This is a genomic window from Jannaschia aquimarina (genome assembly GCF_000877395.1).
In the GTDB taxonomy this organism is placed as follows: domain Bacteria; phylum Pseudomonadota; class Alphaproteobacteria; order Rhodobacterales; family Rhodobacteraceae; genus Jannaschia; species Jannaschia aquimarina.
The window spans coordinates 53,031-106,480 of record NZ_JYFE01000081.1 but is presented as its reverse complement, the minus strand read 5'-3'; the positions used below and the strand labels follow the sequence as shown (position 1 = coordinate 106,480).

The window sequence follows — 53,450 nt, the reverse complement described above, 5'->3', positions numbered from 1 at the left end:
CGCGCGGCACGCCGCCCCCCCGGTCATCGGATGCCGCATTCAGATCCCTGAAGGCTTCGGCATGGCGGGTGAGCGAGTCGCACAGAAAGAGGACGCGCGCGCCCTTGGCGCGAAATCGTTCCGCGACCGTCAGTGCGGCAGGTAAAGTCCGGCGGCGCACATTCGCCGGGCGATCCGATGTGGCTGCGACGATGATCGTGCGGCCCATGCCCGCCTCTCCGAGCACATCCCGCGCGAACCCCGCGACTTCCCGGCCGCGTTCGCCGATCAGGGCGACGACCACGACATCCGCGTCGGCCGTCTGCGCGAGATCACCGAGAAGCCGCGACTTGCCGACACCCGATCCCGCGAAGATGCCCATGCGCTGACCTTCGACGATCGGCAGAAGTGTATCCAGCGCGACGTATCCGGTCGCGAGCCTGTCCCCGAAACCGCGCCGCGTGCCGGCCTCGGGAGGGGGGTGCCTGATCGGCAGGGGAGGGCCTGATGCGACCCCACGGCCGTCGATCGCATTTCCGAAGGGATCGACGATCCGTCCGAGCCAGGTGTCGCAGGGCGAGATCGTCGGGTCGCCGGACACTTCTACCAAGGCGCCGACTTCGTGGCCGCTGAGGTCACCGCAAGGGACCGCGTCGATCCTTTCCCCGTGGATGGCGACCACCTCGGCAAGGGTTCCGCCCCGGCAACGGACCTCGTCGCCCAGAGAGACATGGCGTGAGAGCCCGGCAATCTCGATATGGCCGGCGCGCAACGCGGTCACGTGCCCGAGGGGCCTGCTCGCCTGCAGGGGCGCGATGCGGGCACTCAGGGCTTCGAGCGGATTGTCTGTCACGGAACTCTCCGAATCTTCTTCAACGATTACGGAATCTAAAGGAATCGCCCTTAACGCTTCGTTGCATCGAGGAGAGACACATGCAGATGCCCGCGTTGATGACGCTGGCGGCGCAGGCCGCACAGCACGCTGGAAGCCGACAGGCGCTGACCGCCCGAAACGTCGCCAATGCCGATACGCCAGGGTACCGCCCTTCCGATCTCGCACCGTTTAGACCCGAGGATCGTTTCGCGCCCCGCGCGACGCGGCCCGGCCACATGTCGGGCGCGACACCGCACCGGGACATCATCGACGTGAGTTCCACGCTGAAGGCCAACGGGAACGCCGTCGATCTCGAGGAGGAGATCCTGAGAGGCGTCGAGGCGCAGCGGCGCCATGATCGCGCGATCACGGTCTACCGCGCTTCGATGGATATCCTGCGCACCGCAATGGGCCGGGGACGCTGAGCCATGGCGGAATTCTCCGATGCCCTGAGGATCCTGTCATCCGGTTTGCGCGCCCAGGGTCAGCGTCTGCGGCATGTCTCCGAGAACATCTCGAATGCGGATACGCCCGGATATCGCAGGAAGACGGTATCGTTTCACGAAACCGTCGAAAGCGGGAGGCGAACCGGTGCGGTGGAAGTCGGCAAGGTCATGCTGGATCGGCGCGACCTGCGCGCCATCCACGATCCGTCCCATCCCTTGGCCGGCCCCGACGGTTTCTATGACGGCTCGAACGTCGATCTCGTGACCGAAATCGCGGACGCCCGCCAAGCTCAACGGTCCTACGAGGCCAACCTCAAAATGTTCGACCAGACGCGGCGGATGTCGTCGGCGCTGTTCGACCTGCTCAAGCGATAAGGAAGAAGTCCATGGACATCGGGAGCATTCAGGGGGTCAGCGGTTACGCGACCAAGACGACCGGTATTTCCGACGAGGCGATCGGCGCCGCCGAGGAGTTTCTTCAGATGTTGCAATCGGCCGAGACGCAAGCGGCCGCATCCGTCACGGGCGGCGGCGATCCGCATGAACTCGTGACCGCACTGGCCGAAAGCAAGCTTGCCCTCGAGGCGACGGTCGCGATCCGGGACCGTGTCGTCGAGGCCTATAACGAGCTTCTCCGGATGCCCGTTTGATGAGTGACGCCCTCTTCTTTGACACGCTTCAGCAAGGGCTTTGGGCGGCGGTAATGGTCTCCGCCCCGATCCTCGCGGCGGCCCTGGTCGTGGGGCTTGCGATCGGCCTCATCCAGGCGCTGACCTCCGTCCAGGAAATGACGCTGACCTTCGTGCCGAAGATGGCCGCGATGCTGGCCGTCTTCTGGGTCTCCATGGGGTTCATGACTCTGACATTGGGCAACTATTTTCGCGGCACGTTGCTGCCGCTGATCGCGGGAGGGTGAGCTATGGATGGAATACTCCCCGTGCTCTCGCGTCAGTCCGGTCTGATGCGCGAGATGGACATCATCGCCCAGAACATCGCGAATGCCTCGACGACCGGTTACCGGGCTGAGGCGACGATCTTCGCCGAACATATTCGCAGTGGCGATGATCTCGACGCGCCCTCGATGTCGATGGGGCATGCCCATGCCCGATTTACCGACCTGTCTCAGGGTGCACTGCAACAGACCGGCGGTGCCTATGACTTCGCGATCGAAGGCGAAGGGTTCTTCCAGGTCGCCGGAGAGGACGGCCCGCTGCTGACACGGGCCGGTGCCTTCGTCAGCGATCCCGTTGGGACCCTGGTGACACCGGACGGTCAACCGGTCCTCGATATCGGCGGTGCGCCGATTCAGGTCCCGCCGGGGGCGGGCGAGGTCTCCGCCGCTCCCGACGGCACCTTATCGCGAGGGGGCGAGCCCTTTGCGCAATTGGGCCTTGTCGTCCCTGACGATCCGAACGGGCTGACACGGACCTCCGCGACGCGGTTCCGTCACGATGGCGCGCTTCTTCCTGTCGATGACGGGCGCGTCCTGCAGGGGTTCCTGGAGCAGTCGAACACGGCCCCTGTCGCGGAGATCGCCCGAATGATCGAAGTCCAGAACGCCTACGGCCTGGGCCAATCCCTGCTGGATCGAGAGGATGAACGCCTTCGCTCCATGCTCCGTCTAATGGACCCAAAGTGAGGATCCGCTAATGAGAGCCTTGTCGATCGCCGCAACAGGCATGAATGCGCAACAGATGCGGGTGGAGGTGATCTCCAACAATCTCGCGAACATGAACACGACGGCCTACAATGCGCGCCGCGCCGAATTTGCCGACCTGCACTACCAGCAACTCGCGCGCCCCGGCACGATCGCCTCGGCCACAGGGACCGTCGTTCCGACGGGGATCCAGATGGGTCTGGGGGTACGTCCCGCATCGGTCACGATGGAGCCGCAACAGGGGACGATCGCACAGACCAATGGCGAGCTCGACGTGGCCATTCAGGGGCGCGGATACCTCGAAGTCACGCTGCCGTCGGGTGTATCCGCATATACCCGGGACGGGGCGATGAAGCGGACGGGCGAGGGCCTGCTCGTGACGTCCGACGGTCATCCTTTCGTCGACGACATCACGATCCCGGACGATGCGAGATCCGTTTCGATCAGCCCGGAAGGCGAGGTCTACGCCTATTTCATCGACCGGGTCGAACCTGAACTGCTTGGGCAGATGACGCTGGTCGGGTTCACCAACGAGAAAGGGCTCGAGGCGCTGGGATCGAACCTCTACGCGGAAACCGGGGCATCCGGGGCGCCCGTGCAAGGCTTCGCCGGCGAGGACGGGCTGGGGCTGTTCCGGCAAGGCTATCTCGAGGACAGTTCCGTCGATGCCGTCCGGGAGATTACGGACCTCATCGAAGCCCAGCGCGGCTACGAGATGAATGCGAAAGTAATCACTGCAGCGGATCAGATGCTGGGCGCGACGGCCCAGATCCGCTGATGTTCAGGCTCTTCCCGCTCCTCATGCTAGCGGCCCCGGCATGGGCTGACACGATCGTTCCCGTCGCGCTCATACGGGCCGGAACCGTGGTCGAGGCCCATCACCTCGAGATGGTCGACGGCATGGCTCCCGGGTCGATCTCGGACATGCGGGATGCGATCGGTCTGGAGGCGCGTGTGAACCTCTATCCTCATCGGCCGGTGCGTCCGGAAGATCTGGCCATGCCGACCCTTATCCGCCGGAACGAGCGGGTCATCGTGACCTACGTCTCGGACGGGCTCAGGATCTCGGCCGATGGCCGGGCCCTATCCCGCGCCGGCGCAGGCGAGGATGTCCGCGTGATGAATCTCAATTCCCGAACAACCGTGATCGGCATCGCAGTCGCCGAAGGCATGGTGGAGGTCCGCTGAATGATCCGTATCGTGCTTATCGCCGCATTGGCCGTCGGTGGCTGCAGCCGCCTTCAACAGGTCGGAAAGGCGCCGGATCTCACTGCGGTCTCTGGCGGCAATGAACACTTCGCGATGACGGCTGGTCCCGCCTTGCCAGCAACGGCCGAGCTTCGCGCCGATGATGCATCCTTGTGGGAAGCCGGTCGCCAGTCCCTTCTGGGGGATCGGCGTGCGGGACGACGGGGGGATATCCTGACCGTCGTAATCTCCATCGACGAACGGGCCGAGTTCGCGAATTCATCGTCGCGCAGCCGCTCGGGGAGCGAGTCGCTCTCTGTCACGGACCTGTTCGGGATTCCCCAACGGGCCGCCGACGCCTTGCCGGAAGGGGCGGACCTCGCGAATGCTGTCGATCTGAACAGCTCCTCGGATTTTGGCGGCGACGGCGCGATCCGCCGGAAAGAGCGGCTTGCATTGCGTGTTGCCGCGACGGTGGTCGAGGTCCTTCCGAACGGTGTGCTTCGGATCGAAGGCACTCAGGAGGTGCGCGTCAACAACGAGGTCCGGGTGCTGCTTGTCACCGGGTTCGTCAGACCGGAAGACGTGACGCGCCTGAACGAGATCACCTACGACAAGATCGCATCGGCGCGGATTTCCTATGGCGGGCGGGGGCAGATCACCGACGTCCAGCAACCGAGATACGGCCAACAGGTCGCCGATATCCTGCTGCCGTTCTGAAATGCGCCTCCTGATCGGCATCGTTCTGGTTCTTCTCGCCGCCATCGGCGGCGCAGGGGCTGCGTATGTGACACGCGCGCCCTCGTCCGATCATGCGGAACCACCGGAACCCTTGCCCCAGACCGAGTACGTCGCTCTGCGGCGGGAATTGATCATTCCGATCGTGGTCGATGGGCGAGTTCGGGCGCATGTCGTGATGGGCCTCGGCGTTCACAGCGAAACGTTACCGACCGAAGAGATCCTCCGGCGCGAGCCGATCCTCCGCGATCGACTTCTGGAGGCCTCGTTCCTTCACGCGGCTGCGGGGGGGTTCGACGGGCGTTTCACCGAGGTTCTGCGAATGAACCGGCTGCGTGTCGCCCTCGGAGAGGCCGCCTCGGCCGCGCTCGCTCCGCATGACGCACAGATCCTGATCCAGTCGATCGACCGCCGCGACCGTTAGATCATCGACGATTCACTTCGCCTTGAGGATCTTTTCGAGAACCTCTGCGCGCGCGAGGTCCCGGCCTGCGCTCTTCCGCAAGGGCTCCTGTTCCGCGCGGAGGCGCGACAGCTCCATGGTCAGACGGCGGCGCTCCAGTTCCGCCCAACTCTGCCAACAGGCCCGGTCGCGTGCGCTGTGGACGTCCGTCGGCTCGGCCTGCTCCTGCGGAAATGTGAGTGCGATCGCCGACTGGATGGACCGGACCCTCGCATCGGCCTTGCCGAGTTCCGCCTGACTGCGGAAACTACGAAGTCTCGCGATCTCGTGCAGTCTTTCGAGGTCCGCGCGCTTCATCCTCTCGCGCCCGCGATTGTCTTCAGATCCTGCGCGAAGCGGATGGCGACGGCGACGGCCTGGAAGTGTTCCCTCGGGATCGCGTCGCCCAGATCTACCGTCGCGTGCAGCGCACGCGCGGTCGGGGGGTCGCTATAGATCGGAATGCCCGCTTCTATTGCGGTCTCACGGATGCGGGCCGCGACCAGATCGACCCCCTTCGCAAGGCAGACGGGCGGGGACTGGTCCGTGGGCGTCCACCGCAGGGCCACGGCATAACGGGTCGGGTTTACGATCACGACAGTCGCCTCGGGAACATCGGCCAGCATCGTGTTCGTCGCGATTTCCTGCGCCCGCGCCCGCCGACGCGATTTCATCTGCGGATCGCCCTCGGCATCCTTCGATTCGTCGCGCAGTTCCTTGTGGTCCATGCGGTTCTTCATGAGATGCGCGTGTCTCTGGAAGTAGAAGTCCAGCGTGCCGAGACCTGCGGCGATCACCGTGACCGAAGCGAGAAACACCAGCGCCAATTGTGCCAGCAGGGTCAGCGATTGCCCCTTGGGCAAGGCCGCAGCGGCGACGAGACGCTCTGCCGACCAGGCGAGCACCGCAAAGAGGAGGAGGGAGTAGAGCGTCATCTTCGCCGCGGACTTCGCGAACTCGAACAGGCCGGTTTTCCCGAATTTGTTCGCGGCCCCTGCGATTGGCGAAATTCGGGACAGTTTCGGTGCCAGCTTCGTCGGAGCGAAGACAGCAGAACGTTGAAGAGCGATGGCCAAGAGAAGGACCGCGGCGGGCGCGGCAACCCATGCAAGGCTCAGTTTCAGAACCGTGCCGAAGACCATGGCCGATACCGCGTTGCCACCGGCAAGAGCGTCGGCCGCCAGAGTATCCGCGCCTGCCAGCATGCGGCCACCAACCTGCATCATCTGATGGCCCGACCACGGCAATGCGACGATCACTGTCAGCAACAAGCCGAGATAAAGCGCGAACGCGTTGAGATCCGGGGCTCGCGCCGTTTCGCCTTTTTCCCGGGCCTTCCGCAGTTTCTCAGCGGACGGCTCGAATGGTTTGTCGGCATTCTCGCTCATCTCAAGGCAAGCGGATCAGCGAGCACGGAGAGAGCCTCTTCGCGCCAAGTCGTCAGAATGAGGGCAGCCGACGCGGCCAGCAGAACGAGGCTCAGCCCCGTGATCGCAGGAGCGCCGACGAGGGCCACCATGAGCTGCGGCATCGCCTTGTTGATGACGCCCAAGGCGAGGTTGTACAGAACGGATCCGATCACGAAAGGCGCTGCCAGCGCCAGGGCCAGTGCAAAGGCCGACGAGACGCGGCCGAGGCCCCAAGTCGCCATGTCTGCGCCCGGCATGACCATACCGGGCGGAAAGACATCCCAACTGCGGAGCAGGAGGTCGATGACCAGAAGGTGAAGGCCCGCGGCCATCAGGAGGGAAAGGCCCGCAATGTTCAGAAGGTTTCCGATCGCAGAGGATGTCTCGGCCATCTGCGCCCCGAAGAGCTGCGCGAGCGAGGTTGCCTGGGCAGCGATCGCACCCGTCAGCAGAAGGATCTGCGCGGTGATCCGCAGGATCGCGCCTAGGGCCAGCCCGATCGAGGTCTCGGCGATGATCAGGCCGGGAGAGATCACTTCAGGGACGATCTCGCGCGGGATGAGCGGGCCGAGGACGATCGCCAGCATGAACGAGACAACGAGCCTTATCCGCGCCGGCAAGGTCCTTTCACCGAATGCCGGCAGGAGGATCATGACCCCCCCGACACGCAGAAAGGCGAGGATGGTCGCGACGACCGGCAGATGGAGCGCCTCGATCAGTGGGGCCAGCGCCGTCACGCCGCGACCGACCCGACCAAGGCGGGCCGCGCGCTCGGACCGACTTCCTCGTAGGAGATGACTGGATTCGTTAGTCCGGCATCTCGCATGACGGTGTGGAGATAGCGCCGGCGACGGGCCGAGGTAACGAGCGCGGGATAGGAGCCGTTCTCGGCGGCCTTCGCCATCGCTTCGGCGATGCCCTGTCTCAGCTTTCGGCCGGCATCGGGAGGCAGCGCTATCTCTGTGGATCCGCCTTGCATCTGGTGGCGCTCGAAATGCTCTTCCCATGCAGGTGACAGTTGAATCATAGGGACGGTCCCGTCGGGTCTGCGGAGATCTGCGAGGATCTGTTGGCTCAGACGCTGGCGCGTAATCTCTGCGATGACGTCGGTGGGCAGCTTGGCGTCCCGCCCCTCGGCGGCGCTCTCGAGGATCACAGGCAGATTTCGGATCGACACCCGTTCCGACAACAGAAGTCGGAGAACCGTCAGGAGAACGTCATAGGGCACTTTCGACGGGACGAGATCATCGATCAGCCGCCGGTTCTCCGCCGCTCGGTCGGGATCGGAGACACTTCGCCAGGCGTCGAGGAGTCGGTTCAGCGATTTGAGGCCGATCAATTGAGGGAAGGCGGATTTGACCACTTCCATGAGATGGGTGGCCAGGACCTCTCCGGGTGTTACGGCCGTCAGATCGGCGAAACCCGCCGGATCGGCCGCTCTCTCGTCGATCCAGCGCGCCGGCGCTCCATAGACAGGTTCCGCCACGTCGGTGCCGGGCACCGCCGGCAGAGGAGCGTCTCCTCGCAGAACCAGGAGATGGCCCGGAAACAGGCGGTCGCGCGCCATCTCCACGCCGTGGATCCGGATAACATACGTTCCCGGCGGAAGGCCCGCATCATCGGTCAATCGGATCTCCGGCAGGATCACGCCATAGCTCTGGGCGATGTGGTTGCGCATCCCTTCGATCCGGCTTTCGAGGCCGCGCGCGGGATCCATCGCGAGCGATACGAGATCCATCGCGAATGTCACGCTAATCTCATCGAGGTCCAGAACGTCCCCGATGGTCTTCTTGGGTGGGGCCATATCCTCCACAACCGGGATCTCGCTGGCCAGTGCGGTCTGAGCCTTGTGTCTGCGCCATCCAACGAAGCCCAAGACCGAGGCCCCAAGGAGAAACGGCAGGACCGGCAGCCCGGGGATCGCGGCAAAGACCGCCATGATGACCGCGACGGTCCCGAGCGCGAGCGGATTCCCTCCGATCTGAGCGAGGATTGCCGCATCCATCTTTCCCGATGCGCCCCCGCGCGCGAGCAGAAGGGCCGAGGCGATGGAGATCACCACAGCGGGGATCTGGCTGACCAATCCGTCCCCGACCGTGAGGACGGCGAAGGTCCGCATGGCTTCTGCTGGCGCCATTCCGTGCACGGCGAGGCCGACCGTCAGTCCGACGATCAGATTGAGCAGGGTGATCAGCAAGCCCGCGACGGCGTCGCCTTTCACGAATTTCGAAGCACCATCCAGCGAGCCGAAGAACGTCGTTTCCGCCTGTTCGAGCTCTCGTCTGCTGCGCGCCTCTTCATGACTGATCGCGCCGGCCGAGACGTCGCTGTCGATCGCCATCTGCTTGCCAGGCATTCCATCGAGGGCGAACCGCGCCCCGACTTCTGCCATTCTTGTCGCGCCTTTCGTGATCACGACGAAATTCACGATCAAGAGAACGCAGAAGATCACGAAGCCGAGGAACAGATTCCCCCCCATGACGAACTGGGCGAACCCTTCGATCACGGAACCCGCTGCGCCGGTCCCGGTATGCCCCTCCCCTATGATCAGCTTCGTGGACGACACATTCAGCGCCAACCGCAACATGAGAGACGCCAAAAGGACGGTCGGGAACGAGCTGAAGTCGAGCGGGCGCTCAACAAAGAGCGCGGTGGTGAACATCAGGATCGCCAGAGAGAAGGATGCGGCCAATCCGATATCGAGTAACCATGATGGGATCGGCACGACCATCATCACAATGACCGCCATCAGAGCCAATGCGAACAGGATGGTTGGCTGGAACAGGGCTCGCATCGGGGTCCTCTCGATTCTCCTTGGCGAGAGGTTTAGGCGGGTTTGGTTAACCCCGAGTTCACTGCTCCGGCGCGGCGGCGAGCAATCGTTCGATCAGGTCCGCCGAACGTCGGGCGCGCGCCAGGCGCTCACGTGCGCCGTTGATAGTGTCCAACGGACTTGTCTCTTGTTCACTCGTGAGATGGGCGGCCAATAGTCTTCTCACGTCTTCCGAGGCTCTGCCGGCCCCGGCGTCGCCACCCGGCCAATCCTGGCCCGGCCCGCGAGCTCCGATCACGGGGACCACGAGGGTTGGCGCCGTCGCGCGGGGATGCGGGCTCCACTGGTCCGCAATTGCCGACAGATTTGACCGTCGAAGCATCTCTGCGGCTTCTGTCCTGTCGGAGGTGGACGCCCTCTCTCTCCAGGAAAGCAGAATCGCCAAGACCGGCGCGGCCTTCTTCTCGGGGACGACGCTCAGCGCCTTGATAGCGGCCGAGAGTGCATCTGGCACGCTGTCATCCGGCAATGCCTTGAGGTGCTCTGCCAATGCGAGACCCTCGGATTGTCTGGCCAACGCAGCGGCGATGCCCTGTTCCAGGCCAGATCTCATTTCACCCGACGGCAATTCGGACAAAAGGAGCCGGGCGTTGTCGATGAGTGTCTGATCTGCGGATCCTGCATCCACGGCATCGAGGATCGTCTTCGCGGTTTCCATCACTTCAGAGAGTGGATCCGGAGACAGGTCTTCCACCGGCATGAGGGCGCGCAGTTCTGCAGCCAAGGCGTCGTCGCCCAGCTTGGCCAGATGATCCGTTGCTGACGGCAGAAAATCCCGCTTTCGCTCGTCCGGGAGGTCGCTGGAAAACGAGATCACGGCAGTCCTGTCGCCGGGCGTCAGGGCAGGAATGCTCTGCCCCGCTGCGAGTGAGATCAGCAGCGCGGCCGGACCGCATCTGAATGGGCCACCCTCGGGCGTTCCGACGTTTCTACCCTCCACAGCGGCGGTCAGGGTCTCCAACCAGCGATCCGCCCGGCCGTTGCTGGCGGAAATGTGCAAGGCTTCGGCGAAGAAGCCGGAATTCGCATACGAAAATGCAAGGGCGCGGACCGTCTCCGGCCGTTCGGGATCGTATCGTGCCAGGGCGTCGGGAAGCGACGCCCGAGCCGCGTCGGGATCCGCACGCAGGATACTCGCCAGCCTCCGCACCCCTCCGCATTCCGTCGGTCGCAAGATAGGAGATATCGGCGGCGGCGGGGTGCGCGCATCGCGAAGACGAAGCTGCTCCTCCGGATCCAGGCGCGGTGCATCTCTGACGGGGGTTCGAAAGACCGATGGCGGGTCGGCTTTCATCTCGCGAACGGCTCGATCCAGCCTGGCTGCAATCGGCACGCTGACGGTCGGAAGGACTAGCGGGAGAGAAACATCCGGGACCGCTTGCGGGCTGTCGGGCTGCCCTGTCGACAAGGAAACACTCGCCGGCGGCTCCTGTACCGGCAACGGGCGCTCCGCAGGCAAGACATCGATGGCAATCTGGTTCCGGTTCACTCTGCGCATCCGGACTGCGCAGGAGCATGCGAGGGTCAGGCCGAGTCGCCCGTTTTTCCATTCGATAGCCGCGATCCGGTTCCGGTCGATCCGCTCGAAAGCTCGTGTCACATCGAGATCCGGGAGCCTCTCTCCGAAGTCGATCGTGGCCGTGCGACCCTCTTGGCGAAGCTCCCACGTTAGATTTGACTCATCCGTAATGGCGAGGCGGGTGAAATCCCCATGCTCTCCGGACCGGAGGATCGCTGCCTCCGCGGCTGCCGCAAACAAGAGGGCCTGGGCTGCGATGAAGGCCGCTCTCATGCTGCTTTCGCGCCTCGCAAAGCCTCTTCGAGATCCGAAAAGCTGGGGCGGAAGTGGGTTGGCGTATTCTGGCGGCCGACCTCGATACAGATATTCGTTGCATGATTGTGGAGATTGGCCACCAGAACCTCGCGTATCAGGGCATAGAAATGCGCCTCTTCCTCTGCGATGGCTTTCAGTCGGACGGCAAATGGGCCGACGATGCCATAGGCCAGGAAAACGCCGAGAAACGTGCCGACCAAAGCGCCGCCGATCAGTTTGCCGAGCACCTCAGGCGGTTGATCGATCGATCCCATTGTCTTGATGACACCGAGCACGGCAGCAACGATCCCCAAGGCTGGAAGGCTATCCGCCATGGTCTGCAGGTTGTGCGCGGGATGGAGCGCATGATGGAGATTCTCCTCCATCCGCTTCTCGAGAACCTCTTCGACCTGATGCGGGTCGTCGTAGTTCATCGACATGGCCCTGAGCGTATCGCATATCAGCGCGACGGCTTCCTCGTCGGCGAGGATGCGGGGATAGTCGGCGAACATGCTCGATTCCTGGGGTTTTTCGATGTGAGCCTCCAGAGCGACGGTGTCCTGACGCCCCAGGCGTACAAGCCGGAAGAGAAGGCAAAGCAGATCACGATAATCGTCGGGGCTCCATTTCGGCCCCTTGAAGACTTTGCCGATTCCCTTGAGGGTCTGCTTGATCCCGCCGATGTCATTTCCGATCGCGAACGCCCCAATTGCCGCCCCGCCGATCATGGTCATCTCGAATGGCAGCGATGCGATGATGATCGACAGCTTTCCGCCGGCGGCGAGGTAGCCGCCGAAGACCATCACGAAGACAATCGCGATACCTACGATGCCGATCATCTGCGGTCCTCCGTCGCGGCGTTTGCATTCCGGCCGGCGATCGTCGCGCTTATCGCGTAGACATTCGTGGCCGGCATTTCCGACAGGATCGTCGCGGCCGCATCGGGCGCCATCCGTGCCAGGAACCCGGCCGCGAAATCCGGCTCCATGGTCTCGAAGACCGCAGCGGCATCCTTTGGCTTCATGCCTTCGTAGATCCGCGTCAAACGATCGACGTCCTCGTCGGACGCCCCCGCGGATGAGGCCATGCGGGCCTCGAGTGCGGCATCGGCCGCCTTCAGGTCATCGAGGGAGGCCGCGATCTCCTCTGCGGCAACCCGGAGATCCTGTTCCCGCAGGTCGAGCGATTCTTCGCGGCGGATGAGGTCGGTCTCTCTTCGATCGAGTTCCTCGAGGAGCAGCGCAATGCCTTCGAATTCGGGTTGCGCTGTCGCCTTGACCTCACTGCCATCGACGGCGAGGTTTGCCGAGACGAGCCTGGTCATCGCCGACACAAGCAGGAGGCCCGCGATGGCGGTGAGCGCCAACCGGCCGGCCCATTTCTTGAGGCTCCTCATCGCCCGGCCTCCATATTGCGCCGACTGGCAAAGCAGGTTTCCGGCTCCGGCGGCTCAGGTGCGATGAATTCATCGAGATCTCCAAGACCTGCGATGAGGACGGAAAGCTCTCCTTCCCGCTCTTCGGCGTCCTGGATCAGCCGGGAAAGCCGGTCGGACGCGGCCTCCGCCTCTGCGGTGGCTCGCGCGGCGTTCTGCTGCAATGCCTCGATCTGCTCACCGAGCACCGCGACGGACTGACCAAGCCCACCGTCCGAGGTCGCGAGCGTCTTGAGCCGCCGCGAGAGCTGCAGGCAGTAGTAGGCGAGGCCAAGCGCCCCAAGCACAAGAAAGACGTCGGAAATCAGTGCCATCGGCCCCTCTCAGTTCAATATGAAGTCAGTCACGAGCACATTTCTGACCCCCTCGGGTCCCGCGATCATGCGCGCACGCCGCAACATCTGCGCCCGGATACGCAGCAACCCGGCCTCTTCCTCCAGGGGGGCGGGACCGATGGCTCGGAGATAGCCGAGAAAGCCGTCCTGCAGCCGAGGCAGAAGGCCCTCTACATGCGAAGCCGCATCTGGCGTCACCTCAAGGACCGCCTGCATTCGCAATTGCCTGTCTCTACCACCGGTCCCCACGGAAACCGATATCGGCGGCATGTCGACGAAAACTACATTCGCGTCGGCAGGCGCCGGCGCGCGCGCGACCGATTCCTCTTCTTCGGCATGTTCTTCGTCGGAGAGGGCGAGCAGGCCATCGAGGGCACCCGACGAGATCGCGAACCAGCCGCCCGCACCGGCAACGAGTGCGAGAACGACGATGACGATCAGGCCTTTCTTGCCGCGCTTCGGCGGGGCTTCTTCGCTCGCGATCTCGTCAGTTTCGGCCACGCCAAATCTCCATCTGGGATGAGGCTCTCCTAACCGCGGGTGACTAACCGATTGTTAATGCGTTTCGGTTTTGTTGCCGCCAACCCGATTATGGGATCCGAGGACGGAGGGGCGGCGTGCAGAGCCTGGTTGAAGACTTCAAGCGTGGAAATTGGACGCGGATCGGAATTCTTGCCGGTGCGGGTCTTGGAACCTTCGTTCTGGTCCTCCTGATGGCGCGTCTGGCGATGGCTCCGACCATGGAACTCCTGTTTGCGCGCCTTGATCCGTCGGTCGCCGGTCAAGTCGTTCAGGAACTCCAAAGCCGTTCCGTTCCCCATGAAGTGCGCGGCGATTCGATCTACGTGGACGGCAGCCAGCGTGACCGCCTTCGGCTTGAGCTCGCGGGCGAAGGGCTGCCGGGCGCCGATGGCACGGGTTACGAACTGCTCGATTCTCTCTCCGGCTTCGGCACCACCGCGCAGATGTTCGACGCGGCGTACTGGCGTGCGCGGGAAGGAGAACTGGCGCGCACGATCCTTGCGGGCAAGGATGTCGCTTCGGCCCGCGTCCATGTCGCGACGCCGGGGGGGTCCCCCTTCTCTCGTGACCGGGGAGCCACCGCTTCGGTGACCTTGCGGATGAAGAACGGCGGCGTTCCCGCCGATTTCGCCGAGGCGATCCAGAGCCTCGTTGCGGGCGCGGTCCGCGGTCTGTCTCCCGACGACGTCTCGGTGGTCGATTCGCGCAACGGACGTGTCGTCTCGCGGAACGCCGAATCCCGCGGCGAGGCCGGCCGGTCCGAGCGCGTGGCAGAGATGCGCGCTGCAATCGACCGGATCCTGACCGCACGCGTGGGCCCCGGCCGTTTCGTGGCCGAGGTCAGCGTCGACACGACCACCGAGGTCGAACAGCTCCGCGAGCGTGTTTTGGACCCCGCAACCCGCGTCGTCATTTCGACCGATACGCAGGAGTCGAACAGCAGCGAAAGCGGGATTGGAGGACAAGGTGTTACCGTGGCCTCCAATTTGCCGGACGGGGACGCGGGAGGCGAGGGCGGCGGGCAAAGCCAGGCCGCCGAGACCCGCGAACGTGTCAATTACGAGGTGTCGGAACGCGAACGTCAGGTGACGCGCGGTGCCGGCGCCGTCGAGCGGATCACGGTGGCCGTGATGGTCGACGGGACCACGACGACCAATGCAGCCGGGGACGCGACCTGGGCACCCCGCTCGGACGAAGAACTTGCCGCGATCACGGATCTCGTTCAATCCGCAGTCGGCTACCTGGAGGAGCGAGGCGACGTCGTCACGGTCCGATCGCTTCCCTTCGAGGCCGGTGCTTCGCCTGACGGTAGCCTGCCCGGCGGCGCGTGGCTTACTGGGGCGCAGCTCGTCCGACTGGCGACGGTCGGGGGGCTTCTCGTCGCCCTGTTCGCCTTGTTGGTATTCGTGGTTAAGCCGCTTCTCGCGAAGACCCAGACCGCAACACCCGATCAGTCTCTTTCAGATGCCCGGTCTGATGGCACTGCCCTCCCGCCTCCGACGGAAACCGGTCCGGTGCCCGAGCAGGCGAGCCTCCCGGCGCCGACGGAGACCGGTCAAGACAAGAATAGGCCCGCATTGGAGGATCAGCGCGGTTCAAAGCCCCGGGAGTTGCCAGACCTGTCCGAAGACGGCGCCGAAGATCCGGTCGAACGTCTCCGCCGTCTGATCGCCGACCGTCGTGACGAAACGGTCGAGGTCCTGAAGGGCTGGATCGAGGAAGACGCACGCCGCGAGGAGCCGTCCTGACATGATCTTCGAAGACTTCTCCTCCGGCGCGCCGATATCATCGGCGGCGGTGCCCACCGCAGACCATTACGATGACGGGTATCGCCAGGGATGGGCCGATGCCGCCGAGAAGATCCGTGCCGACGATCTCCGGGTCGGAGCAAGGGTCGCCGCGCAGCTCGAGAAGTTCTCGCACACGCAGTCGGCCGCGATGAGCATTTGCCTCGCACAGCTCGAACCGCTGCTGACGGAGATATTCGACAAGCTGCTACCCCGCGCTGCCGATCGCGGTTTTCTCGCCCTGATCCTGCAAGAAGCTGAAGCCGCCCTTTCGGAGGCGGAGGGGAATAAGCTCACCCTGCGGGTGGCCCCGGACACGGTCGGCCCGCTCCGCGCCTACCTGGAAGCCGTCGGTGCGGATCTGACGGACTACGATATCCTTGCAGATCCAGACCTCGATCCCCTCCAGGCCGGGTTGTCTGCGCCAAGCATAGAACGTGAGATCGATGTCGGGCGCTTGCTCGATGCCCTCGATGAGGCCTTCGCCTCCCTGACCCCCGACCGGAGCACCCAGAATGGATGACCGTCCCGCCGCAGAACGCGGCCCCTTCGCACGCGTCCCCGTAGAAATCACGATCTCAGTGGGGCGCGCCCATCCGACCGTTTCCGAACTCATGGGCCTGGGGCCGGATTCCGTGCTCGCACTGGATCGTTCGGCATCGGATCCCGTCGAACTCTATGCGGGCGATCGCCTCATCGCGAAAGGCGTCCTGGAGGAGTCCGCAGAAGGGCGGGATCGGCTCGCGGTCCGTCTCACGGAAATCGCCGATCTGGATGGCGCTCTGTGAAAACGTTCCGGACGGTTGCCGTCCTGCTGTTCTTTACGTCCCTGCCCGTTCCTGCCTTCGCTCAGGGAACGGACCTGAACGAACTGCTCGGCGGCGCATCCCTCAGCCTCACGGCGGTGCAGCTTCTGGCGCTCCTGACAGTGTTGAGCCTTGCACCGGGCATCGCCGTCACGGTGACCTGCTTTCCGTTTGTGGTTACCGTCCTGTCGATTCTGAGGCAAGCAATCGGGCTTCAGGCCGCTCCGCCGAACATGCTGATCATCAGTCTGGCGCTGTTCCTGACATGGTTCGTGATGGAGCCGGTCGCGATGACCGCCTGGACGGAAGGTGTCAAACCCTGGACCGAAGGAGCCATGGGGCTCGCCGAGGCCGTGCCGCGGGCCATCGACCCTTTTCGGACCTTCATGTCCGCCCGTGTCGATCCGGACACGCTGGAGCACATGTCGGCCCTGCGTCCGGATGCATCGGCGGACACGCTTTCAATCCTCGTGCCCTCCTTCCTTCTGTCCGAGGTCAGCCGCGCCTTCCAGATCGGCTTTCTGGTCTTCATGCCGTTCCTCATCATCGACATGGTCGTGGCTGCGATTCTGATGTCGATGGGCATGATGATGGTTCCGCCGGCGATCGTATCGCTTCCGTTCAAGCTCGCGTTTTTCGTCGCCGTTGACGGGTGGGCGCTCGTATCGGGGGCTTTGGTCGCCGGGTATTCCTGACACAGTCGGAGAGAAGAGATGCAGAAGAAAAAGGCCGCGGCCCCCCCTCACCAAAGCGATGCACGCGCGCTGCTCGACATGCTCGAAAGCCGGCAGGACACGCCAGATCTTGGCGATATGCGCAGTCTCGCCGCAGAACTCGTCCGCCGGATCGAGACATCCCGGCGTGCCGACGAGACAGGGGATGATAACCGGTCCAACGGCGCCAAGCCTGCCCCGCCCCCCGAAATCGCCGCCCGACCGACCCGACCGACGAGCCTGACCAGCGATCTGTCCCGCCGGGCATTTCGTCTTTTCAGCGCGCCGTCGGCGGCCGAGAAACCGACACCTCAGGCCGAGCCTCTGCGTGCGCCGCCGCAACCCCTATCCGGTGTTTCCGGTGAGGTTATTCGCGCGCTGGCCTCATCTGCCGAGGCGGCTGGGCAGTTGGATGGGGAACATCCTGCTGTCATCGCGGACCTGCTCTCGGTGCGTCCCCTCCGCGACCAGGCTGCCGCACTTCGGTCACTGAGCGGGAGGCAGGCAAGGGCGGTTCATCGCATGTTGAAGGCGAACAACCGAACCTCGTGAGGATCCTCTCATCTTTCAGGAGTTGTGGCGGCAGGACATCTCGGAGCGTCATCCGTCAGCGAGGAGATCGGCGGTGCACGGCGCAAATCGCATCGGACCCGATCTGAAATGCGACGACCGGAAGGAGAAATTCGGCAGGTCACAGACCTGCGATCGTCGGTAAAGGGCCCGATCCGACATAACGGGCTGAACGTCCCTCGCCACCGTTCACGAAACAGATACGTCGACCAGCGTCTACCTCGCTCTGCGCCTCACCCCAATCGGACCACACGGATAGCGCAACACGGACGACCACCGTGGACCTCGTCCGAGACGAGCCGAAACATGACGGAGAACGCAGGAGGACCACTTCTGACGGCCAATCTATCAAGGCGGATATCCCGAGTCAGCGGGCGGGTCCCCCCAAGCCGGGGCGAGACGCAGACGAGAGGCCGGTACTTCTTAAGCCTCAGGCCGGTTCCCGCAGAATACGGGGCACCTTGAATTCGACATTCTCGTCCGCGGTCACGACCTCTTCGATGGTCAGATCGTAGCGCGCCCGGAAGGCATCCAATACTTCGTCGATCAGGATTTCCGGCGCGCTGGCTCCGGCCGTGACACCAACCGATGAGACGCCGGCCAGCGCACGCCAGTCGATATCCGCGGCGCGCTGGACAAGTTGCGCGTAGGAGCAGCCGGCCTTCGCCCCGACCTCGACCAAGCGCTTGGAGTTCGACGAGTTCGGTGCGCCAACGACCAGCATGGCCTCGACCCTCGGAGCCATCGCCTTGACCGCGTCCTGCCGGTTCGTCGTGGCGTAGCAGATGTCTTCCTTGTGAGGGCCGACGATCGCCGGAAACCGGGCCTTGAGCGCGGCGACGATGTCGGCCGTATCATCGACGGACAAGGTCGTTTGCGTGATGAAGGCGAGCTTCTCCGGATCGCGCACGTTCAACTTGGCGACGTCGGCGACAGTCTCGACCAGCAGAACCTCTCCCGGTGGGAGCTGACCCATCGTTCCGATCGTCTCGGGGTGCCCTTCATGGCCGATCATGACCATCTGAAGACCGTTTTCATGATGGCGCGCCGCTTCGATGTGAACCTTGCTGACCAGAGGACAGGTCGCGTCGACATACAGCATCTGGCGCTTGGCCGCCTCGGCCGGGACGGCCTTCGGAACCCCGTGAGCGCTGAAGATGACGGGGCGGTCGGTCGGGCATTCATCCAACTCTTCGACGAAGACGGCACCGCGCGCGCGCAGGCCGTCCACGACATAGCGGTTATGGACGATCTCGTGGCGGACATAGACCGGCGCGCCCCACTTCTCGAGCGCCATCTCGACGATCTTGATGGCGCGATCGACACCGGCGCAGAAGCCGCGCGGTGCGGCCAGATAAAGCGTCAGCGGCGGCTTGGTCATGTCCGGTCCTCCTGCTGCCCAACTATGGGGCAGAGGGGGGACGCGTAAAGTGCGACGGTCAGCCGCCGTTGGTATCCGCCAGCCAGCGGCCGACCACGACGAGGAAGATGATCGCCGTTCCAGCCGCCAAGAGCCAGTCCCCGCCTTGCCCGAGGCAATAGCTGTCGCCCGCGATGCTGATACATCTTTGCATGTCTTTACCTCGAATACGCACTTACACGCCATGACAATGACACGTCTTCCCGGCAAAAACGGGGCTGAAATCTGGCGGCTCAGCGGCGCCAATGTGTCGGCACGATGACCAATGCGCCGATCGACGCCAGGATCGCGTTCAAGCCCTGCGCCCGGAAACCGATCCCGAACATGATCGTCACGAAATAGAACAGGAATGCGCCCCTAACGCAGATGATGATGCTCTGGAGGATGCCGTTATGGGTGAAGCCCGTGCGTTCCGAAACGTATCCGACGATCCCGGCGATGACGACGGTGCCGATGAGGGTCGGAAACATCAGGGCGCCTTTGTCGTCACAGTGTCAACCAGATCGCCCAGGGGGCTGCCCGCTTCGAGGTGCGCGCCCCGGCGCCACTCCGAAGCGTCCATCGGCCCCTTGCCGGCGGGCTGCACCTCGAGGATCTCGACGGCCCCTCCTCCGGCTGCGACACGCAGCCCGGCTTCGCCCAGGACGGTTCCGGGATCGCCAGATCCCTCGGTCGCATGTGCCCGCAGCAGCTTCAGCCGCGCTCCGTCGCGGATGACGAAAGCGCCCGGGAACGGAGACAGGCCGTTGATCTGCCGTGCGATCTGTACGGCCGGGCCGTGCCAATTCGCCTGAGCCTCCGCCTTGTCGATCTTGGCGGCATAGGTCACGCCGTCCTCTGGTTGAGTCATCGGCGCAAGGGTCTCGATCCCCTCCAGGGCCCGCACCGTGAGACGCGCGCCGATCTCGGCCAACCGGTCGTGAAGGTCGCCGGTCGTGTCCGTCGGCTGGATGTCCGTCGCTTCCCGCAGCAGAACAGGTCCGGTATCGAGCCCCGCCTCCATCTGCATGATGCAGATCCCCGTCCTTTCGTCCCCGGCGAGGATCGCGCGGTGGATGGGCGCCGCCCCGCGCCAGCGTGGCAGCAGCGAGGCGTGCACGTTGAGGCAACCATGACGCGGAGCGTCGAGGATGGGCTGCGGCAGGATCAACCCGTATGCGACGACCACCGCGACGTCCGCGTCCAGGGCGGCAAACTCGGCCTGCGCATCGGCGTTCCTGAGGCTGGCTGGCGTCCGCACCTCGATCCCGAGCGCTTCGGCCCGCGCATGGACCGGGCCGGGCCGGGCCTTCTTGCCCCGGCCGGACGGACGGGGGGGCTGGGAGTAGACGGCGACGATCTCGTGACCGGCCTCGTGAAGGGCGTCCAGCACCGGCACCGAGAAGGCCGGTGTCCCCATGAAGATCACGCGCATTTCGCCGCCTTTCGCAGAAGTATGTCACGCTTCGTGCGTGACAGACGGTCGAAATACATCTTTCCGTCGAGGTGGTCGATCTGGTGCTGGACGCTGGTCGCACGCAGAAAGACGAATTCCTCTTCACGCGACTGCCCGGTTTCGTCGGTGAAGGCGACAGTGACCGCCCGTGGCCGCTTCACGACGGCCGAGACGCCGGGCAGGTTCGGGCTCGCTTCCTCGTGCGTCCGGAGCTGCGCGCTGGCGGCGATCACTCGCGGGTCCGCAAGGCGCGTGGGCCCGCTGCCATCGTCGACCACGGCGAGGCGGAGCATCACGCCGATCTGTGGCGCCGCCAGTCCGACGCCGGGCATCGCGTACATGAGGTCCAGCATCTCGTCCCAGATGCGGCGGTGTTCGTCCGTCACTTCGCCCACGGGCGTCGCTGGCGTCCTCAGGCGGGCGTCGGGCCAGCGCAGGAACGACCTCATGCAGCTTGCGGATGATCGAGGATCAGAACGCCGTCCAGATGGTCCACCTCGTGCTGGACGATTGCGGCGACGAACCCTTCGAAGGATTCTTGGCGCCGCCCGTTGCGGCCGTCATAGGCCAGAACGACCCGCCGCGCGCGTTCCAGGCGCCGGGTCGTTCCCGGGATCGAGAGGCAGGCCTCCTCGTTCACCTGATGTCCCTGCCGGGCGACGATCTCCGGGTTCACGAAGACGCGCGGGTCCGGAAGACCGTCGCGCCAGCTTGGATCCATCACGAAGAGGCGGATGGGTTCGCCGACCTGCGGGGCTGCAAGCCCCCGGCCCGGAGCGCGGTACATCGCATCGAACATTCCCCGGATCAGACCGTTCACCTCTCCTTTGGCGGGGGCGCAGACCGTCCGCAGGCAGGGATGCGGATGCTCAAGGATCGTCAGGATCTCTCTCATGGTGCGGATCATACTCCGAACACCGGCCATCACCCAACCGTCCTCGTGACCCAGCGAGAGGAAGATGCGTCGGACGCGCGGGACGCCGCCGGAAGTCAGGTGACCTCGCGCGCCCGCTCCCTCTTCAGCTTCTGCATCCTGCGGGTGATCAGTTGCCGCTTCATCGCGCCCAGATAGTCGATGAAGAGCTTCCCTTCGAGATGGTCGATCTCGTGCTGGACGCAGGTCGCCCATAGACCTGCCATGTCTTCCTGCTGCTCGTTGCCGTCGCGGTCGATCCACCGAACCGTGACTTCGGACGGGCGGGTCACGTCGGCGAACTGCTCAGGGATCGACAGGCACCCTTCCTCGTAGGTGCTTGTCTCATCCGAACTCGCGACGACTTCCGGATTGAACATGATCAGGGGCCGCGGGTCCTCGTCCTCGGCCTTAACGCAATCGAGCACGATGAGCCGATGCAATACACCGACCTGAGGCGCGGCCAGCCCGATGCCGGGCGCGGCATACATCGTCTCAAGCATGTCGTCGGCGAGTGCGCGCAACTCGTCCGACAGATCGGGAACGGGGGCAGCCACCTTCTTGAGGCGCGGGTCGGGGTGCAGCAGGATCGGACGCTTCATCGTGCCTGCGATCTAGAGACCGCCCGCCCGCCTTGCAACCGCCGCGCCCGCCGCTACGGTCTGCCCGACCCCAGCCGGAGGCCCCATGCCCAAGGATCTAGATCCCCGCTTCGACCCGATCATCGACCGCCGCGGCACCCATTGCATGAAATGGGACTTGATGGAGCCGCTCTACGGCGTGTCCCCCGACGATGGTCTGGCGATGTGGGTGGCCGACATGGACTTCCGGCCGCCCGACTGCGTGCTCCAGTCGGTGCGCGATCTGACCGATCACGGCGTTATCGGGTATTTCGGCAATGACGGCCCATACCGGGACGCGATCCGCTGGTGGATGCAGGAACGGCACGGATGGGAGGTCGACCGGGATGCGATCTTCACGACCCACGGGCTGGTGAACGGCACGGCGCTTTGCGTCGACACATGGACGGCGCCCGGCGATGGCGTGGCGCTGTTCACGCCCGTCTACCACGCCTTCGCGAAGGTCATCAAAGCCAACGGCCGCCGCATCGTCGAATGTGAGCTGGCCTATGACGGCACGCGCTACACGCCCGATTTCGAAGCATGGGACCAGGTCATCGAGCGCGAGGGGCCGAAGATGGCGATCCTCTGTTCACCCCATAACCCGAACGGGCGCGTCTGGACCAAGGCCGAACTGGAGGGGTTCGCCGCTTTGGCGCAGCGGCACGACCTGATCCTCGTCTCGGACGAGATCCATCATGATCTCGTCTTTCCGGGCCATACGCACATCCCGATGAGCCGCGTCATGGATGCCGACCGGTTGGTGATGATGACGGCCCCCACCAAGACCTTCAACATCGCGGGTGCCCATAGCGGCAACGTCATCGTGGAAGACGAGGGTCTGCGCACCGCCTTCGCGCAGCGGATGCTGGGACTGGGTCTCAGCCCGAATTCGTTCGGGCTGCACATGACGACGGCGGCCTATTCCCCCGAGGGGGCCGAGTGGGTCGATGCGCTGGTAGGCTATCTCGACGGCAACCGCCGCCTGTTCGATGAAGGGGTGAACGCGATCCCCGGCCTGCGGTCCGTGCCGCTCGAGGCGACTTACCTAAGCTGGGTCGATTTCTCTGGAACGGGCATGGAGAGGGCGGAATTCACCAAGCGGGTCGAGAAGGACGCACGACTGGCGGTTAATCACGGCCCGACTTTCGGCAAGGGCGGAGACGCCTTTCTGCGCTTCAACATCGCGACGCCTCGCTCGAATGTCGAGGCGGCGGTCGATCGGCTGAGCCGCGCTTTCGGAGACCTGCAGTAAGGCGCCGGACTGCACGGACCGGCCGGGCCGGTCCGTAACCGTGGCCTTATTTCGCGGCGACGGTCGCCTTCTTCGGCTTGGTGGCCGCCTTGCGGCGCGCGATCATTTCGGCCCGGCGTGCGCCGCGGGTCCAGGGCAGCACGGGCCGTTCGGTGCGAGCGGCTTCGGCGGCAGCGTCGATGAAGCGGGTGCGGGACATGGCGCGTCTCCGGATTGCAGCAAGGTTTCGTTAACCTTGATCCTGCTTGCCGGCGCTGGCGAAAGTCGGACCGGTCCGTGACGGAACCGGGGCGATTCAGAGCCGGATTGCGGCGATCAGCCTGCCATAATCGGGCTCTTTCCGGTGTGTTGTCCGCCGGTAGGAATAAAAGCGACCCTCGTCGGCATAGGTGCAATGGCCGATCCACTCCGCTTCGGCTCCCGCAGCGCGCAGACGATGCAGACCGTAGCCCGGCAGGTCCAGCATGTAGCGGTCACCTTCGCCTTGTGCGAAGAAACGGGCCGCCTCGTCGTCCTCTGCCAGAAAGTCGTCGAGCAGTTCGGGGCCGACCTCGTAGTTGCGCTGGCTGATCGCAGGCCCGATGGCGGCGCGGATCCGGGTCGCGCCCAAGGCTTGCATGGCGCGGATCGTCTCTTCCAGAACGCCGCCCAGGGCGCCTTTCCATCCGGCATGAGCGGCGCCCACCACGCCGTCACCCTCGAAGAGCACCGGCATGCAGTCGGCGGTGAGGATCGACAGGACCGTGCCGGGGCGATCGGTCACGAGGGCGTCCGCTTCTTCCCGCGGGGTCTCGTCGGAGGTCACGGTGATCACCCGGGCCGAATGGACCTGATGCACGCCGTGCAGGCGGTCGGCCCCCATCGCCTCCGCCACGCGGGCGCGGTTGGTCTCGACGACTTCCCGCTGGTCACCCGAGCCGAGGCCGCAATTCAGACCGGCATAGACACCCGCGGACGCCCCGCCCCTCCGGGTGAAGAACCCGTGGCGCGCCTCAAGCAGATCGGATCTCAGCGCTTCCAGCGTCATCGCATCCCCCTGTCAGACGGCTGACCCATCCACACCCGGATGGTCAAGGGGGCGGCTCGACGGGCGGTCCCTTGAGTTCCAAACGGTTGCCCCACGGGTCGCGGATATAGATCGCATGTCCCATGCCGCGTGCGCCCACCTGATGGACCTCGCGCTCGATCGCGACGTCGTGGGCGGCGAGATGGGTCCGGAGGGCGTCGGCGTCGAAGGGCCCCACCGCCAGCGCCAGATGATCCACGTTCGTCCCCGGCGTCTCGGGGGCGGCATAGGCGGCGCGCGGGTCGGACGCGTCCCACAGGCCAAGCCGGATCGCCCCAAACCACAGATGGACCATCGCGATCTCATCGTAGCGCGCGGCAGGCTCGCACCCCAGGACGTCCCGATACCACCGTTCGGCCGCGGCCAGATCGCGGACCCAGAGCACGGCGTGATCGAGGCCAAGGGGTCTGAATGGGGGTGCCATCGGCCCACCCTAGCCGCTAGGTCCGGGGGCGCACCAGCCAGGAGGGGGCAGGATGGACGAGCACGACGTGACGGCCTTTGCGGCCTCGGTCCCGGATACGGTGAAATACTATCTGGGCCGCACGCAACGTCTGCTCGACCGCCTCGCGCGAGAGCCGGATCCGGAGCGTCTTCTGGCGATCCGCCTGGCCCCGGACATGTTCGATACCGCCTTCCAGTTCGCGGTGGCGATCCGCTTCGCGGCCCGCGCGCTCGCCGTGCCGGCGGGGCAGGACGCTCCGGACATCCCCGAGGACGCGACCCTCGATGATCTGATGGCCTATTGCGAACGGATCACCGAACTCTGCGATCCCCTGGGTCTCGATCAAATGGCTCCGACGGTCATCCACCGCGCTGGCGAGGCCGATCTGGAGCAGGGCGTCGCGGGCTACGTCACCTGTTTCGCGCTCCCGAACATGCTGTTCCACCTGTCGATGGCCTATGCGGGCTTGCGGCATGGAGGCATGGGGGTGGGCAAGGCGGATTTCGACGGGTTCCACGTCTACCGTCCCGCGACGATGCGCTGAGCTCCGTGGGGCAGGGGGCGGGGCCGCTCCCTCATCCTGCCTGAAATATCCCGGGGGTGCGGGGGCAGAGCCCCCGCACAGGTGACGTAGCCCGCGACGCCCTGCTCCAGATCGGCCTCGCCAGCGCGGTCCGATCCCATCGCTTTCAGGTCAGCCGCAGCGCAGCTTTTCGGGATGGATGACGTGGTCGCGGTGGTCGCGCACATAGGCGGCGATGCCCGCGATGCAGCTCGGCTGCCCGCCGAAGCCATCCCACGGCTTGAAGTGCGGCAGGTGCCAGACCGTCGTCGCGTCGCGCTTGAGCAGGTTGGCGAAGACCGTGGCCACGATCGCGCCGCCCGCGCCGGTCAGCTTGCCGTGCCCGTGCTGCTCCGCTTCCTGGAGCGAGTAGAACCATAGCGGCGTCTTGTCGAAGCCCTTCGACTTCAGTTCGTCGGGAACCCCCACCTCCGGCGTGCCCAGCCGCGTGGCGACATGCTGTCCGCTGGCCAGCTGATAGGTGTAGCGGTCGCGGACCATGTTCCGCAGCGCGAGGTTGCGCGATTGGGGCAGGGTCAACGTCTCGCCGATCTCGGCCAGTTCGATCTCCTCGTGAACGAATGGCAGGTTCAACAGCGGCTCGCCCAGCTTCGGGCCGACGGGACGTGCCTTCTGCGCATCCGGGCCGTGGCTGTGGGTGAAGAACAGGTCCATCGTCAGGTTGGCATGTTCCGGCCGCGGCCCGAAGCCCAGCGTCTCGAAAAGCTGCTGCGGTGTACCGCCCTCGGTCAGCGTGTATTCGAACTGCGTCGTCGCATGGCCGAAGCGGTAGCAGGCGCCCGAGAACTCGACAGGCATGACCGGCGCGTCCCAACCGAACAGATGCTCGGTCGCCGCGCGCTCGAGGCAGGCCTTGTCCACGAAGGCCGGCAGGAACTCGTTCCAGACGATCCACTGGTAATGCAGCCGGATGAAGCGGCGCACTTCCTCGAAGCTCTCGAGCTTCTTCTTCACATGGTCCATCCAGACCTGCTTGGAGATCCCGTCATGGGCACAGGCGCGGATGTCGGCAGCGGGGCCGTCATTCTCCATGACCTTCGACATCAGGATGTTGTGAAGCTCGATGAAGAGCGAATGGACCTGCGCCACGATGATGTTCTCGTCGTTCCGGGGATCCCCGATCAGCGCCTTGCCCGCGCAGGTGCGGGCCAGATCGAGCGGGTTCTCGTCACGCCCATAGAGCAGCATCTGCTCCTGCTCGCCCTCGCCGTAGAGGATGTTCGAGGCCTCGGGGCCGGCGCCGTAGACGCAGTCCAGATCCAGGGCCGGGGTCCGCACGTTCGGGATCGTCGCCGGGTCGATCCGCGTGCCCAGGGCAGACGTCGCGTCGAGCGTGACGTCATGGTCGATGAACTGACCCAGGAAGGTCATGCCCGCATCGGCGGGGCCGTCCTCGTTCACGGTCGCGCTCATGCCCTGGGACAGGTCGTCGAGCGCATGGATCACGTCAGCATGGGTGATGTTCTTGATGTGGACGGGGTTGGGCGGCAACAGCCGGCCCAGCGTCTGCGCGAAGGGCCGGGCCGGGCCGTCCCCGTGCAGACAGGTCTTCATCAATTGGTCGAAGCGGGTAAGGCCGTGATGCGTGCCAGCCATGGCCGGTCTCCTCATGAAATCGTTAATCGTTACATCGGGGCACACGGGAAACGAGCGACCCGGAGCCACGCGAAAGTTAACCGAAGGCCAGGCCGGGCGCCGGTCCGGGATTCCTTACCTAAGGGAAACCTTACCTCTGGAGATCAGGCGCGCTCGTCCTTGGGGCTGCCCATGACGACGTAGGTGGTCAGCGAATGGACCTGGGGCAGGACGCCCAGCACCTCGGTGTGGAAGTGCTTGTAGGCGGCCAGATCGGCCGCCTCGACCCGCAGCAGGTATTCGACCGTGCCGGTGATGTTGTGACATTCGCGCACTTCGGGCGAGCGGGCGACGGCGCGTTCGAACGCCTCCTGCCCGGCCTTGGTGTGATCGTTCAGGCCGACGGCGATATAGGCGGTAAATCCGATCCCGGTCCCGACTGGATCCACGATGGCACGATAGCCGCGGATGATGCCCGCACGCTCTAGCGCCTGCACCCGCCGGAGCGTGGCCGAGGGCGAAAGCGCAATGCGATCCGAGAGCGCCTGGTTCGACAAGCGTCCGTCCCGCGATAGCTCGCGCAATATCCTGCGGTCGATCTCGTCAGTTTGATGCATGGATTGCTTGCATACCTATGCAATCGCAAAGAAAGCAAGGATCTGTCGCCGGCCGTATGGCAGAACTTGCGCATGACGCCCGATCTTGCCCTCGCCCTTGTCGGCTTCGCCTTCGTCACCTCGATCACACCGGGGCCGAACAATCTCATGCTGATGGCGTCCGGCGCCAATTTCGGCCTTCGCCGAACGGTTCCGCACATGCTGGGCGTCGGGCTGGGCTTCGGCTTCATGATCGTGTGCGTCGGGCTCGGCCTCGCCGGACTGTTCGAGATCTTCCCCGCGGCCAAGCTGATCCTCGCGGCGCTATCGGTTCTCTACCTGCTCTGGCTGGCCTGGAGGATCGCCAATGCGGCCCCGCCCGAACCGGGTGCCGAAGCGGGGCGCCCGCTGACCTTCCTGCAGGCGGCGGCGTTTCAGTGGGTGAACCCGAAGGCGTGGACGATGGCGCTGACGGCGCTGTCGCTCTATTCGACCGGCGCCCTCTGGTCCGTGGCGGCGGTCGCGGTGATCTTCACGGCGGTGAACCTGCCCAGCGTCGGAAGCTGGACCTTGCTCGGGCAGGGGATGGCGCGGTGGCTGACCTCGCCCGCGCGGCTGCGGGCATTCAACTGGACGATGGCGGGGCTGCTCGTCGCGTCCCTCTGGCCGTCGGTGGCGCCGCTGATCTGACGCCTTCGCCGCGCCATCTCGACAGGCGCCCCGTGCCGCGGCACTGTCCGCGCCGATGCCCGATCTCGACCTGTCCCATCCCGCCATCTCCGATCTGCGCGCATCGGCCCGCAGACGGCTGCCCAAATTCGCCTTCGAATACGTGGACAGCGGCACCGGGACCGAAGGCGGCGTGCGGATGAACCACGCGGGTCTCGACGCGGTTCGCTTTCAACCCGCGATCCTGCGCGGGCCGCTCGAGTTCGACCTGTCCGCCCGTGCCTTCGACGATCACCCGCTGCCCTTCGGGATCGCCCCGGTCGGCTATGCGGGCCTGATCTGGCCCGACGCGGAACGCCACCTCGCCCGGGCCGCCGTGCGTCACGGGATTCCCTACGGCCAGAGTACGGTCGCCACCGTCGATCCGGAGGCGACGGGCCCCATCGCCGGGGATCTGGGCTGGTTCCAGCATTATCCGGTCAACGATGCCGGCATACGCCGCGACATGCTGCGCCGCATCGCCGCGTCCGGCTGGAAGGTGCTGGTCGTGACCGTCGACGTTCCCGGAGAAAGCCGGCGGGAGCGTCAGCGACGGGCCAACATCTCCATGCCGCCGATCATCACCCCCGGAATGGTGCGGGACATGATCCTGAACCCGGCCTGGTCGATCGGGCATGCCCGCGTCGGCAAGGGGCGAAAGCCGCGCATGGTCTTTCCCGAAAGCTATCTGAAGGATCTGTCGGGTGCAGACGCCTTCGTCCATGCGGGCCGCCTGATCCGAGGCTACCCGGACGACGCATATATCGCCGCGCTGCGCGAGGAATGGGACGGCCCGCTGGTCGTGAAGGGTGTGCAGGAGGGCGCGGACGCCGAACGCCTGCTGAAGCTCGGCGTCGACGGTATCTGGGTCTCGAACCATTCCGGCCGCCAATTCGAGGGCGGGCCCGCCGCCATCGAAAATCTGCGCGAGGTGGCGGCCGCGGTCGCGGGCCGGGCGCGTGTCTTCTACTGCTCCGGTCTCCGGGGCGGGCTGGACATCCTCCGGGCCTATGCGCTTGGCGCCGACTTCGTGTTCCTGGGCAAGGCCTGGTACTTTGCGCTGGCCGCGCTTGGACCGAAGGGCGTCGATCATCTGGTGCACATCCTGTCCGACGACATGCGCTCGAACATGGCGCAACTCGGCATCACACGGCCGCAGGACGCGGCGACGCGGCTGCTCGGTTCGCAGGCATCGACCGCCCGATCCGAAGGCTGAGCCCGGAGAAGCCGCCGCATGGCCCTGTCCGGGCTTGGCATCCCGGCCCAGTCCCCTAGACTTCTGGGGCGGAGGGACCCGCCATGATCCGAACGCTCCTCGCCCTGCTGACCGCCGCCCTTGCCCTGCCCGCCGCCGCGCAGGAGAGGCGTCCCAGCCATTGCATCGCCGTCGCCGAGGTGCCCGGCGTGAAGGTCTGGCGCGCGGCTTACGGCGCGCCGCTGCCGGACGAGTTCACGGTGCGGTTGAACTACGTCGACCATTCCATGTTCCTGATTGAGACGCCGGGCGGCTTGCGCGCGGTGACCGATTACAACGGCTTCATCGGAGCGGGCGTGCCCGTGCCGGACGTGGTGACGATGAATCGCGGCCACATCACCCATTGGACACCCGACCCGGACCCGTCCATCCCCCACGTTCTGCCCGGCTGGTCCGACCGGCCCGGTACGCCCGTCGACCATTACGTCGATCTGGGCGAGTTGCTGGTTCGCTCCGTCTCCACCGACCTTAGGCCCGGACGGGGAGGGGAGGAGAACGGCAACTCGATCTTCGTCTTCGAAGTGGGCGGCCTCTGCATCGGTCACCTGGGCCACCTCCACCACGAGCCCTCGGAAGAGCAATATGCCGCGTTGGGCCGGCTCGACGTGGTGATGGCGCCCGTCGATGGCGGGCTGACCCTGCCGCACGAGACGCTGACGCGTGTGCTGACGCGCCTGCGGTCCAGCGTGGTGATCCCGATGCACTGGTTCGGCGAGGGCACGCTACAGCGCTTCCTCGACGAGATGAGCGGCGCCTTCCCTGTCGAGCGGCGCGCCGAAAGCCATCTCGAGGTCTCCCTGCGCGATCTGCCGTCGCAGCCCACGATCATCGTCCTGCCGCCGCGCTTCCTGAGCCAGCCGGAATGACCCCAGCCTCCGCCGTCGAGCCCGCGCTGCGCGCGGCCCTTCCCGCTGCCGTCTTCCGCGATCTCGAATCGCGCTATCTCGAAGAGCCGCGCGGCCGCTTCATCGCGCGCGGCGGCCTGCTGATTGCGCCTGAGAACGTCGAGCAGGTCTCGACAATCGTGCGCGCCTGCGCCGAGGCGGGCGTTCCAATCGTCCCCTATGGCGGCGGCACCGGGCTGGTCGGCGGCCAGATCGGCGACGGGTTCGAGCCGGTCGTCGTCTCGATGGAGAGGATGGCGGCGATCCGCAGCGTCGATCCGGTCGAGAACGCGCTGGTCGCCGAGGCGGGCGTGATCCTCCAGAACGTGCACGAGGCGGCCGCAGAGGCCGACCGCCTGTTTCCCCTGACCATCGCGGCTCAGGGCAGCGCGCGGATCGGGGGGATCCTCGCCACCAATGCGGGCGGCGTGAATGTCCTGCGCTACGGCAATGCGCGCGATCTGTGTCTGGGATTGGAGGCGGTTCTGCCGGATGGATCGGTTCTCCGGGGCCTGTCGCCGCTTCGCAAGGACAATGCGGGTTACGATCTGCGCCACCTGTTGGTGGGCGCCGAGGGAACGCTGGGCCTGATCACGGCGGCGACGCTCAAGCTGCATCCGCGCCCGCCCGCGCGGGCCGCGGCGATGTTCGTCGTGCCGTCGCCCGCCGCCGCGCTGGACCTGCTGAACCTCGCGCGGGATCGGGTCGGGGAAGGCGTCAGCGCGTTCGAGCTGATCGGCAGGCAGGGCCTGGAGTTCCTCGCGGAACACCTGCCTCAGGTGCGGCTGCCGCTGGGCCAGCCGGAATGGTCCGTCCTGGTCGATCTGGGCCTTGCGGGGGACCCGCAAGCGGCCCTCGAAGGGCTGTTCGAAGCGGCGGTGGAGCGGGGTCTGGCCTCGGACGGGGTGATCGCCCAATCGGAGGGGCAGCGGACCGACTTCTGGGCCGTGCGCGAATCGATCCCAGCCGCCAACCGGGCCGTGGGCGCTGTCAGCAGTCACGATATCTCCGTGCCTCTCGGCAAGCTCGCGGCCTTCATCGACCGCGCGCCGGCGGTGCTGGATCCCATCGGACGGTTCCGCATCAACTGCTTCGGCCATGTGGGGGACGGCAACCTGCATTGGAACGTGTTCCCGGTGCCCGGCCGGACCCGCGAGGATCATCAGGACGACCGCGACGCGATCAAGCGTGCGGTCCACGATCTGGTCCACGACATGGGCGGGTCCGTCGCCGCCGAACATGGGGTGGGCCGCCTGAAGGTCGAGGATCTGGAACGCTACGGCGATCCGGCGAAACTGACGGCGATGCGCTCGATCAAGGCGGCGCTCGATCCGAAGGGGATCATGAACCCCGGTGCGGTCCTGCGCGCCGGGTGAGTCAGCGGCCCCTCGGAAGGGATGGCTTCGCCGGCTGCGCCCCACCTGCGTCCGCCCAAAATAGGTGCGCCCCACCTGGGGGAGGCGGGGCGCGGGGGGGAATGGGTGACCGTCTGCGAGGCCACACTCCGACTTTGGCTGCGAATTCTTACCAAACCGTTTACGCGCCGGGGTTTTCGACTGTCGCAATCGCAAGATGCACGACTTTGCCTTTCAGGGGCGGTCGGGGCGGCGGGCGGTCCGGCAGCAGCATCGCCTCACGCACTTTGGAACCGTCGGCCCGGACCCGCTCGGCACGCCTTCTCTCGATTGCCCGGGCGACGCTCTCGACCCGACCTGTCCGGATCATGCCTTCGTCACGATGCGAAAGCGGGACTGGCCGGCGCGCGCCCATCCGCTAGGCTCTATCGTGGAAGGAGCTTCGGATGGATCCAGTTCTCGGCATCATCGGCGGATCGGGCCTTTATGGCATAGAGGGGCTGGACGGCGCATGGCGCGCGGTCGACACGCCCTGGGGCGCGCCCTCCGACGAGATCCTCGACGGGACGCTGGGCGGTCTGCGCGTGCTGTTCCTGCCGCGCCACGGGCGGGGCCATGTCCACGATCCGGCGACGATCCCCTACCTCGCCAACATCGCCGCGCTGAAATCCCTGGGCGCGACCCATGTCGTCAGCGTCTCGGCCGTCGGCTCCTTCCGCGAGGAGATGGCGCCCGGGCACTTCGTCGTCGTCGACCAGTTCGTCGACCGTACGCGCGGCCGCCCCGCCAGCTTCTTTGGGACCGGCTGCGTCGCGCATGTCAGCCTCGCCCATCCGATCTGCGACACGCTCGCCACCGCCTGCGCGGCCGCTGCGCGCGAGGCGGGCGCCACGGTCCATGAGGGCGGGATCTATCTGGCGATGGAGGGCCCGCAATTCAGCAGCCTCGCGGAATCGGCGCTCTACCGCGCCTGGGGCTGCGACGTGATCGGCATGACGAACATGCCCGAAGCCCGGCTCGCCCGCGAAGCCGAGCTGCATTACGCCACCATCGCGATGGTCACCGACTACGACAGCTGGCATCCCGATCATGGCGCCGTCGAGATCGCCGAGATCATCGCGACGCTGAAGGCGAATGCCCATCTCGCGCGGGCGACAGTGGCGGCCCTGCCCGCGCATCTGGATGCCTCGTGCGGAACCGGGTGCGCGACCGCGCTGGATCATGCGATCATGACCGCGCCGGAGGCGCGGGACCCGGCCCTGATCGAACGTCTCCGGGTCGTCGCGGGCCGCGTCGTGTGAGGCGCACCGTCCTCATCGCCGTCCTTCCCGCATCGGCCATGGCGCAGGAATTCGTCGAGTTGCCGGCCGGGATCGACGAGACCGCCTTCTACCGCGCGGTGGCCTGCGCGGCCCCTCCCGGTGGGGAATGCGGCAAGCCGTTCCTGCGCTGGCCGGGACGGACGGTCTCATTCGGGCTGGCGCAGGTCGCGGGGCGAAACGATGCGCGCCTTGCATATTACGGATCCGCGCTGGACGGCGCGCTGGCACAGATCAACGCCCTGGATCTGCCGTTGCGCGTCACGCGCGAAGACCGGCGGCCGGATGTCTCCGTCCACATCGTGGCCACGCCGCCCTACCACGTGATCGACGGGACCGGGTTGCCCGAACTCGACGGCGCGCTTCTGGAGCTTGGCCGTGTCGCGCTGACGTCCCGGGACGGGGAGATCCTGCGCGGGGCGATCGCGATCTCTGCCTTTGCGCCGGAGGACGAAGTCGCCTCGATCCTGCTGGAGGAGGTGGTTCAGGCGACCGGCCTCATGACCGATCTCCAGGGCCCTGGTGCGGACGGATCCCTGTTCGCGGAGGACGGGAACGATGTCGTCCGCCTCGAAGGGCGCGATGCGATGGCTCTGCGACGCCATTACGGGGATGACCCGGATAGCTGAACCGGGCCGTTGATCCGCCCGGCCGGGGCGGCTAACCCGGTGCGGGCGCTGTGTTGGCGCCCTGAGCGCAAGAGGCCCCGATGCAGTCCAAGACCGTCCGCGACTACATCCGTACGATCCCCGACTTTCCCGCCAAGGGGATCATGTTCCGAGACGTTACGACGCTGTTCGCCGACCCGCGCGGGATGCGGCTGGCCGTCGACCAGTTGCTCGCCCCGTTCGCCGGTCAGACGATCGACGCGGTCGCGGGGCTGGAGGCGCGTGGCTTCATTCTGGGCGGGGCGGTCGCGCATCAACTGGGCACGGGCTTCGTGCCGGTGCGCAAGAAGGGCAAGCTGCCCGGCGAGACCTACGAGCAGGCCTATGCGCTCGAATACGGCGAGGCGGTGATGGAGATCCATGTCGACGCGCTGGAGGCCGGGGCGAAGGTCCTGATGGTGGACGATCTGCTCGCCACCGGCGGGACGGCCGAAGCCGGGATCAAGCTTTTGGAGCGGCTGGGCGCAGAGGTCGTGGCCAGCGCCTTCGTCATCGACCTGCCCGATCTGGGCGGCCGCGCCCGGCTGGAAGCGATGGGGCAGCCCGTCCACGCGCTCTGCGCGTTCGAGGGCGATTGACGCCAAGCGCCGCCCGGCGGGACACCCCCGCCGAGGTCCGGGCACGAGGTGGCCACGTCTCGCGGGGCCCGCACCGCGGAACAGCCGTCAGCCCCATTGCCGGTGCCGCCGAGATGGGAGATGCGGATAAGGTGTCGCAATGACGCAATGAAGTCGGGTCTTGCGGACGAAGCACGGATTTGCCGCGTCCCGTAGGACCGTGCGTTTCAGATGTGCCCGCGCTGCAACCGGACGTGACGTGATCCGATCAAGCCAGATGGCGACGGATATGGTCGTGCCGCAATTCGATCGGGGATGGGAACGGGCCTCAGCCCTTGACCGCCCCCTCCGACAGGCCCGCGACGAGGTAGCGCTGCGCGATCATGAAGACGACCGTGATCGGCAACCCGGACAGGATCGCGGCGGCGGCGAAATCCCCCCAGAGATAGCGGAACTCGTTGAGATAGAGGCGCGAGCCCACGGCGAGGGTCAGTTGCTCTTCGGAGCGCAGCAGCACCGAGGCAATGGGGTAGTCGTTGATCACTCCGATGAAGCTGAGCACGAAGACGACCGCCACGATGGGCACCGCGAGCGGCAGGAACACGTGCCGGAAGGTTTGCCAGGGCGTCGCGCCGTCGATCTGGGCGGCTTTGTCCAGCGCAGGATCGAGCGCGTCGAAATAGCCCTTGATGGTCCAGACATGCAGGGTGATCTGACTCATGTAGATCAGGATCAGGGCCGTGTGGGCGTCGATGCCGAGGATCGGGGTGACCTCGCCCAGATTGTCGAAGATCGCGAAGAGCGCGACCAGCATTAGCGTCGTCGGAAACATCTGGATGATGAAGAGCGCGTCCAGCATCCCCGCCCGCCCGCGGAACCGGATGCGCGAGAAGGCGTAGGCCGAGATCGTCGCCAGCGCCACGATCCCCGCCGAGGCGACGAGGCCGATCTTCACGCTGTTCCACATCCAGCGCAGGACCGGGTAGGGCGGCTCGACCACCGTTCCGTCGGCGCGCACATAGTCGAGCCCGAAGGCGAGATACCAATGCTCCAGCGTCGGATTCTCGGGCAGGAGCGAACCGGTCGTGAAGTTCCCCTCGCGGAACGAGATCGAGACGACGACGAGAAAGGGGAACATGATCAGGACAAGGAACCCGATCAGAAAGCCATGGGCGGCGATCTTCTTGAGGCGCAGGCGGCCCGGATGCTCGACGATCATATGATGCGTCCTCTCATGTGCCGCCTCAGGTGCCCTTGAACCGCCGGTCGGCGGCGCGCCGCATCGCGACGAAGTTGGCATAGGCCAGGGCCGCGACGACCACGAAGATCAGGAAGGTGATGGCCCCCGCGAGGCCGAATTGCTGGGCGCTGTCGGTGAAGGCGATGCGATAGGTGAAAGAGCCCAGGATGTCGGTCTGGCCCGCCGGAATGACCGTGCCGGGGATGTCGGGCAGCCCGCGCGTCAGCAGCAGGATCAGCACCAGGTTGTTGAAGTTGAACGCGAAGGTGGCGATCAGCAGCGGCAGGAAGGGCGGCACGATCTGGGGCAGGGTGATCGTGAAGAACACGCGCATCGCGCCCGCGCCTTCCAGGGCGGCGGCCTTCTTGTGGTCGGCGGGTACGTTCTGAAGAAACCCCATCGCCAGCAGCATCATGTAGGGATAACCCAGCCAGATGTTGACGATGACGATCATCGTCCGGGCCAGGCCGCCATCAGTGAACCATTCCGGGCGGAGGCCGAACAGCGCCTCGAGGATCAGGTTCACCTCGCCGAAGTTCTGGTTGAAGAGGCCGCGGAAGACGAGGATCGAGATGAAGGCCGGCACCGCGTAGGGCAGGATCAGCAGGATCCGGTAGATCCCGCGGCCCGCGAGATGGGGCCATTGCAGGATCACCGCCAGCGTCAGTCCCACTGCGAAGCAGCCCGCCATCGAGAGGAAGGCGAAGGCCACCGTCCAGAGGAAGATCGACACCATCGGACCCCGGATGCCTTCGGAGGCGAAGATGCGCTCGAAGTTCTCGAGGCCCACGAAGACGCGCCAGCCGGGGGCGACCGCCTCACCGGTCTCGGTCTCGTAGAAGCCGATCTCGTGGTTGGGCGTCAGCACGTCGCCGCCGGCGCCCAGGAGCGTGCCGTCGGGCCGGGGCGTGTATTCGGGCGTGATCGCCGCGAACCTCCGCAGGCCGCTGGATTGCAGGCGCAGCCCATCGGGTCCGGTGAGCGTCAACGCCTGGAGGGCCGCGCGACGGGCGACGACATCGCGCATCGCCAGCGGCTCGGCCGCCGGGGTGCCGGGAGCAAGGACGATCTCGGTCTCGGTGCCGTCGAGGGCGAGCGGCTCGGAGATCAGGCCCGCCTCGGGCAGGGCGAGGCGCAGGCCGTCGCCGTCCGGGATCAGGGCGAAGGGCTGCTCGGTCTCGGGGTCGACCGTGCCGCGCGAGAGGATCACCTCGGTCGCGCGCTCGAAGGTCAGCAGGTTGAAGGACGAGTAATTCGTGAAGCCAAGCCCGATCGTGTAGGCGACCGGGAAGGCGATGAAGACGGCGACGGCGACGAGGCCGGGAAAGATGAAGCGCGTCGCGTAGAAGGCGGGGCGCGAGAAGATCGCCGCCACCGCGCCCGCCAGCACCAGCATCAGCACGCCCAGCAGGGGCTGGCCCGCCAGATAGAGGGTGAAGGCCGCGTAGAGCGTGGCCAGCACCACGAGCCCCACCACCGCCAGTCCCGCCCAACGCGCGGCGGCGGCGGGGGCTGGATCTGACGCCTCCAGGGTCGTCACGGACGCCGCCTCGGCCTGCGCCTCACTCGCCCAGGATGCGGGTGGCCGCGTCGTCCAGCGCCGCCTGCGGCTCCTGCGCCTGGCTGGTGATATTGGTCAGCGCCGGGGCCATCGCAGCCCAGAACGCGCCCATCTCCGGATTCGATGGCATCGGCACCGCGTCGGCGGCGACAGCCAGCATGCCCGAGACGTTGGCATCGTCCTGCGCCTCGGCGGCGGAGGTGTCAGCCAGAGCGCCCAGCGCACCTGAGCCGTTCCATGTCGCAAGCCCCTCGTCGGTCAGGAGATAGTTCTCGATCAGCTCGACAGCGAGGTCCGTGTTGGGAGAAGCCGCGTTGATGCCGAGCGCGATGACCCCGAGGAAGGGTGGCGCCGGGTTGCCGTTGACCGTGGGAATGGGTGCGACGGCGAAGGGGATGCCGCTGTCTTCGAGCGCACCCCAGGCCCAGGGGCCGTTGAGCACCATCGCCACCTCGCCCTTGTTCATCGCCGCATCCATGACGCCGTAGTCGACGCCCGGCGGCATCACCCCGTCCTCGACGAGCCCGTCCAGCACCGTTGCGCCCGCGACGGCGCCCTCGGTGTTCACGCCCGTCGTCGTTCCGTCGTAGGAGCCGTCGACCTTCTGGAAGGCATAGCCGCCGCCAGCCATCAGAAGCGGCATCGTGAAGTAGGTATTGTTGTAGTCCCACATGATCGGGGCCACGCCCTCGGGCACCTCGAGCGACGCAACCTCCTCGAAGGAGGCGGGCGGCTCGGAGATGAGGTCGGTGTTGTAGATCAGGTGGACGGCCTCGACCGAGACCGGGTAGCCCCAGACGCGGCCGTCGAAGGTGACCGCGTCCATGGCCGAGGGTAGCACGCCGTCGGTCCACGCCCCCGAGGGCTGCACCGGCGCGATCAGCCCGCCCGAAGCCCATTCGCCTAAGCGGTCATGCGCCCACATCACGATGTCGGGCCCGTCGCCGGTGGCGGCGGCCTGCTGGAATTTCTGCGGCAGGTCGGGATCGACCTCTTCCACGACGACCTCGATGCCCAGATCCTCGGTGAAGCCCGCGATGGCGGCGCGCAGGGCGTCCTGGTCGCGATTCGCGCCGGTCCAGATCACGATCGTCCCGTCTTCCAGGGCGGCGGCGGGCAGGGCCGTGCCGGCGAGCAGCAGGGCGAGCGTCAAGGTTCTGGTCATTCGAAATCCTCCCTGGGGTGCGACCGGCGGCACCGTTGCGCCCTGCGGCCGATGGGCGCAGGATTGCAGCGCCAACGGCCGCGCGCAACGCGGCGGCCCGCCGCGCCGCGGCCACGGAGGAGACCCGCCCATGACCGACGCGTTGAAGGTGACTGCCCTGCGCAAGTCCTATGGCGCGGTGGATGTGCTGCGCGGCATCGACGCAAGCATCGCCCAGGGCGAGTTCCTGGTGCTCGTCGGCCCCTCGGGCTGCGGCAAGTCGACTATGCTCAACTGCATCGCGGGCCTGGAGGAGACGACCTCGGGCACCATCGAGATCGCGGGTCGGGACGTCACCAACCTTCCCCCGCGCGAGCGGGACATCGCCATGGTGTTCCAGAGCTACGCGCTCTACCCGACGATGTCCGTGCGCGAGAACATCGCCTTCGGCATGAAGGTCCGCGGCATTGATCGAGACGTCCAGCGCGCCAAGGTCGAGGAGGTGGCAGGGCTCCTGCAGATTGGACCGCTGCTGGACCGGCGCCCCGGCCAGCTCTCGGGCGGGCAGCGGCAGCGTGTCGCCATGGGGCGCGCCTTGGTGCGCGATCCGGCGCTGTTTCTCTTCGACGAGCCGTTGTCGAACCTCGACGCCAAGCTGCGCGTCGAGATGCGCGCCGAGATCCGGCGGCTGCATCAGACCACGGGCGCGTCCATCGTCTATGTCACCCACGACCAGATCGAGGCGATGACGCTGGCCAGCCGGATCGTCGTGCTGGACGGGGGCGTGGTACAGCAGGCCGGCACGCCCGCCGAGATCTACGATGCGCCAGCCAATACCTTCGTTGCGGATTTCATGGGCTCGCCGTCGATGAACCTCGTGCCCGCGCGACTGGGTGAGGGGCGGCTCGAATTCGGGGACGGACGGTCGATCGCCTTGTCTGCGCCGCCCGCCGGGGCCGCGCCGGGGGCCGAGGTGATCGCGGGGATCCGGCCCGAAGCCTTCGGGCCGGGTGGCGACCTGCCGGTGCGCCCCGACATGATCGAGAATACCGGCTCGGACCTCTATCTACGCTTCGATCTCGCCGGCAAGCCGGTCACGGCGCGCCTGCCTGCTCGGGCGGGGCTGGGCGCCGAGCCCGCGCTTGCGGTCGACACGTCGCGCATCTGCTTCTTCGATCCGGGCGAAGGCGGCCGCCGCTTGGGTTGAGGCGAGGCCAGGAGCCTCTCATCCGTGCAATCCTGCTTGCGATGCTGGGCTCTGCCCTCCGGATCCGTCGTCGGTCTAGCCTGATCCCGCGCCGCCGCATCGGTCGGCGGCCGGATGCGAAAGGCCCGCCATGATCCAGACCCGGCAATTCGGCCGCAACGGCCCCATCGTCTCGCGCCTGTCGCTTGGAACGATGACGTTCGGAGCCGAGACGCCCGAGGCCGACGCCATATGCCAGCTTGACCCCTTCGCGGAACGCGGCGGCACCTTCATCGACACGGCGGATGTCTCTTCGGGCGGTGTCTCCGAGGAGATCATCGGATGCTGGATCGCCGCACGCGGGGTGTTGCAACCATTCAGAAACGTCACTCGGCTTGCAAAGCAGAAGCGTCACCGCAGTGCGCGACGGCAGCAAAGCCTGACAGGGCGGAGACCTGAGATATCGCAGCCCTGGCTGGCTTTGCGGGATAGGGAAAAGACTGCTTTTGCAGTGTTGAAATGCGTAGCGATGTAAGCGCCGCCTTATTGGTCCGTGCGCTCATCGACGGCAGCTTGGCATCTACCCGGTAAAGCTCTTATCACACTGAATTGGAAAAACACTTTCGGGCTTGGTGGCGGGTCCAGATTGGGAAGTATCTGACGCATCACCCCTGTTACGGCAGGTTGGTTCGCAAGCACTATCCCGTTTTCTAGGACGTCACACCGAGCCACGACAAAGCCTGGCTGCTGGGTGTCCGTCAAATCAATGCTTCCAGACACCGCTAGGCGATCTTGATGCCAACGTCTGGCCGCCCCTTCGGCTTCTTCCCACTCGACCTAATCTTGCCATTCGTTTGCGAACTCGGCCTCAAAATCGGGATGTCCTCCCCACAAGATACAGCCGAGCACAGTGTTAAACGGTGGCGGGAGAATCGTGGCTACCAGTGTTCCGACTTCGGTGTCCAAGCGGATGCGTTGTTGGTGTTCGTTTTGGTCAATGACATCGCCTAAACTCAGCAATGGGGCATTTGTGCTCTGAACTACGCTGACTTCACATGCATCGAATACTTCGTTTAGAGAAACGTCGGCATATGCTTCAGAGGACAACAACGATAAGGCTGCAAGGCCAGCCGAAGTAAAAGGATATCGCAACAAGATCGTCTCTCCGTTGTTCGGGGGGGCTACCGGCAACGCACTGATGAAGCAACATGGCGTTATCGCCGCGTCTATTTTTCGAAACTACGCAAACAGCGCGATATCAATCGTTTACAAATTCTGAAGCTTCTTCCACCCGTTCTTTGCGACACCCTTCATAATAGGCTTCCATTTTTGAAGCTCGGCCTCGCGGTCGGCGGCCAGTCTTTTTGTAGACATTCTTCGCGCTGACCGGTTTGACCTTTGGTGGCGGCGCGGCCTTTTCTTGTTCTTCCTTGATGTGGGCCAGGACGGCGCTCAGGTATTTGTTCTCTGTAATCGCGGGATGGGTGACGCGCTGTTGGCACGGATGCGCGGGTTCAGGATCCATGATGCGGACGCCCGTACCCTCGAACGGGCTGATCTTGCGGGATGCGATCCCGGCGCTGCGGGCGCGGTCGCAGAGCCGGTCCGATTTGCGTCACTGATTCCGTCAGACGTCTCCTCCGCGTCTCCGAACAGCTCAGTCGCTCTACCGGAAGATGACGGACGGCCGTCGGCCTATGTCGCGGGGGGCTGCGCCAGCGGGACGTCGAACCCGGCGCTGAGGAACTCGCCCGATCCGAGCCGCAGGTCGGTGTAGATGAAGCGGGCCTCGTGCTCTGCGGCCTTCGAAACGTCCAGCCTGGTGCCTGACTCGAATATGTTGACGCCAGGATAGAGGATCGGCGGAAGCTGCCCGGTAAACGCCTGAAAGGTCTTGCGATCTTCTGACTTGACGCGGACCTGGATCGTGCAGTCCGACCGCCGCAAATCGATCGGGATCCCGGTGCCGTTGCTGATCACTACGGCATGCGCGATCCCGTCGGTCCCGATTGCGACGGAGCCATTCAGGGTAAAGACCCTCAGCTTGCGCCGATGCTCCGGCCCGATCGGGACGCGCGGCTCGTCGCCCTCCGCGGGCAACTCGTTGACCGCGACGATCTCCGCGGCCGTGCAGGGATGATCCATCGTCAAGACGGTCTTTCCCAGACCGATCAACCTGACATGTGCGAGGAAGAGATGCGGCGCGATCCGCACTGTCCGAACGCTCCGGCCGTCCTGGTCGAGACCGAGCGTTCTTCGATCGTCCTTGGTCTGAAGGAGCAGGCCGACCTGTGCACGGTCGGACTCGAGCGCAAAAGGCAGCAGGGACAGGATCAGCGAAGGGCCTTCGACATTGATCCGCGTGTTCCACGCGTCGGACCAATGCGCGCGGTCTCCAAGCTGGACCGGAAACCTCTGCCCTCCGACCAGGGCGTCGATCGCCTTCACGGCGGCCTCGCCTTCCGGACTGCCTTCCGTCCGCGCCGCATTCAGCAGGCTGCCATACTCGAAACGGTGGCCGCGGCCCCGGACGCGGGAGCCGCCGGCGGCATGGACTTTCGGGATCTGCGTCTTGTCGACGACCCCCTCGGCACCCGTCCCCTTCAGCTCTTCCGCCGTTTCCTCGATTCCGCGCTTTCCGCCGAAGGAGTAGAACAAGGGCGAGTTGAGCGATGGCCCCTTCCGCGGCGTGCCGAGGACGCGTGTCGGCCCAAGCCCCCTGATCTCGCGGAACTTGATATCCCGCACGAGACGAACCTTCGAGCCCGCGAAATCCCGGCGTTCGTCGTAACTCGGCGTGCCGAAGGAGTAGACCCTGTCCGTCAGGTGAAAGAGGAACCGGCGGGCCGCGTCCCGATCGAACGCGAGATCGGTTTCGCACAGCTCGATAAGGCGCTTGGCGTTGGAGGCCGCGTAGGTTGCGCCCTCGACGTCGTAGAAGGTCTGCCCGCAGGTGATGACAGGCGTATCGAAGGCCATCGACAGCACTCCGGTGCCCGAGTTGATCAGCACGACCTTTTCCGCCAGTTCGATCAGATCGTAGATATTCGCGTCGTCCGGCACGACGTGAGCATTCGCCAGCGGAGGCACCGTGTCTTCGAGCGGATGCTTCTTTACGACGATCTCCCAGCGACTGGGATCAAGTCGCTCTGACAGGCTGTCTATCCATGAGGCGAAGGTCTCGACCCGGCCGACATCGCCCGCGAAAAACCGGATCACTGTGTCATTGGGTCGTTGGAGCGGAATGAAGATAACATTGCGATTGCCGAGACCGAGCACTTGGCGCCAGTATTCGGGACCTTTCCGGCTTCCGTTGCTTTCGAGCGTCGCGCCGCTGATCCTGAGGTCACGCACATAGCGATCGATCTTGAGGCGCTCCTCCGGGGTCAGCTCGGCGGGGCGATTTGGGACGTGGTATGTCGCGCTGTCGGCGTTGAAGCCGCCCGGATCGAAGAACCAGCTGTCGGGAAGTGCGCCACGATCGAAGGTCCAGAGCGGGAGGCCGCGCGCGCGGACGCCCTCATAGATATGCCGCCTTAGCCGGTTGCCGTAGGGATTAAGGAAGCCGATCCGCGTGATCGCATGGTCGTCAACGTAGCGCAGCACTCCGTCGACGTCTGTGAACCGGGCCTCCGGCACGCGGTGGATCCGACCCATGTCCGGCTTGGCGAACCGCATCGCACGATCGCTTCGGCTGTCGGGCTCGACCAGCAGCAACGTCCGCTCATCGCTCTGGACATCTTCGAGAGGGTCCGGCCGATACCCGGACCGATCGAACTGCACCATGACGTTGCGCAGAATCTCGAAGTTACGCCGTGACTGGAAATAGTCGGGGATCCGGCGGCGGGGATGGTTAAGGTGGACGAAGAATACACCGCGTTGAAAGACATCGATCCCGTAGAGTGCGAAGTACGGCCGGAAACCAGCATATTCGGTTATGTTGTTGGACTTTCGGTCCTCGTAGTAGCGCGCAGTGCGGGGCCCCTTTCGGCAAGTATCCGCAAGGCGGTGTAGAAGGTCGTAATCTTCGGCCCCATGGCCGTAGAACTGCCGATTGTGCCCGCCCTGAGCGAGATACGTGTGGCGGTTCGCCACGATCGCTGAGCTGCCGTAGGCGATCGAGTCGACGAAGCCATGGGCCCCTTCGATGACCCGTGCGTGCCAGCCGTAGATCAATTCGTCCGCCTGAAGGGTGTCGTGCTCCTCGCGCCAGGTCTCGGTGCCCGCCTCGCTGAGGAATAGAACGGGCACGCAGAAGAAGTCGTAGGCGTTGACGTCCATGCGTCGGCCATAGGCTTCGGCATGGATCTTGCGATACATCTCCGGCGGCGCGGTAAAATCGATATCGTGAAACATGACGATATCGGTCCGGGCGTGCTGTACGCCGATGTCCCGCGCCTCACCGATCGAAAATGCCCGGTCTTCGGCCTCGACCCGGACGACATGGACGCCCTCGATGCCATCGCAGATCTCGTTGATGCGACCGGCTTCCTCGGCGCTGCTGCCGAAATCGACGACGAGCACGTCGAAGGTGTCCTTGGGAACATTGCTCACAATCGACCTGAACCGCGCCTCGCCTTCGAAGACGCTCGCCCCGAGCCTGACCGGCACGATAGCGGTCAACTTCCCAGGCGTCCGATCGTCAGAACCCATTCCAGTTCTCCAGTTTTGCCTAGACCCGTATCGCCCCGGACCAGCTACAGCCGTTCAAAGAGCACAACCGCGCCGACGGAGTTGTCGGGATCGTAGCCAAAGCCCTGCGCGTGAAGGGCTTTGAACAACCGCGCGATCCCCTCTTTCCCGGTCTGCGACTTGTGCAGCTCGAAATAGAGGCGCTCGACGCCGCGAAAATCCGTCGCCGGCACGAGGTCGACTTCCGCTCCTTCAATGTCGCAGATGATCACGGTTGGTGCGAACCGGTCGATGAGCTTCTGCAGATCGAGCTTGGCGATTTCTATCTTCTTTTCGTAGGCCGCGGAGCCGTCGAGCGACGATCCCCAGAAATTCTTGCGCAAGTAGAATGCAGCCGTCTCGGCATCGTCGTCGCTGGGCGGACAGGCAAGGGCGTTGATGACCTCATAGTCAAAGCCGTTTCTCCGATGGGTATCGCGGATCGTCTCGCACAGGACCGGGTTGGCTTCGACGACGCAGCACGCATCGAGATTGACCGTCTTTCCGGCGAGCGCTGACAGGTAGCCGACGCCACCGCCCAGTTCGAGAAGGCGGTCGCCATCCCGCAGGAAGCAATGGAGGTAGCGCGCTTCAAGCGCCTCGTACTTGCCGGACTGAAACGCTTCCAGCATCCGTTCCGATAACAGCGCACGCGGGATGCTGAGTTTGACGCCCCGTAGCGCGAATCGTCCGGCATCTGGATCGCTCATCTGTACATCGTCCCCATCTGTCCGGCCCGGGCAGCGCAGATCGGCCGGCGCCTTTGCCGTTTGCACGGTTGGGTCTATTGTGCTGCCTTTCCGGGAGCAAGCGACGGCTGGGCAGTCGAGGGCACGCCGCCTCCGATCCCGGGCTGGACAGCGCGGCGCGATGTTGGCCTCGTGCTTTCGCAAAGTGATCTCCCAAATGCCCCCGAATGCGTTAAGGGAAATCACTTGATGAAACGAAGTCCCGGATGCCTCCCAGTACCCCAGCATCCTGTCCGGGCGGCTTGGCAGAACCTGCGTCACCCGCGACCGTGTGATCGAGAGCGGGCGCCTGTCGCGTGCCGCAATGTCGGAGGTGGAATGCCCGGGCCAGACGGCCGTCGAGATCCTGGCGGGAGAACCGATCGTCCGCAGTGTTCAGACCAACCGTTTCGCATCGCCGTCCTCCCCCTGCGGCGCACGCTAGGAATTCATCCGTAAGGCCGGCCCACGCGCAGCGTTGGGTTGATCCAAAGTCGTTCGCCAAGACCGTGGTGCAGGGCCCTCGTGCCTGGCACGAGGCAGAAGTATAGGATCGCATCGAGCCGGTGCAGCAGGAGCCGCTGCTGCACCGGGCTCTCCAGCTGGAGTCGGAGGACAGTGCTCCGTGATCGACCGACGTTGCCGGCGCGATCCACACGCGATCAGTCTTGGCGGCATGAACTGCGCCCAGCCAACGAAACGGAGGAGACAGAGGGACTATCAATAGCCCATCAGGCTTTCGTGACGGGCCGGCCTTCCGCATTCGTGAGCCGCCCGCGATCCGGATCCATCCGGATCGCTGCGGGGGTTTCGCAACCAGCACGGCGCGCCAGCCGAGGCTGTCTGCCCGGTCGGCGAAGACGGCGAAATCGGGCATGTCGACACGGCTCCGCTGAGGCGTGCGGACGACCGACGCCATGGGACCGGTGCGCAGACGGAGCGCTCGATGCGGCCGCGGCTGGAAGCGATTAGCCAACCCGTCCACGCGCTCTGCGCGTTCGAGGGCGATTGATGCCAAGCGCCGCCCGGCGGGACACCCCCGCCGAGGTCCGGGCGCAAGGTAGCCGCGTGGCGCAGGTCCCGTACCGCCGGCCTCTCTCCGGACAGGGTCGGGGCCATGCGAATGTGCCGGGGGCGGTCACGATTCCGCAGTCCTCCGAAGACTGGGTAGCCCCGCCACGAATTGATTTTGGCGGAGGACCAGCCGGCCCTCTGCGAGGAGGACGTGCAGCGGCGAGAGCATCCAGTCGGAGCCGTTGTCGTCCGGAAGGCCGATCTGTCTGGCGACGGATCACCTTCTCGGTGCGATCTGCACCGTCAAGACGTCGAGGCTGACCTGGCCGGACGTCCCATCGTCCCACAACATCGCCCAAGGCGCGACGATCAGAATACAGGTCGTATCATCGCAAATCCGGCCACGTCCCTGAAGTATCCCGGCCGGAAGTCCTTCGGTCTCGGGGGATTCTCGAACACTATCGAGCCCGATGGCGTCGATCCGCTCGTTCAGCCGGTCGTACCACGCGTTGATCGCATCGACGTCGGGTTCGACACGACCGAGGTGCAGGGCGCCAACGCATGACGTGACGTATTGCAGATCGGGCGAGTCGATCGTCTCTTGCGTTCCAAAGACCAGCGCATTGAGAGCCGGAGGGTAGGGTGAACCCTCTCCGAAGGGATCGTCCAGATCCCACACCTGCCTGGCCGTCTCGACCGGCACCGTCGTGCAGGTCACGTCATGATGCCGGTAGGGCAGATCCTCTTGAATCGTCAGGTTCCATCCTTCGAAGGTGAGCCCGGCCTCGTTCTCGAAAGCCAGTTCGGACGTGTCGCGGATCTCTTGCGTGCCAAGCGCAGGAGCGAGGGCCCGAGCCATCTCTTCCGGCGATCGCGGCGTTGCCAGGGCGGCGGCAAATACCGCGTCTTCCATTTGTGTCAGGCGGTCGGGCGATTGCCCCATCGCCTGTGTCGCATGAACGGCGAGCAGAACCATGACCCACCGGAAAGTCGCACACGTCATCCGTTCATCCCGTCATCTGCCAGTCCGTGCCTTCGCTCGCCTGAAAAACGGGAACAAAGTGGGCGGCCGCGTGACGATTCTCGGTTGCGGGTCTTTCCGTCGGCCCGCCGCCGACGCCGCGGCGCTGGCCTATCTCCGGCAGGCAATGACCGGAGAGGAGAGACATGCGGACGTCGCGGGCCAATTCCGAAGCAAGAGCACCGACCCCACCGCAGACAGGCCCTGCGGCCCCCGGAACGGCCCCTAATGCGTCCAGGCGCCTCGGCGGTTGGTGGCGAAGTTCTCTCCGTAGCCGCCGGCGCGGATGTTCGTCTTCCGCTTCTGCGGCCGCAGGACCACGTAGTCGATGCCGCGATCCCTGGCGTAGTCCTCGGCTTCCTCGCGGCTCTCGAAAGACAGGCGCACCTGCGCCTGGGTGTCCCGCGATCCGGTCCAGCCGGTCAGCGGATCGATCTCGCGAGGCGTGTCGGGCACGAATTCCAGCACCCAGTCCCGGGTCTTCGCGGTGCCGGAGGACATGGCCGTCTTGGCGGGCTTGAAGATGCGGGCGCGCATTGGGGCTCCGTAGGATCGTTGCGGGGACCAGATAGCGGCCCATCCCCGCCCGAGGCAAGGGGAGGCAGGCGGGCAAAGGGTCACGGCCCGCCATGGCAGCAGCCCGTCCCGCCGCCCTTGACCCTGACCCGCCGGGCACCGACATTTCCCCTTCATTCCCGGAGAGCCCCATGGACGTGATCGACGACCTGCCCATGATGTCGCGCGCCCCCGCCGCGCGCCCCAAGCTGGAAGGCGGCAAGCGCCTCGTCATGAAGACCGATTTCGCACCGGCGGGCGATCAGCCCACGGCCATCGTGGAGTTGGCGCAGGGCGTCCTCGACGGCGAGCGCGATCAGGTCCTGCTGGGCGCGACCGGAACGGGCAAGACCTTCACCATGGCCAAGGTCATCGAAGAGACGCAGCGCCCCGCCATCATCCTGGCGCCCAACAAGACGCTCGCGGCCCAGCTCTACGGCGAGTTCAAGGGCTTCTTTCCCGACAACGCCGTCGAGTACTTCGTCAGCTACTACGATTACTACCAGCCCGAAGCCTACGTGCCGCGCTCGGACACCTATATCGAGAAGGAGAGCCAGATCAACGAGCAGATCGACCGGATGCGCCACTCGGCGACCCGCGCGCTGCTCGAACGCGACGACGTGATCATCGTGGCATCCGTGTCCTGCATCTACGGCATCGGCTCGGTCGAGACCTACGGCGCGATGACCCAGGACCTGCACGCCGGGCACGAGTACGACCAGCGCAAGGTGATGGCCGACCTCGTGGCCCAGCAATACCGCCGCAACGATGCGGCCTTCGCGCGCGGCAGCTTCCGGGTGCGGGGCGACAGCCTGGAGATCTGGCCCGCTCACCTGGAGGACCGCGCCTGGCGCCTCTCCTTCTTCGGCGAAGAACTCGAAAGCATCATCGAGTTCGACCCCCTGACCGGCGCCAAGCAGGCCGAGATGGACAAGATCCGGGTCTACGCCAACAGCCACTACGTCACGCCGCGCCCGACGATGCAGCAGGCGATCAAGAACATCAAAGCGGAACTGGCCGTCCGCCTGAAGCAGCTTCAGGACGAGGGCAAGCTGCTGGAGGCCCAGCGGCTGGAGCAGCGCACCAATTTCGACATCGAGATGCTGGAGGCCACCGGCGTCTGCAACGGGATCGAGAACTATTCCCGCTACCTCACCGGCCGCGCCCCCGGAGAGCCGCCGCCCACGCTCTTCGAATACATCCCTGACAACGCCATCGTCTTCGCCGACGAAAGCCATGTCTCGGTGCCGCAGATCGGTGGCATGTATCGCGGCGACTACCGACGCAAGTTCACCCTCGCCGAGCACGGGTTCCGCCTGCCCTCCTGCATGGACAACCGCCCCCTCAAGTTCGAGGAATGGGACGCCATGCGCCCCCAATCCGTCTTCGTCTCCGCCACCCCCCAGGCATGGGAGTTGGAGCAGACCGGCGGCGTCTTCACCGAGCAGGTCATCCGCCCCACCGGCCTTCTGGACCCGGAGGTGGAGATCCGCCCCGTCGACATGCAGGTGGACGACCTGCTGGACGAGATCCGCCGCGTTTCGGCGCGAGGGTACCGCACGCTGGTCACGACGCTGACCAAGCGCATGGCCGAGGACCTGACCGAGTACCTGCACGAGCAGGGCATCAAGGTCCGCTACATGCACAGCGACATCGACACGATCGAGCGGATCGAGATCCTGCGCGACCTGCGGCTGGGCGCCTTCGACGTGCTGATCGGCATCAACCTCCTGCGCGAGGGGCTCGACATTCCCGAATGCGGGCTGGTCGCGATCCTCGATGCCGACAAGGAGGGGTTCCTCCGCTCCGAGACCTCGCTCGTGCAGACCATCGGCCGCGCCGCGCGCAACGCCGACGGCCGCGTCATCATGTATGCCGACCGCATCACCGGCTCGATGGAGCGCGCCATCGCCGAGACCGACCGCCGCCGCGCCAAGCAGATCGCCTATAACGAGGAACACGGCATCACCCCCGCGACCGTCAAGAAGAACGTCGAGGACGTGCTGGCCGGGCTCTACAAGGGCGACGTCGACATGAGCCGCGTCACCGCGAAGGTCGACAAGCCCATGGCCGGGGCGAACCTGCAGGCCCACCTGGACGCCCTGCGCACCCAGATGCGCAAGGCCGCCGAGAACCTCGAATTCGAGGAGGCGGCGCGACTCCGCGACGAGGTCAAGCGCCTGGAGCAGGTCGATCTGGTGGTGTCCGACGATCCCCTCGCGCGCCAGTCGGCGGTGGCGCAGGCGGTCGAGGACGCCCGCAAGGCCGAGGGGCGGAGTACCGCGGGGCGGCCAGGGCAGCGTGGGGGAAATGTTAAGAGGCGGAAGAAGGGCGGGGGGCGGTAGCGAATCGTTGACATATCCGGCAAAAGTTCTCAGGACGTTCCGTGAACAAATAGGTCCGTCGTTATGATCAGCGTCAGCTTTACAAAGTTTCTCGATTTCATCGCGCAGAGTGGAGAGCCGAAAGCGACTACTGCTCTGCAAGCTTGGAGGCAGGGTAATACGCCATACGATGCTAAAACTGATTACCATAAGCGTGTGCGAGAGAAGCTCAGGAACTACGAGCGGTCAGGCGTCGCGCCTGATTGGGAAGAGTTTATCAACGCGCAGAACGAGAAGAAGCAGAAAAACTTTAGGGAAACGATAGACTGCTATTTAAAATGGAGGTCGAAGCAAGGCACGGTATCTTGGATCGATCCGCCAACGGCGTCGATCGACACGACTGAATTCAGAGTTTCGATCAACCCAGAAATGGGATTAGTTATTGATGGCGACAGATACGCCATCAAGCTATTCCTGAGGAAAGCGAAGCTCTCCAAGCTGAAGGCACAGGTAGCAGGCCTCATGATGAGGAATGCGCTGGCCGAATATAATCCTGATATGAAATTTGCAGTCTTCGATGTGAAGGCAGGGACCTTTCACACGTTTCCTGGATCTTCCGACAAACTAAAGTATTTGCTGCGGGGTGAACTTGCTCATATGTCGGCAATGCTAGAAGCGATCAGGGAATAATCTAGACAATATCGCTAAATGATACGAGCAGATCTGCTTAAGCCGCCTCACCGCCAATACCGCCCGCATCCCCACGCCCCGAAAGCAACCCTGCCACTGACACATCTTCGTCCAGCCCTTCCCAGTGCAACCCGAATGCGCTGATCTCCACGGCCTCCCGCTCCGCCTGCGACGCCCCCATCAATCGAGGAAACCAAGCCAGCGGCACACCTAGTACACGGCCATCGCTCAGCGAGACCCACATCTGGTCCTGATCGAACCGCACGCTCTCAGCGGAAATGCTCATCCCAAGCCCTTTCGATCTCGTTCGCGTGTTCTGCGACCACCTTGGCCAGCCGCCGCAACGTCCGCGCGTCCAAACCATCGGAACGCGCAACAGTCACATCCGGCATCAGCCAGAACTTAACCTCACCGCCCTGCCCCATCACGTGGATATGAACCGGCTCTCTCGGATCGCCTTCATTCGAATAGAAGAAGAACCGGAAGCCATCATGGCGAAACACAGTCGGCATCGGCGCAAACGCTAGCCCGCTGACGTCCCATCGGGCAAGCGTTCGTTCCTATTCCCGCCTCCACCACTCCGGAACCATCCCCCACACCCCCTCGTTTCTCCCTCAGTCACAAGGAGAAACCCATGGAATATGGCATCATCGGCCTGCTGGTCCTCGCGCTCAACATCTACGCGATCTACCACGTGGTCACGTCCGGCGCCTCGACCATGGCGAAGGTCCTCTGGACGCTGGGCATCCTGATATTCCCCGTCCTGGGCGTCATCGCCTGGTTCATCGCAGGCCCCAAGGGCCACGCGACGGCCTGATCGCACGACGAAGGCAAGACCGCACGCCCGGGGCTCTTGGCCTCGGGGACATCGTCTCACCCCTTCCGCGACACCGCCCGCACGATCCCCACGATCACCGCCGCGCCCACGGCCCCGACCGCCGCAACCAGCAGGATGCCCCCGGCGGCCAGCACCGTGACGCCCAGCGCGGCCAGCAGGAACGGGGTCGCCATCGCCGCCACCGCGCCGATCAGGGCGTAGACGGCCACCTTGCGGCCGGTGATCAGCCCGATCACGCCGCCCACGCCCAGGCCCACCAGCGCCAGCACGATCAGCGCCGCGAGGCCCAGCCCTTCGAAGAATGCTTCCATACCCGCCTCCTTTGCGTTCGGTCGTGATCTAGCACGCCTTCCCGGAATGCCGAGGGGCGGGCCCAAGCCGCCCCCGGCTTGGGGTCAGAGGTGACCCTCGCCCACTTTCAGGATCACCGGGACGACGATCTCTTCCTCGTCGGTCAGGTGTCGGTCGAGGAAGCGGTGCATCTGCGCCACCCGCGCCTCCAGCGGGGCGGCAGCTTCTCCGCGCAGGACGGCATTGGCCTCGGTGGCAAAGCCCTCCAGTTCCTCGTGGAGCGCGTGATGATCGGCGTCCAGCAGCTCGAACCCCCGGGCCAGCTCGGGCGCATGGGCGGCAAGCTTGGGGAAGTAGACCTGATCCTCGATCGTGTGATGCTGCTGCAATTCGCCCAGGAACATGCCGCCCAGCCGCGACAGCCGCGCGGCGTGGTCGCGCGGATCCAGCTTGCCATCGACGCGCGCCGTGAGATCGCCTTGCAGCAGATCCAGCAAGCGGCGGAAGTTGAGGTGCCGCTCCAGCCAGAACTGCGTCAGCGGCCCGTATTCCGGATGATCCTGCCAGCCCGAACGCGGCATCTCGGCCAGCAGGACGCGTAGGGCCTCCGGCAGTCCGTCGCGCGTCGCGAGATCCAGCGATCCGTCCATGGCCCGTCCTCCTGCCCGTCCATCGGGCCGATCCCGTAGATCGGGCGCGGCCGAGCCGTTTACCAGTGTTAACGAGGCGCAGGTCTGCCGCATGTCTGCACAGGGGGTGTACGGGGGGTGCACAGGGGGTGCACAGGTTTTTCGGGGTATTTCGGTGTCCGGTTAACCTTCGTGAACGGCTCTCACCAGCCTTCGGTCCCCGGTCCGCCCTTGACGATTCCGGTCAGGTTGGGGGTCACCCAGCCGCCGTAGAAATCCCCCGGCTGAGGGGTCACCGGCACCCCGCCGACCCGGCATTCATCCATCGCATGAGCGTAGATCGCGAAGTGATCCTTCAGCGCGGAAAACCGTTTCGTCGGAGTGGGATAGTCCCAGGCGCAGCGCGGCGCGACCGTTCCTCCGGCGGCCAGCGACCAATACCGCGCGACCCCCTTCCATTCGCAGAAGGACCGCCCCCGCGCCTGCGTGATCTCCGCCCCGATGGCGTCGCCCGGGATGTAGTAAGTCGGCGCATGGTGCGTCTCGCAGACGCGCCAAGCCTCTGACGTATCGACAATTTTCTGGCCGCCCAGCCGGATCTCTACCCGCTGCGGCACCCGCTCCAAAGCCGGTGGCCGGGGATAGTCCTGCACGTTCTCGGCGGGCAGGCCGGTCATTCGTTTGGCGTCGTGTCGCCTTCGACCGTGGTCGAGCCGTCGCTCTCCACTCGCACGTCGACGTCGATCTCGGGTTGGATGAGCGCGATGATCTCCCGCGCCCAGTCGCCGATGATCGGGATGAAGTCGATCTGGCTCAGGGACCACGCCAGCACCGACAGGAGGACCGACGCCCCCAACACCGTTCCCAACCCGAAGGCTAACCCGCGTGCGAGTTGGAACAGGATGAGACGGGGCATCGAATTGTGCACCTTGATGAAGCGGTGACGGTTCATCACCGCGATCTCCCGCCTCAGGGCCGCCACTTCGTCGAGAAATGCATCGCGTTCGTCGCTCATGGGCGGACCCTACCAGCGCGCGGGGTCAGAGCAAGGCGCGGAAGGCGATATACGCGGCCGCCGTGGCGGCATTCGCGAGGTTCAGCGACCGCACATGCGGGGAGCGCATCGGCAGGCGCACGACGGTCGCCTCGCCGGTGATCCGCCGAGGTAGCCCCACAGTCTCGGATCCGAAGACGAGATGTGCGTCGGTTGGCCAAGCCACATCGTAGACGGAGGCCTCGCCCCATTCCTCGAACGCGAAGAGCGCCTCAGGCGCCCGTCGCGCAACGAAATCGTCCCAGTCGTCATAGATCTGCAGCGGCACATGGGGCCAGTAATCCAGACCCGCCCGCTTTACCG

At 65.3% G+C, this 53,450-nt stretch carries 65 protein-coding genes (2 of these 65 cut by a window edge); 28 read left to right on the top strand and 37 right to left on the bottom strand.

The features are described from left to right. Positions 1–832, bottom strand: partial view of a hypothetical protein gene (gene fliI, locus jaqu_RS20205; RefSeq protein WP_043920854.1) — the 5' portion only. Its footprint begins 458 nt before the window's first position; 832 of the gene's 1,290 nt are visible here — the first part of the coding sequence; the start codon lies at positions 830–832; its stop codon lies off the left edge, out of view. Positions 833–912: 80 nt separating this feature from the next. Between fliI and jaqu_RS20200 the strand changes: the two genes are divergently transcribed. The 9 genes from jaqu_RS20200 to jaqu_RS20160 are packed head-to-tail and all read left to right on the top strand — an operon-like array spanning position 913 to position 5,306. Then, the gene (locus jaqu_RS20200; RefSeq protein WP_043920853.1) at positions 913–1,278 is read left to right on the top strand and encodes a flagellar basal body protein; all 366 of its coding nucleotides are present in this window, start codon (positions 913–915) and stop codon (positions 1,276–1,278) included. Between the two features lie 3 nt (positions 1,279–1,281). Further along, positions 1,282–1,674 carry a flagellar basal body rod protein FlgC gene (gene flgC / locus jaqu_RS20195; RefSeq protein WP_043920852.1) on the top strand — a complete coding sequence of 131 codons (393 nt, stop codon included), beginning with the start codon at positions 1,282–1,284 and terminating at the stop codon, positions 1,672–1,674. 11 nt (positions 1,675–1,685) lie between these two features. Further along, the gene (locus tag jaqu_RS20190) at positions 1,686–1,949 is read left to right on the top strand and encodes a flagellar hook-basal body complex protein FliE (protein WP_043920851.1); all 264 of its coding nucleotides are present in this window, start codon (positions 1,686–1,688) and stop codon (positions 1,947–1,949) included. Continuing rightward, positions 1,946–2,215 (top strand): flagellar biosynthetic protein FliQ, encoded by a 270-nt coding sequence (locus tag jaqu_RS20185; RefSeq protein ID WP_043920850.1) that lies wholly within the window; start codon positions 1,946–1,948, stop codon positions 2,213–2,215. Before jaqu_RS20190 ends, jaqu_RS20185 begins: the two co-directional genes overlap by 4 nt. A 3-nt stretch (positions 2,216–2,218) precedes the next feature. Next, the gene (locus tag jaqu_RS20180) at positions 2,219–2,938 is read left to right on the top strand and encodes a flagellar hook-basal body complex protein (RefSeq protein ID WP_043920849.1); all 720 of its coding nucleotides are present in this window, start codon (positions 2,219–2,221) and stop codon (positions 2,936–2,938) included. 10 nt (positions 2,939–2,948) lie between these two features. Then, positions 2,949–3,734: a flagellar basal-body rod protein FlgG gene (gene flgG, locus jaqu_RS20175; protein WP_043920848.1), complete on the top strand. Its 786-nt coding sequence runs from the start codon at positions 2,949–2,951 to the stop codon at positions 3,732–3,734. Beyond that, complete coding sequence (flgA, locus tag jaqu_RS21510; protein WP_043920847.1) at positions 3,734–4,144, top strand: flagellar basal body P-ring formation chaperone FlgA; 411 nt, start codon at positions 3,734–3,736, stop codon at positions 4,142–4,144. Before flgG ends, flgA begins: the two co-directional genes overlap by 1 nt. Further along, entirely contained in the window at positions 4,145–4,864 is a 720-nt protein-coding gene (gene flgH, locus jaqu_RS20165; protein WP_043920846.1) for a flagellar basal body L-ring protein FlgH, read from the top strand. 1 nt (position 4,865) lies between these two features. After that, complete coding sequence (locus jaqu_RS20160; protein WP_052501092.1) at positions 4,866–5,306, top strand: hypothetical protein; 441 nt, start codon at positions 4,866–4,868, stop codon at positions 5,304–5,306. A gap of 12 nt (positions 5,307–5,318) precedes the next feature. On the opposite strand, the gene jaqu_RS20155 is transcribed toward jaqu_RS20160, so the two are convergent. The 9 genes from jaqu_RS20155 to jaqu_RS20115 all read right to left on the bottom strand — a co-directional run bounded on the left by jaqu_RS20155 (position 5,319) and on the right by jaqu_RS20115 (position 13,650). Beyond that, positions 5,319–5,642, bottom strand: coding sequence for a hypothetical protein (locus jaqu_RS20155; RefSeq protein WP_043920845.1), 324 nt, complete (start codon positions 5,640–5,642; stop codon positions 5,319–5,321). Then, entirely contained in the window at positions 5,639–6,712 is a 1,074-nt protein-coding gene (locus jaqu_RS20150) for an EscU/YscU/HrcU family type III secretion system export apparatus switch protein (protein WP_043920844.1), read from the bottom strand. Before jaqu_RS20150 ends, jaqu_RS20155 begins: the two co-directional genes overlap by 4 nt. Continuing rightward, on the bottom strand, positions 6,709–7,470 hold the full coding sequence (locus tag jaqu_RS20145; protein WP_043920843.1) for a flagellar biosynthetic protein FliR: 762 nt from the start codon (positions 7,468–7,470) through the stop codon (positions 6,709–6,711). Before jaqu_RS20145 ends, jaqu_RS20150 begins: the two co-directional genes overlap by 4 nt. Further along, the gene (locus jaqu_RS20140; RefSeq protein ID WP_043920842.1) at positions 7,467–9,527 is read right to left on the bottom strand and encodes a flagellar biosynthesis protein FlhA; all 2,061 of its coding nucleotides are present in this window, start codon (positions 9,525–9,527) and stop codon (positions 7,467–7,469) included. The genes jaqu_RS20145 and jaqu_RS20140 overlap by 4 nt, the downstream gene beginning before the upstream one ends. Before the next feature lie 58 nt (positions 9,528–9,585). Then, a complete protein-coding gene (locus tag jaqu_RS21505) occupies positions 9,586–10,740 on the bottom strand; it encodes a hypothetical protein (RefSeq protein WP_161793913.1) in 1,155 nt (384 codons plus the stop codon). Between the two features lie 614 nt (positions 10,741–11,354). Continuing rightward, complete coding sequence (motA, locus tag jaqu_RS20130) at positions 11,355–12,218, bottom strand: flagellar motor stator protein MotA (protein WP_043920840.1); 864 nt, start codon at positions 12,216–12,218, stop codon at positions 11,355–11,357. Then, positions 12,215–12,775: a MotE family protein gene (locus jaqu_RS20125; RefSeq protein ID WP_043920839.1), complete on the bottom strand. Its 561-nt coding sequence runs from the start codon at positions 12,773–12,775 to the stop codon at positions 12,215–12,217. The genes motA and jaqu_RS20125 overlap by 4 nt, the downstream gene beginning before the upstream one ends. Continuing rightward, on the bottom strand, positions 12,772–13,128 hold the full coding sequence (locus jaqu_RS20120; RefSeq protein ID WP_043920838.1) for a hypothetical protein: 357 nt from the start codon (positions 13,126–13,128) through the stop codon (positions 12,772–12,774). Before jaqu_RS20120 ends, jaqu_RS20125 begins: the two co-directional genes overlap by 4 nt. Positions 13,129–13,137: 9 nt before the next feature. Next, on the bottom strand, positions 13,138–13,650 hold the full coding sequence (locus jaqu_RS20115) for a flagellar basal body-associated FliL family protein (RefSeq protein WP_043920837.1): 513 nt from the start codon (positions 13,648–13,650) through the stop codon (positions 13,138–13,140). Positions 13,651–13,766: 116 nt separating this feature from the next. Between jaqu_RS20115 and fliF the strand changes: the two genes are divergently transcribed. The 5 genes from fliF to jaqu_RS20090 are packed head-to-tail and all read left to right on the top strand — an operon-like array spanning position 13,767 to position 17,529. Then, entirely contained in the window at positions 13,767–15,419 is a 1,653-nt protein-coding gene (gene fliF / locus jaqu_RS20110; protein WP_043920836.1) for a flagellar basal-body MS-ring/collar protein FliF, read from the top strand. 1 nt (position 15,420) lies between these two features. Then, the gene (locus tag jaqu_RS20105) at positions 15,421–15,981 is read left to right on the top strand and encodes a FliH/SctL family protein (protein WP_043920835.1); all 561 of its coding nucleotides are present in this window, start codon (positions 15,421–15,423) and stop codon (positions 15,979–15,981) included. After that, positions 15,974–16,246, top strand: coding sequence for a FliM/FliN family flagellar motor switch protein (locus jaqu_RS20100; RefSeq protein WP_043920834.1), 273 nt, complete (start codon positions 15,974–15,976; stop codon positions 16,244–16,246). The genes jaqu_RS20105 and jaqu_RS20100 overlap by 8 nt, the downstream gene beginning before the upstream one ends. After that, positions 16,243–16,959, top strand: coding sequence for a flagellar type III secretion system pore protein FliP (gene fliP / locus jaqu_RS20095; RefSeq protein WP_043920833.1), 717 nt, complete (start codon positions 16,243–16,245; stop codon positions 16,957–16,959). The genes jaqu_RS20100 and fliP overlap by 4 nt, the downstream gene beginning before the upstream one ends. 18 nt (positions 16,960–16,977) lie before the next feature. Beyond that, on the top strand, positions 16,978–17,529 hold the full coding sequence (locus jaqu_RS20090) for a hypothetical protein (protein ID WP_043920832.1): 552 nt from the start codon (positions 16,978–16,980) through the stop codon (positions 17,527–17,529). A 448-nt stretch (positions 17,530–17,977) separates the two neighbouring features. On the opposite strand, the gene ispH is transcribed toward jaqu_RS20090, so the two are convergent. The 7 genes from ispH to def (jaqu_RS20060) form a co-directional block, all read right to left on the bottom strand. Further along, positions 17,978–18,928 carry a 4-hydroxy-3-methylbut-2-enyl diphosphate reductase gene (gene ispH / locus jaqu_RS20085; protein ID WP_043920831.1) on the bottom strand — a complete coding sequence of 317 codons (951 nt, stop codon included), beginning with the start codon at positions 18,926–18,928 and terminating at the stop codon, positions 17,978–17,980. Between the two features lie 58 nt (positions 18,929–18,986). After that, positions 18,987–19,121 (bottom strand): hypothetical protein, encoded by a 135-nt coding sequence (locus jaqu_RS22285; RefSeq protein WP_269079005.1) that lies wholly within the window; start codon positions 19,119–19,121, stop codon positions 18,987–18,989. 79 nt (positions 19,122–19,200) lie between these two features. After that, positions 19,201–19,437 carry a hypothetical protein gene (locus jaqu_RS20080; RefSeq protein WP_043920830.1) on the bottom strand — a complete coding sequence of 79 codons (237 nt, stop codon included), beginning with the start codon at positions 19,435–19,437 and terminating at the stop codon, positions 19,201–19,203. Then, positions 19,437–20,381, bottom strand: a complete 945-nt coding sequence (fmt, locus tag jaqu_RS20075) for a methionyl-tRNA formyltransferase (protein WP_043920829.1) — start codon at positions 20,379–20,381, stop codon at positions 19,437–19,439. The genes jaqu_RS20080 and fmt overlap by 1 nt, the downstream gene beginning before the upstream one ends. After that, entirely contained in the window at positions 20,372–20,851 is a 480-nt protein-coding gene (gene def, locus jaqu_RS20070) for a peptide deformylase (RefSeq protein WP_043920828.1), read from the bottom strand. The genes fmt and def (jaqu_RS20070) overlap by 10 nt, the downstream gene beginning before the upstream one ends. Then, positions 20,848–21,309 carry a peptide deformylase gene (locus tag jaqu_RS20065; protein WP_236687911.1) on the bottom strand — a complete coding sequence of 154 codons (462 nt, stop codon included), beginning with the start codon at positions 21,307–21,309 and terminating at the stop codon, positions 20,848–20,850. Before jaqu_RS20065 ends, def (jaqu_RS20070) begins: the two co-directional genes overlap by 4 nt. Before the next feature lie 83 nt (positions 21,310–21,392). Next, positions 21,393–21,917, bottom strand: a complete 525-nt coding sequence (gene def, locus jaqu_RS20060) for a peptide deformylase (protein WP_043920827.1) — start codon at positions 21,915–21,917, stop codon at positions 21,393–21,395. An 85-nt stretch (positions 21,918–22,002) separates the two neighbouring features. Between def (jaqu_RS20060) and jaqu_RS20055 the strand changes: the two genes are divergently transcribed. Further along, positions 22,003–23,190: a MalY/PatB family protein gene (locus jaqu_RS20055; RefSeq protein ID WP_043920826.1), complete on the top strand. Its 1,188-nt coding sequence runs from the start codon at positions 22,003–22,005 to the stop codon at positions 23,188–23,190. A 46-nt stretch (positions 23,191–23,236) separates the two neighbouring features. On the opposite strand, the gene jaqu_RS21920 is transcribed toward jaqu_RS20055, so the two are convergent. The 3 genes from jaqu_RS21920 to jaqu_RS20045 all read right to left on the bottom strand — a co-directional run bounded on the left by jaqu_RS21920 (position 23,237) and on the right by jaqu_RS20045 (position 24,680). Next, positions 23,237–23,389 (bottom strand): hypothetical protein, encoded by a 153-nt coding sequence (locus tag jaqu_RS21920; protein WP_169746099.1) that lies wholly within the window; start codon positions 23,387–23,389, stop codon positions 23,237–23,239. A 96-nt stretch (positions 23,390–23,485) separates the two neighbouring features. Continuing rightward, on the bottom strand, positions 23,486–24,217 hold the full coding sequence (pgeF, locus tag jaqu_RS20050) for a peptidoglycan editing factor PgeF (protein WP_043920825.1): 732 nt from the start codon (positions 24,215–24,217) through the stop codon (positions 23,486–23,488). Between the two features lie 43 nt (positions 24,218–24,260). After that, entirely contained in the window at positions 24,261–24,680 is a 420-nt protein-coding gene (locus jaqu_RS20045) for a VOC family protein (protein ID WP_043920824.1), read from the bottom strand. A 52-nt stretch (positions 24,681–24,732) separates the two neighbouring features. Between jaqu_RS20045 and jaqu_RS20040 the strand changes: the two genes are divergently transcribed. Continuing rightward, positions 24,733–25,245: a DUF1993 family protein gene (locus tag jaqu_RS20040; protein WP_043920822.1), complete on the top strand. Its 513-nt coding sequence runs from the start codon at positions 24,733–24,735 to the stop codon at positions 25,243–25,245. 150 nt (positions 25,246–25,395) lie between these two features. Here the strand turns inward: jaqu_RS20040 and jaqu_RS20035 are convergent, their stop codons facing one another. Both jaqu_RS20035 and jaqu_RS20030 read right to left on the bottom strand, forming a co-directional pair. Beyond that, on the bottom strand, positions 25,396–26,880 hold the full coding sequence (locus jaqu_RS20035) for a peroxidase family protein (RefSeq protein ID WP_043920818.1): 1,485 nt from the start codon (positions 26,878–26,880) through the stop codon (positions 25,396–25,398). Between the two features lie 143 nt (positions 26,881–27,023). After that, positions 27,024–27,476 carry an Lrp/AsnC family transcriptional regulator gene (locus jaqu_RS20030; protein ID WP_043920817.1) on the bottom strand — a complete coding sequence of 151 codons (453 nt, stop codon included), beginning with the start codon at positions 27,474–27,476 and terminating at the stop codon, positions 27,024–27,026. Between the two features lie 72 nt (positions 27,477–27,548). Here jaqu_RS20030 and jaqu_RS20025 point away from each other — a divergent pair, with 72 nt between their 5' ends. From jaqu_RS20025 to jaqu_RS19990, 7 genes are all read left to right on the top strand, one after another. Further along, positions 27,549–28,145, top strand: a complete 597-nt coding sequence (locus tag jaqu_RS20025; protein WP_043920868.1) for a LysE family translocator — start codon at positions 27,549–27,551, stop codon at positions 28,143–28,145. A 55-nt stretch (positions 28,146–28,200) separates the two neighbouring features. Further along, positions 28,201–29,379: an alpha-hydroxy acid oxidase gene (locus jaqu_RS20020; protein ID WP_043920815.1), complete on the top strand. Its 1,179-nt coding sequence runs from the start codon at positions 28,201–28,203 to the stop codon at positions 29,377–29,379. Between the two features lie 83 nt (positions 29,380–29,462). Beyond that, entirely contained in the window at positions 29,463–30,284 is an 822-nt protein-coding gene (locus jaqu_RS20015) for an MBL fold metallo-hydrolase (RefSeq protein ID WP_043920813.1), read from the top strand. Beyond that, the gene (locus jaqu_RS20010; RefSeq protein ID WP_043920812.1) at positions 30,281–31,678 is read left to right on the top strand and encodes an FAD-binding oxidoreductase; all 1,398 of its coding nucleotides are present in this window, start codon (positions 30,281–30,283) and stop codon (positions 31,676–31,678) included. Before jaqu_RS20015 ends, jaqu_RS20010 begins: the two co-directional genes overlap by 4 nt. 425 nt (positions 31,679–32,103) lie before the next feature. Next, on the top strand, positions 32,104–32,958 hold the full coding sequence (locus jaqu_RS20000) for an S-methyl-5'-thioadenosine phosphorylase (protein WP_043920806.1): 855 nt from the start codon (positions 32,104–32,106) through the stop codon (positions 32,956–32,958). Further along, positions 32,955–33,605, top strand: coding sequence for a hypothetical protein (locus jaqu_RS19995; RefSeq protein ID WP_043920804.1), 651 nt, complete (start codon positions 32,955–32,957; stop codon positions 33,603–33,605). Before jaqu_RS20000 ends, jaqu_RS19995 begins: the two co-directional genes overlap by 4 nt. Positions 33,606–33,685: 80 nt before the next feature. Further along, positions 33,686–34,222 (top strand): adenine phosphoribosyltransferase, encoded by a 537-nt coding sequence (locus jaqu_RS19990; RefSeq protein WP_043920803.1) that lies wholly within the window; start codon positions 33,686–33,688, stop codon positions 34,220–34,222. Between the two features lie 307 nt (positions 34,223–34,529). Here the strand turns inward: jaqu_RS19990 and malG are convergent, their stop codons facing one another. The 3 genes from malG to malE are packed head-to-tail and all read right to left on the bottom strand — an operon-like array spanning position 34,530 to position 38,167. After that, entirely contained in the window at positions 34,530–35,420 is an 891-nt protein-coding gene (gene malG / locus jaqu_RS19985; RefSeq protein WP_043920801.1) for a maltose ABC transporter permease MalG, read from the bottom strand. 25 nt (positions 35,421–35,445) lie between these two features. Next, complete coding sequence (gene malF, locus jaqu_RS19980) at positions 35,446–36,981, bottom strand: maltose ABC transporter permease MalF (protein ID WP_043920800.1); 1,536 nt, start codon at positions 36,979–36,981, stop codon at positions 35,446–35,448. Between the two features lie 22 nt (positions 36,982–37,003). Next, a complete protein-coding gene (malE, locus tag jaqu_RS19975) occupies positions 37,004–38,167 on the bottom strand; it encodes a maltose/maltodextrin ABC transporter substrate-binding protein MalE (RefSeq protein ID WP_043920799.1) in 1,164 nt (387 codons plus the stop codon). A gap of 130 nt (positions 38,168–38,297) precedes the next feature. Between malE and jaqu_RS19970 the strand changes: the two genes are divergently transcribed. Together jaqu_RS19970 and jaqu_RS21500 are read left to right on the top strand one after the other, a co-directional pair. Further along, positions 38,298–39,353, top strand: coding sequence for an ABC transporter ATP-binding protein (locus jaqu_RS19970; protein ID WP_043920798.1), 1,056 nt, complete (start codon positions 38,298–38,300; stop codon positions 39,351–39,353). Between the two features lie 130 nt (positions 39,354–39,483). Continuing rightward, positions 39,484–39,867 carry an aldo/keto reductase gene (locus jaqu_RS21500; protein ID WP_043920797.1) on the top strand — a complete coding sequence of 128 codons (384 nt, stop codon included), beginning with the start codon at positions 39,484–39,486 and terminating at the stop codon, positions 39,865–39,867. A gap of 723 nt (positions 39,868–40,590) precedes the next feature. Here jaqu_RS21500 and jaqu_RS21915 read toward each other — a convergent pair. The 5 genes from jaqu_RS21915 to jaqu_RS19935 form a co-directional block, all read right to left on the bottom strand. Further along, complete coding sequence (locus tag jaqu_RS21915; protein ID WP_141134285.1) at positions 40,591–40,857, bottom strand: hypothetical protein; 267 nt, start codon at positions 40,855–40,857, stop codon at positions 40,591–40,593. A 170-nt stretch (positions 40,858–41,027) separates the two neighbouring features. Next, on the bottom strand, positions 41,028–43,985 hold the full coding sequence (locus jaqu_RS19955; RefSeq protein ID WP_052501091.1) for a capsular polysaccharide export protein, LipB/KpsS family: 2,958 nt from the start codon (positions 43,983–43,985) through the stop codon (positions 41,028–41,030). A 44-nt stretch (positions 43,986–44,029) separates the two neighbouring features. Then, positions 44,030–45,013 (bottom strand): SAM-dependent methyltransferase, encoded by a 984-nt coding sequence (locus jaqu_RS19950; RefSeq protein WP_141134284.1) that lies wholly within the window; start codon positions 45,011–45,013, stop codon positions 44,030–44,032. 1,009 nt (positions 45,014–46,022) lie between these two features. Next, complete coding sequence (locus jaqu_RS19945) at positions 46,023–46,721, bottom strand: hypothetical protein (protein ID WP_043920794.1); 699 nt, start codon at positions 46,719–46,721, stop codon at positions 46,023–46,025. A 270-nt stretch (positions 46,722–46,991) separates the two neighbouring features. After that, positions 46,992–47,303, bottom strand: coding sequence for an ETC complex I subunit (locus jaqu_RS19935; RefSeq protein WP_043920792.1), 312 nt, complete (start codon positions 47,301–47,303; stop codon positions 46,992–46,994). A gap of 170 nt (positions 47,304–47,473) precedes the next feature. On the opposite strand from jaqu_RS19935, the gene uvrB reads away from it, so the two are divergent. Then, the gene (gene uvrB / locus jaqu_RS19930; RefSeq protein ID WP_043920791.1) at positions 47,474–49,666 is read left to right on the top strand and encodes an excinuclease ABC subunit UvrB; all 2,193 of its coding nucleotides are present in this window, start codon (positions 47,474–47,476) and stop codon (positions 49,664–49,666) included. 63 nt (positions 49,667–49,729) lie between these two features. Continuing rightward, the gene (locus jaqu_RS19925; RefSeq protein ID WP_043920790.1) at positions 49,730–50,335 is read left to right on the top strand and encodes a hypothetical protein; all 606 of its coding nucleotides are present in this window, start codon (positions 49,730–49,732) and stop codon (positions 50,333–50,335) included. Between the two features lie 37 nt (positions 50,336–50,372). On the opposite strand, the gene jaqu_RS19920 is transcribed toward jaqu_RS19925, so the two are convergent. Both jaqu_RS19920 and jaqu_RS19915 read right to left on the bottom strand, forming a co-directional pair. Continuing rightward, entirely contained in the window at positions 50,373–50,621 is a 249-nt protein-coding gene (locus tag jaqu_RS19920; RefSeq protein ID WP_043920789.1) for a DUF2442 domain-containing protein, read from the bottom strand. Next, complete coding sequence (locus tag jaqu_RS19915; RefSeq protein ID WP_043920787.1) at positions 50,605–50,847, bottom strand: DUF4160 domain-containing protein; 243 nt, start codon at positions 50,845–50,847, stop codon at positions 50,605–50,607. Before jaqu_RS19915 ends, jaqu_RS19920 begins: the two co-directional genes overlap by 17 nt. A gap of 122 nt (positions 50,848–50,969) precedes the next feature. Here jaqu_RS19915 and jaqu_RS19910 point away from each other — a divergent pair, with 122 nt between their 5' ends. Beyond that, entirely contained in the window at positions 50,970–51,152 is a 183-nt protein-coding gene (locus tag jaqu_RS19910; RefSeq protein ID WP_043920786.1) for a PLDc N-terminal domain-containing protein, read from the top strand. 56 nt (positions 51,153–51,208) lie between these two features. Here jaqu_RS19910 and jaqu_RS19905 read toward each other — a convergent pair whose 3' ends face one another. The 5 genes from jaqu_RS19905 to jaqu_RS19885 all read right to left on the bottom strand — a co-directional run. Beyond that, positions 51,209–51,484 carry a hypothetical protein gene (locus tag jaqu_RS19905; protein ID WP_043920785.1) on the bottom strand — a complete coding sequence of 92 codons (276 nt, stop codon included), beginning with the start codon at positions 51,482–51,484 and terminating at the stop codon, positions 51,209–51,211. An 84-nt stretch (positions 51,485–51,568) separates the two neighbouring features. After that, positions 51,569–52,114, bottom strand: coding sequence for a hemerythrin domain-containing protein (locus tag jaqu_RS19900; RefSeq protein WP_043920783.1), 546 nt, complete (start codon positions 52,112–52,114; stop codon positions 51,569–51,571). A gap of 182 nt (positions 52,115–52,296) precedes the next feature. Further along, positions 52,297–52,770 (bottom strand): DUF427 domain-containing protein, encoded by a 474-nt coding sequence (locus jaqu_RS19895; RefSeq protein ID WP_043920782.1) that lies wholly within the window; start codon positions 52,768–52,770, stop codon positions 52,297–52,299. Then, positions 52,767–53,108 (bottom strand): DUF5665 domain-containing protein, encoded by a 342-nt coding sequence (locus tag jaqu_RS19890; protein WP_236687910.1) that lies wholly within the window; start codon positions 53,106–53,108, stop codon positions 52,767–52,769. Before jaqu_RS19890 ends, jaqu_RS19895 begins: the two co-directional genes overlap by 4 nt. Before the next feature lie 25 nt (positions 53,109–53,133). After that, positions 53,134–53,450, bottom strand: the 3' portion of a protein-coding gene (locus tag jaqu_RS19885) for a tRNA (cytidine(34)-2'-O)-methyltransferase (protein WP_043920865.1). The gene runs 136 nt beyond the window's last position; 317 of the gene's 453 nt are visible here — the last part of the coding sequence; its start codon lies beyond the right edge, outside the window — the gene reads right to left on this strand; it ends in the stop codon at positions 53,134–53,136.

What these genes read in the sequence shown, in the direction of transcription:
- jaqu_RS20200 (WP_043920853.1), top strand. Translation starts at nt 913, where the DNA reads ATGCAGATGCCCGCGTTGATGACGCTGGCGGCGCAGGCCGCACAGCAC.
- flgC (WP_043920852.1), top strand. Translation starts at nt 1,282, where the DNA reads ATGGCGGAATTCTCCGATGCCCTGAGGATCCTGTCATCCGGTTTGCGC.
- jaqu_RS20190 (WP_043920851.1), top strand. Translation starts at nt 1,686, where the DNA reads ATGGACATCGGGAGCATTCAGGGGGTCAGCGGTTACGCGACCAAGACG.
- jaqu_RS20180 (WP_043920849.1), top strand. Translation starts at nt 2,219, where the DNA reads ATGGATGGAATACTCCCCGTGCTCTCGCGTCAGTCCGGTCTGATGCGC.
- flgG (WP_043920848.1), top strand. Translation starts at nt 2,949, where the DNA reads ATGAGAGCCTTGTCGATCGCCGCAACAGGCATGAATGCGCAACAGATG.
- flgA (WP_043920847.1), top strand. Translation starts at nt 3,734, where the DNA reads ATGTTCAGGCTCTTCCCGCTCCTCATGCTAGCGGCCCCGGCATGGGCT.
- flgH (WP_043920846.1), top strand. Translation starts at nt 4,145, where the DNA reads ATGATCCGTATCGTGCTTATCGCCGCATTGGCCGTCGGTGGCTGCAGC.
- jaqu_RS20160 (WP_052501092.1), top strand. Translation starts at nt 4,866, where the DNA reads ATGCGCCTCCTGATCGGCATCGTTCTGGTTCTTCTCGCCGCCATCGGC.
- jaqu_RS20155 (WP_043920845.1), bottom strand. Translation starts at nt 5,642, where the DNA reads ATGAAGCGCGCGGACCTCGAAAGACTGCACGAGATCGCGAGACTTCGT.
- jaqu_RS20150 (WP_043920844.1), bottom strand. Translation starts at nt 6,712, where the DNA reads ATGAGCGAGAATGCCGACAAACCATTCGAGCCGTCCGCTGAGAAACTG.
- jaqu_RS20140 (WP_043920842.1), bottom strand. Translation starts at nt 9,527, where the DNA reads ATGCGAGCCCTGTTCCAGCCAACCATCCTGTTCGCATTGGCTCTGATG.
- motA (WP_043920840.1), bottom strand. Translation starts at nt 12,218, where the DNA reads ATGATCGGCATCGTAGGTATCGCGATTGTCTTCGTGATGGTCTTCGGC.
- jaqu_RS20125 (WP_043920839.1), bottom strand. Translation starts at nt 12,775, where the DNA reads ATGAGGAGCCTCAAGAAATGGGCCGGCCGGTTGGCGCTCACCGCCATC.
- jaqu_RS20120 (WP_043920838.1), bottom strand. Translation starts at nt 13,128, where the DNA reads ATGGCACTGATTTCCGACGTCTTTCTTGTGCTTGGGGCGCTTGGCCTC.
- jaqu_RS20105 (WP_043920835.1), top strand. Translation starts at nt 15,421, where the DNA reads ATGATCTTCGAAGACTTCTCCTCCGGCGCGCCGATATCATCGGCGGCG.
- jaqu_RS20100 (WP_043920834.1), top strand. Translation starts at nt 15,974, where the DNA reads ATGGATGACCGTCCCGCCGCAGAACGCGGCCCCTTCGCACGCGTCCCC.
- jaqu_RS20090 (WP_043920832.1), top strand. Translation starts at nt 16,978, where the DNA reads ATGCAGAAGAAAAAGGCCGCGGCCCCCCCTCACCAAAGCGATGCACGC.
- ispH (WP_043920831.1), bottom strand. Translation starts at nt 18,928, where the DNA reads ATGACCAAGCCGCCGCTGACGCTTTATCTGGCCGCACCGCGCGGCTTC.
- jaqu_RS22285 (WP_269079005.1), bottom strand. Translation starts at nt 19,121, where the DNA reads ATGCAAAGATGTATCAGCATCGCGGGCGACAGCTATTGCCTCGGGCAA.
- jaqu_RS20080 (WP_043920830.1), bottom strand. Translation starts at nt 19,437, where the DNA reads ATGTTTCCGACCCTCATCGGCACCGTCGTCATCGCCGGGATCGTCGGA.
- fmt (WP_043920829.1), bottom strand. Translation starts at nt 20,381, where the DNA reads ATGCGCGTGATCTTCATGGGGACACCGGCCTTCTCGGTGCCGGTGCTG.
- def (WP_043920828.1), bottom strand. Translation starts at nt 20,851, where the DNA reads ATGAGGTCGTTCCTGCGCTGGCCCGACGCCCGCCTGAGGACGCCAGCG.
- jaqu_RS20065 (WP_236687911.1), bottom strand. Translation starts at nt 21,309, where the DNA reads ATGATCCGCACCATGAGAGAGATCCTGACGATCCTTGAGCATCCGCAT.
- def (WP_043920827.1), bottom strand. Translation starts at nt 21,917, where the DNA reads ATGAAGCGTCCGATCCTGCTGCACCCCGACCCGCGCCTCAAGAAGGTG.
- jaqu_RS20055 (WP_043920826.1), top strand. Translation starts at nt 22,003, where the DNA reads ATGCCCAAGGATCTAGATCCCCGCTTCGACCCGATCATCGACCGCCGC.
- jaqu_RS21920 (WP_169746099.1), bottom strand. Translation starts at nt 23,389, where the DNA reads ATGTCCCGCACCCGCTTCATCGACGCTGCCGCCGAAGCCGCTCGCACC.
- pgeF (WP_043920825.1), bottom strand. Translation starts at nt 24,217, where the DNA reads ATGACGCTGGAAGCGCTGAGATCCGATCTGCTTGAGGCGCGCCACGGG.
- jaqu_RS20045 (WP_043920824.1), bottom strand. Translation starts at nt 24,680, where the DNA reads ATGGCACCCCCATTCAGACCCCTTGGCCTCGATCACGCCGTGCTCTGG.
- jaqu_RS20040 (WP_043920822.1), top strand. Translation starts at nt 24,733, where the DNA reads ATGGACGAGCACGACGTGACGGCCTTTGCGGCCTCGGTCCCGGATACG.
- jaqu_RS20035 (WP_043920818.1), bottom strand. Translation starts at nt 26,880, where the DNA reads ATGGCTGGCACGCATCACGGCCTTACCCGCTTCGACCAATTGATGAAG.
- jaqu_RS20030 (WP_043920817.1), bottom strand. Translation starts at nt 27,476, where the DNA reads ATGCATCAAACTGACGAGATCGACCGCAGGATATTGCGCGAGCTATCG.
- jaqu_RS20025 (WP_043920868.1), top strand. Translation starts at nt 27,549, where the DNA reads ATGACGCCCGATCTTGCCCTCGCCCTTGTCGGCTTCGCCTTCGTCACC.
- jaqu_RS20020 (WP_043920815.1), top strand. Translation starts at nt 28,201, where the DNA reads ATGCCCGATCTCGACCTGTCCCATCCCGCCATCTCCGATCTGCGCGCA.
- jaqu_RS20015 (WP_043920813.1), top strand. Translation starts at nt 29,463, where the DNA reads ATGATCCGAACGCTCCTCGCCCTGCTGACCGCCGCCCTTGCCCTGCCC.
- jaqu_RS20010 (WP_043920812.1), top strand. Translation starts at nt 30,281, where the DNA reads ATGACCCCAGCCTCCGCCGTCGAGCCCGCGCTGCGCGCGGCCCTTCCC.
- jaqu_RS20000 (WP_043920806.1), top strand. Translation starts at nt 32,104, where the DNA reads ATGGATCCAGTTCTCGGCATCATCGGCGGATCGGGCCTTTATGGCATA.
- jaqu_RS19990 (WP_043920803.1), top strand. Translation starts at nt 33,686, where the DNA reads ATGCAGTCCAAGACCGTCCGCGACTACATCCGTACGATCCCCGACTTT.
- malG (WP_043920801.1), bottom strand. Translation starts at nt 35,420, where the DNA reads ATGATCGTCGAGCATCCGGGCCGCCTGCGCCTCAAGAAGATCGCCGCC.
- malE (WP_043920799.1), bottom strand. Translation starts at nt 38,167, where the DNA reads ATGACCAGAACCTTGACGCTCGCCCTGCTGCTCGCCGGCACGGCCCTG.
- jaqu_RS19970 (WP_043920798.1), top strand. Translation starts at nt 38,298, where the DNA reads ATGACCGACGCGTTGAAGGTGACTGCCCTGCGCAAGTCCTATGGCGCG.
- jaqu_RS21500 (WP_043920797.1), top strand. Translation starts at nt 39,484, where the DNA reads ATGATCCAGACCCGGCAATTCGGCCGCAACGGCCCCATCGTCTCGCGC.
- jaqu_RS21915 (WP_141134285.1), bottom strand. Translation starts at nt 40,857, where the DNA reads ATGGATCCTGAACCCGCGCATCCGTGCCAACAGCGCGTCACCCATCCC.
- jaqu_RS19955 (WP_052501091.1), bottom strand. Translation starts at nt 43,985, where the DNA reads ATGGGTTCTGACGATCGGACGCCTGGGAAGTTGACCGCTATCGTGCCG.
- jaqu_RS19945 (WP_043920794.1), bottom strand. Translation starts at nt 46,721, where the DNA reads ATGGTTCTGCTCGCCGTTCATGCGACACAGGCGATGGGGCAATCGCCC.
- jaqu_RS19935 (WP_043920792.1), bottom strand. Translation starts at nt 47,303, where the DNA reads ATGCGCGCCCGCATCTTCAAGCCCGCCAAGACGGCCATGTCCTCCGGC.
- uvrB (WP_043920791.1), top strand. Translation starts at nt 47,474, where the DNA reads ATGGACGTGATCGACGACCTGCCCATGATGTCGCGCGCCCCCGCCGCG.
- jaqu_RS19925 (WP_043920790.1), top strand. Translation starts at nt 49,730, where the DNA reads ATGATCAGCGTCAGCTTTACAAAGTTTCTCGATTTCATCGCGCAGAGT.
- jaqu_RS19920 (WP_043920789.1), bottom strand. Translation starts at nt 50,621, where the DNA reads ATGAGCATTTCCGCTGAGAGCGTGCGGTTCGATCAGGACCAGATGTGG.
- jaqu_RS19915 (WP_043920787.1), bottom strand. Translation starts at nt 50,847, where the DNA reads ATGCCGACTGTGTTTCGCCATGATGGCTTCCGGTTCTTCTTCTATTCG.
- jaqu_RS19910 (WP_043920786.1), top strand. Translation starts at nt 50,970, where the DNA reads ATGGAATATGGCATCATCGGCCTGCTGGTCCTCGCGCTCAACATCTAC.
- jaqu_RS19905 (WP_043920785.1), bottom strand. Translation starts at nt 51,484, where the DNA reads ATGGAAGCATTCTTCGAAGGGCTGGGCCTCGCGGCGCTGATCGTGCTG.
- jaqu_RS19900 (WP_043920783.1), bottom strand. Translation starts at nt 52,114, where the DNA reads ATGGACGGATCGCTGGATCTCGCGACGCGCGACGGACTGCCGGAGGCC.
- jaqu_RS19895 (WP_043920782.1), bottom strand. Translation starts at nt 52,770, where the DNA reads ATGACCGGCCTGCCCGCCGAGAACGTGCAGGACTATCCCCGGCCACCG.
- jaqu_RS19890 (WP_236687910.1), bottom strand. Translation starts at nt 53,108, where the DNA reads ATGAGCGACGAACGCGATGCATTTCTCGACGAAGTGGCGGCCCTGAGG.